The following is a 56,273-nucleotide window of genomic DNA, read 5'->3' as shown; positions in this document are numbered from 1 at the left end:
CACGGTTTGAATGAGAACTGGACATGGGCGCGCTCCACAAAAGCTAACTTTTTGCTTTTGTGGAGTGTGCTACTGGATCCCTCTTAAAGCAAATTCTTTGTGTTAAGGTCCGAGGCATGGCTTTTACAGGAACCCCAGGATGACAGCTCCCACCTTACGCCCGGGCGGACGCAGCGCGCGGGTACAAGAGTCGATTCATTCGGCCGTGCGTCAACTCCTCGAGGAGCAGGACCGCACCAGCCTGACCGTGCCGCAAATTGCTGCGCGCGCAGGCGTTACACCTTCGACCATCTATCGTCGCTGGGGTGATTTGTCGGCGCTACTGGCCGACGTCGCCCTCGCCCGCATGCAGCCCGATAACGACCCCACCCACACCGGCAGTTTGCGCGGTGATATTCGAGCCTGGGCGGAACAGTACCTGGACGAAATGAGCTCCGAACCTGGTCGCAACATGCTGCGCGACGTACAGGCGGCGCTCAAGCCAAGTTATTGCGCGACGATCATTGGCGGGCAGTTGCAGACGATCCTTGACCGTTTTCCCAACGAGCCCGTGCCGGGTGTCGATCAGCTGATCAACCTGATCGCCGCCCCCATCGTTTTCCGCATTCTGTTTTCCGAGGCCGCACTGGAGGTTGAAGAGCTGCATCGGTTGATCGAGATTGCATTCAGTCAGTGAGGCCCCCATCGTCGGAACGCCGCCCGGACCAAGCTCGCACAGGGGGCGGCGAACACAGGACAAATGTGGGAGCGAGCTTGCTCGCGATGAGGCCACTCCAGACACTGCAAATCCCCTGCGACACCCCGCCACGCCACGACCTTGGTCGACACTGACTAACGCTGGCGGTCGTGCGAGACTGTCTGTCCGGGCGGGATGCCCGGAAGTCTTTTGTCTGGAGTCCCCATGTCGCTGTCCACCGGGCTGATTGCCGCCGTCGCCCTGGCCTATATGGCCATCATGTTCGCCATCGCCTTCTATGGCGACCGTCGCAGCGCGCCCTTGCCGCCGCGTGTGCGCGCCTGGGTGTACAGCCTGTCGCTGGCGGTCTATTGCACCAGCTGGACGTTCTTCGGTGCCGTGGGCCAGGCCGCCGAACAGCTCTGGTCGTTCCTGCCGATCTACCTCGGGCCGATCCTGTTGCTGGTCGGTGCGCCGTGGGTCCTGCAGAAAATGGTGATGATCAGCAAACAGGAGAACATCACCTCGATCGCCGACTTTATCGCCGCGCGCTATGGTAAATCCCAGTCGCTGGCGGTGGTGGTGGCGCTGATTTGCCTGGTTGGCGTGTTGCCCTACATCGCACTGCAGCTCAAGGGCATTGTGCTCGGCGTGAACCTGCTGATCGGCGCCGGCGCCGACGCCATGGGCACCCGGGCCCAGGACACCGCGTTGATCGTGTCGCTGGTGCTGGCGCTGTTCACCATCGTCTTCGGTACCCGCAACCTCGACGCCACGGAGCACCACCGCGGCATGGTGCTGGCCATTGCCTTCGAATCACTGGTCAAGCTGTTCGCGTTTCTTGCCGTCGGCGCGTTCGTGACCTACGGCCTGTACGACGGTTTCGACGACCTGTTCGACCAGGCCATGCTGGCGCCGCGCCTCGAACAGTACTGGAAGGAAACCATCAACTGGCCGTCGATGGTGGTGCAGACCGGTGTGGCCATGATGGCGATCATTTGCCTGCCGCGGCAGTTTCACGTTACCGTTGTAGAGAACATCGATCCTCAGGATCTGCGCCTGGCCAAGTGGGTATTCCCGGCCTACCTCGCCCTGGCTGCCTTGTTTGTCGTGCCGATCGCCCTGGCCGGCCAGATGCTGCTGCCCAGCTCGGTGTTGCCGGACTCGTTCGTCATCAGCTTGCCCCTGGCGCAGGCGCATCCGGCGCTGGCCCTGCTGGCGTTTATCGGTGGCGCTTCGGCGGCCACCGGCATGGTGATCGTGGCCAGCGTGGCGCTGTCGACCATGGTGTCCAACGACATGCTGCTGCCCTGGCTGCTGCGTCGCAACAACGCCGAGCGCCCGTTCGAAGTGTTCCGCCAGTGGATGTTGTCGGTGCGCCGCGTCAGCATCGTGGTCATTCTGCTGCTGGCCTATGTCAGTTACCGCCTGCTGGGCTCGACCGCCAGCCTGGCGACCATCGGCCAGATCGCCTTTGCCGCCGTGACCCAACTGGCCCCCGCCATGCTCGGTGCGCTGTACTGGAAACAGGCCAACCGCCGCGGTGTTTTCGCCGGCCTCGCCGCAGGCACCTTCCTGTGGTTCTACACCCTGATCCTGCCGATCGCCGCCCTCAGCCTCGGCGTTTCCTTGAGCACATTCCCGGGGCTGGCGTGGTTGCACAGCAATCCACTGAACCTGCCGATTACACCCCTGACCCAAGGCGTGGTGCTGTCGCTGGCTGGCAACTTCACGCTCTTCGCCTGGGTCTCGGTACTGTCGCGCACCCGGGTTTCCGAGCACTGGCAGGCGGGCCGCTTCATCGGCCAGGAAATCAGTGCCCGCCCCAGCGCACGCTCGATGCTGGCGGTGCAGATCGACGACCTGCTGCAACTGGCGGCGCGCTTCGTCGGCGAAGAACGCGCCCGTCAAAGTTTTATCCGCTTTGCCTATCGCCAGGGCAAAGGCTTCAACCCGAACCAGAACGCCGACGGTGAATGGATCGCCCATACTGAACGCCTGCTGGCCGGTGTGCTGGGTGCCTCTTCGACCCGCGCGGTGGTCAAAGCCGCCATCGAAGGCCGGGAGATGCAACTGGAAGACGTCGTGCGCATCGCCGACGAAGCCTCGGAGGTGCTGCAATTCAACCGCGCCTTGCTGCAAGGCGCCATCGAGAACATCACCCAGGGCATCAGCGTGGTCGACCAGTCGCTGAAACTGGTGGCCTGGAACCGTCGCTACCTGGAGTTGTTCAACTACCCGGACGGCTTGATCAGTGTCGGTCGACCAATCGCCGACATCATTCGCCACAATGCCGAGCGTGGCCTGTGCGGCCCCGGCGAAGCCGAAGTTCACGTCGCGCGTCGCCTGCACTGGATGCGCCAGGGCCGCGCGCATACCTCCGAGCGCCTGTTCCCCAACGGCCGGGTCATCGAGCTGATCGGCAACCCGATGCCGGGCGGCGGCTTCGTCATGAGTTTCACCGACATCACCGCGTTCCGCGAAGCCGAGCAGGCGCTGACCGAAGCCAACGAAGGCCTGGAGCAACGGGTCACCGAGCGGACCCACGAGTTGTCTCAGCTCAACGTCGCCCTGACCGAAGCCAAGGGCACCGCCGAGGCGGCCAACCAGTCCAAGACCCGTTTCCTTGCGGCCGTCAGCCATGACTTGATGCAACCGTTGAATGCGGCGCGCCTGTTCTCCGCCGCCCTCTCCCATCAGAACGATGGACTCTCCGGCGAAGTGCAGAAACTGGTCGGGCACCTGGACAGCTCGCTGCGCTCGGCCGAGGATCTGATCAGCGACCTGCTGGACATCTCCCGCCTGGAGAACGGCAAGATCAACCCGAATCGCCAGCCGTTCGCGCTCAACGAACTGTTCGACACCCTCGGTGCAGAGTTCAAGGTGCTGGCGCAGGAACAAGGCCTGGAGTTCCGCGTTCGCGGCAGCACGCTGCGGGTCGACAGTGACATGAAGCTGCTGCGGCGAATTTTGCAGAACTTCCTGACCAATGCGTTTCGCTACGGCAAAGGGCCGGTACTACTGGGCGTTCGCCGGCACAAGGAAGCATTGAGCCTGGAAGTCTGGGACCGTGGGCCGGGTATTCCGGAAGATAAACAACAGGTGATTTTCGAAGAGTTCAAGCGCCTCGACAGCCACCAGACACGGGCCGAAAAAGGCCTCGGCCTGGGGTTGGCCATTGCCGACGGGCTATGTCGCGTGCTCGGTCATACCTTGCGCGTGCGCTCCTGGCCGGGACGCGGCAGCGTGTTCAGCGTCAGCGTGCCGCTGGCCCGGGCGCAAACCGCAGCGCCGGTCAAAGTCGCCGAGCTCAATGGCAAATTGCTCAATGGCGCGCAGGTGCTGTGCATCGATAACGAGGACAGCATCCTGATCGGCATGAACAGCTTGCTCAGCCGCTGGGGATGCCAGGTCTGGACCGCACGCAATCGCGAGGAGTGCGCAACGTTGCTGGGCGAAGGCATGCGCCCGCAATTGGCACTGGTGGATTACCACCTCGATCACGGCGAAACCGGAACCGACCTGATGGCCTGGTTGCGTACGCAAATGGGCGAGCCGGTTCCTGGTGTGGTGATCAGCGCCGATGGCCGGCCGGAGACGGTCGACAAGGTGCATGCAGCAGGGCTGGATTACCTGGCCAAACCGGTGAAACCGGCGGCGTTGCGGGCGTTGTTGAGTCGGTATTTGCCTCTGTAGCGAGGTTTAACACAGCCTCCTGTGGCGAGGGGGCAAGCCCCCTCGCCACAGGGTCCACGCTCGACCTAGGGCTACTCCGGCAATTCGACCAACCCATCGACATCGGTCATCGCCCGCTCCAGCAAATCCGCCGGCAGGCTCTTGCTCGCCCGTGCACCCAGCAGCTTGAGTTGCTCACTGCGACTGACCAGGTTGCCACGCCCCTCTGTCAGCTTGTTGCGAGCCGAACTGTAGGCCTTGTCCAGTTGCTGCAGGCGATTGCCGACCTCGTCCAGATCCTGAATGAACAGCACGAACTTGTCGTACAGCCACCCGGCCCGCTCGGCGATTTCCCGGGCGTTCTGGCTCTGGCGCTCCTGTTTCCACAGACTGTCGATGACACGCAGGGTCGCCAGTAACGTGGTGGGGCTGACGATCACGATGTTGCGGTCGAATGCCTCCTGAAACAGCGTTGGCTCAGCCTGCAACGCGGCAGAAAACGCCGCCTCGATCGGTATGAAGAGCAACACGAAATCCAGGCTGTGCAAGCCATCGAGGCGCTTGTAATCCTTGCCGGCCAGGCTTTTGACGTGATTGCGCAATGAAAGTACGTGCTGCTTGATGGCGATCTGGCCGATAGCCTCGTCTTCAGCCGCCACGTATTGCTGATAGGCGGTCAGGCTGACCTTGGAGTCGACCACCACCTGCTTGTCCCCCGGCAGGTAAATGATCACGTCCGGCTGGAAGCGCTCGCCGTCCGGTCCCTTGAGATTGACCTGAGTCTGGTACTCGCGGCCCTTCTCCAGCCCTGCATGCTCAAGCACGCGTTCAAGGATCAGTTCGCCCCAATTGCCCTGGGTCTTCTGCCCTTTCAAGGCGCGGGTCAGGTTGGTGGCTTCGTCGCTCAAGCGCAAATTCAGCTGTTGCAGGCGCTCCAGTTCCTTGGCCAGGGAGAAACGCTCACGGGCCTCGTTCTGATAGCTTTCCTCGACACGCTTTTCGAAGGACTGGATGCGCTCCTTGAGCGGATCGAGCAACTGTCCCAGACGCTGCTGGCTGGTTTCGGCAAAACGCTGCTCGCGCTCATCGAAAATCTTCCCCGCCAGCTCGGCAAACTGCGCGCGCAATTCGTCCCGCGAACCTTGCAGGTCTTCAAGGCGCTGCTGATGGCTGTCTTGTTGCTCGCGCAATTCGGCATTGAGCGACGCAGCCTGGGCATCCAGACGGCGCAGTTCGGCGTCTTTGCCCGCGCGTTCGATATTCCACGCATGGGCGGCATCCCGGGCGTCGTCGCGCTCGATCTGCAACAGTTCGACTTCACGACGCAGTGCAGCCAGATCAGCCTGTTTTGCGGAATTGGCCTGGGTCAGATCAGCGACTTCATCGCGGCTGGACTCCAGTTGTGCATTCAAGCCGTCCTGCGCCAGTTGCGCCATGGCCAGGCGCTCCTGCAGCAGTGCAACGTCTGCCTGCGTGGTGCTGGCCCGACGCTGAAGTTGCCAGGCCATTATCAGCAACGGCAACCCTGCCGCTGCCAGCCCCAGCAATATGCTGGTCAAGTCCATTGCCATAGCCACTCCTGCCATTCGGGTAAAGCCTGAAGGTTAACCAAGGCGTCCGGTCTTGGACAGCTCAGTCTTCGATCAGCCCCAGTTCCTGTTGAGCGCGGCGATCGCCTGCCCGAGCGGCCTGGCGCAACAGGTCCTGACCGATACGGCGGTCCCGGGCATTCCCGCATTCGCGGCACATCAACTGGCCAAGGCGACTTTGCGCAGCCACCACGCCCTCACGGGCCGGCTGCTTGAGCAGACGTCCGGCGATGTGTTTGACGTTCGGGTTTTCACCCAGGTGCGGACTGTCCAACAGCCACTCTGCCACGCGCATGGAAAAGCGCTTGGTAGGGGCAACAGAGGGGGGAGGGGAGGTAGAGGAAACAGGAGCTGAGCGAAACTTCATAAAGCACTGTGGGGCAGATCGGAAGGCGCGCAACTTTACTCTCTTTTTCTTACAGGTAAAGCTGAAAATGTCCCGGCACGCCCGTCCTAGAGCAAGCGCTCGGGACAATCCACAGAAGCTGTGGATAACTCAGTGGACAACCGCCCTTGAACCCGCTCAAAGCCCTGTGGAATGGGGTTCGCAGTCAAACTGACGATTTTTTCACCAGTAAAAAAAAGCGATGTTTTTCATTGACTTAAATTTTGGTTACAGGCAGCCATTGCGCTTGAACCTGAGATGACAGCGGGGTGACAGACTCTGCAACTAATGTGCACAAGTGCCTTTGCGACGGTTATATCAACGCACTTTTTCGGCGCGTTTTTTTGTCCTGCCTGGGGATAAGCCCTGGCAAACCCGGTGTTTAGACGGCTGCACTGCTACCAACGTCGATGACCGATGGTCGGATTTTGTTCTGCTATAGGGCACATCAATTGGAGGCAGCGCTGCTTCATACGCTGATCTGCAAGGTAAAACAGCCCGATCGAGCCCCGTCGGGGAATCCTTTTTTGCTAACACACTTCCCTTATCCAGTTCAATCCGTTAGTATCCGCGGCGTTAGTACCAAGCTGAAAGTCAATTCTGGTCGAACAAATCCCCCCGGTCAGCCTTCTCGACGGAAGCCTCCACCGAACAAGCGGGATCGGCCACCTCGATGGTTTCCAGGTAAATCTTGCGCCGACACAACCTTTGAATCGAAAGCAAAGGGTGTTGCTCCGCCTGCCTACTCTGCTCGAACCAACCTGCAAATTGATCAGGATCTTCACCCCGGGCCCAGAACCTTTGCCCTCGATGTGTTGCCTGCCCTCCTAAGTACCTACCTGCCAGCCCAAGCGCGCCAACTTATCAGCGCTTCAAACTGGCTGCTTTGTTCCAGTCGGGTTCTTCGTTCGATCAATGGTGATCGACGTTACTGGAACGTTTTAACGTTGCACGGTTCTTATCCGTGTCATTTGTAGGAACACCCAATAATGTCTACTCAAATCCACACTCAGGATGCCATTCGCACCCTAACCAACGCTTTTGCACCAATGAACTGCCTGATCATGGCCGCTCGCAAAGGCTGCTTCAGCTTCACCCTGGTCAACGAACACGGCATCGCTCGTCATAGCGAACGCCTGTATCCCGATCAATACTCCAGCGCCGAACCGCTGCAGGCCGTGATCGAGCGTACCCGTCAGGCCCTGGTTGCCTGAAACGCCAGAAAGGCTGAAAAACCCGAAAGCCCTGCCCGAAAAGCAGGGCTTTTTATTGCCCGATGTTTCCCCGCACTCGAACCACGACTAAGCACGATCCGATATAAGGGTTATAACTGGTCGCTGGAAATATTTTAAAAACAGTCCTTTACAGCGCGAATATGACACTACACTTCAACTCAAGCGGCTTGACCCGCTTGCGGCGAGCCTGAACCGATTCACAGCTGCCAAGCCCCCTTCAGGTATCGCCGTCCAATTCAGGTTTCGAGGGTTTTATGGGTATCGCTGCCAGCGAACTGTGCCGCTATGTGATTCGTCCGACACTGATCTACCTCGGACGCCATAGCGCTACTGCCGAATCCCTGCTGCTGGGCATTGCCGCCAGCCAGTCAGCCCTTGGTTCCGCCCTGCATGACCGCCGTGGGCACGGCCTGTACCGCATCGCCGAGCCCCGCCACCAGGCACTTTGGGACCATTACCTCGCCCTTGATCCGGAGCGTGCAAGCCTGGTCCGCGGCCTGGCCAGCCAGCATGCGTTTCTGAGCGGCCCGCACCTGGAGTTGACCGTCAACCTGCGTTACGCCACAGCCATCGCCTGGCTGCTGGTGGAGGAACAGAATACCCCCCTCCCCTCCCCTGATGATTTGTTGGGCATGGCCAGGATCTGGCGCCAGACATTTCATCCCCAAGGGCGCCTGCGTGATTTCACCAGCGCCTGGCAAACCTGTGTTTCACCTCTGAATCAGGTAGCCTGCTGACACTTCTGGATCCAAACATCGCGCAACAGGTGGTGATTTTGGTCTGATTGTCCTACAAAACCGCTCTAAATCAAGGCATACAGCCTATGGCGCCGGGACGAAAATGTTGGTAATTTTCGCCCCGGTGATCACCAGGAGTTCTAATAATGAAAAAAGTAATGCTCAAAACCACCCTTAGCCTCGCCGTTACCCTGGCATCCACCCAGCTCTTTGCAAGTGGCTTTGCCCTCAACGAACAAAGCATCAGCGGGATGGGGACAGGTTTTGCCGGGCGATCTTCCTCTGCCGACGACGCATCCACCATTGCTGGCAACCCTGCCGGCATGTCCCGCATCAAGCGCGAACAAGTGACCGGCGGTGTTGCATTCATCGACGCGCACACTGACATCAGTGACGCCAGCTCCCGTCCGAACGGCGGCACCAACAAGGGTGACATGGTCCCTTTCATGGGCGTGCCGATGGGTTACTACGTCAAACCCATCGACGACCACTGGGCATTCGGTATCGGCGTGTACGCACCATTCGGTCTGGTCACCGACTACGAAAACAACTTTGCCGGCCGCTACTTCGGCAGCAAGAGCGAAGTTAGAATCGTCACCCTGCAACCGACTGTCAGCTACGCCTTCAACGACAAGGTCTCCATCGGTTTCGGCCCGACCATCAACCGCATCGACGGCACCCTGGAATCGAACCTGTCGATCACCCAGTCCCAGCCAGATGGCAAGGTCAAGATCGAAGGTGACGACACCGCGCTGGGCTACAACATCGGCGTGCTGGTTCAAGCCACCGACAGCACGCGCGTCGGCCTGACCTACCACTCGAAAGTGAAGTACAAGCTCGACGGCAACACCAAGGTCAACTACAACGTGCTGGGCCTGATCGGCCAGAACCCTAACCAGAAATACGACGCTTCGCTGGACCTGACCACACCTGAATCGGTGGACTTCTCGGTCACTCACCAGCTCGACGACAAGTGGACTCTGTACGCAGGCAGCACCTGGACCCGCTGGAGCCGCCTGAAAGAAATCACCGTTGAAAACACAGGTGTTCCAGCCGTCCTGAACGGTCAGTTCGGTACCATCACCGAAGAACAGAACTGGCACGACACCTGGGCTCACGCCATCGGCGCGTCCTACCAGTTGAACAAGCAATGGGTACTGCGTACCGGTCTGTCCGTTGACCAGGCACCGACCAACAACGTCGACCGCTCTCCGCGCATCCCGACGGGCGATCGCAAGATTTTCAGCGTGGGCGCCGGCTGGAGTCCGACCGACGACCTGACCATCGACCTGGCGTATTCGTACCTGCGCGAAGAGTCGGTCAAGGTCAACAACAGCAACGACCGTGGCCAGACCTACAACGCCAAGTATGAAAACTACGCGAACGGTTTCGGCCTCGGCGCGACCTACCGCTTCTGATGATTCCCGGCGAGCCTGAACCGCTCGCCATCCGAATCATAAAAGCCCCGCTCTCTTCACAGAGGCGGGGCTTTTCAGTGGGCGTCGATCAGGGGGTCGAAGCAAGCGGTGCCGAAGCCAAGGCCTTTTCTACCGCGGCGATGAACTCGGGATCATCCGGCTTGGTCAGGCTGGAGAAACTGGCGATCACCTTGCCCTGGCGATCCACCACATACTTGTAGAAATTCCACTTTGGCGCACCGGTTTGACGGGCGAGAACTTTGAACAAGTGCGTTGCGTCGTCACCGCGAACCTTTTGTGGCTCAGTCATGGTGAAGGTCACGCCGTAGTTGGCGTAGCAGACTTTCGCAGTCTCAGCGCTGTCTTTGGACTCCTGCTTGAAGTCGTTTGACGGCACGCCGAGTATTTCCAGCCCTTGCCCCTTGTAGTGCTGATTGAGCGCCTCAAGGCCCTCGAACTGCGGTGCGAAGCCGCAGAAACTGGCGGTGTTGACCACAACCAGCGGTTTATCGGCGTAACGCTGGCACAGGTCGATGGACTCCTTCGCCCGCAACTTCGGCAGCGAGCCCTGCAGCACCTCCGGACAATCAGCGGCCCAAGCCAGCCCGGACAACGTCATCAGCAACGCGGGAACAGCACACCAGCGCTTGAGCATCTCGAGCATCCTTGATAATTCGTCAAAAGCGACGTTACTCGCCCTCGCCGCTCACTAGCAAGCACCCATGCCCAACTGCATCAGCGCCAGCCCGCCCTGATGCCAACCCCACCACGACAACGCCAGCAACAAGGCGCAGACGGCGGCTACAGCGATCCGGGGCCAAAGGCTGTTCATGTCACACCCATTTGAGTTTGCAGGCGTGCCACCGGCCGCTCACGCACCGGCCAATTGAGGGCGGCGGCCAACAGGCTCAAGAGAATTGCCACTTGCCAGATCAAGTCATAACTCCCGGTTCGGTCATACACCACCCCGCCCAGCCAGCCGCCCAGGAATGAACCGAGCTGGTGAAACAGGAAAACAATCCCACCGAGCATGGACAGGTTTCGCACGCCGAACAAGGTCGCCACCGTACCGTTGGTCAACGGTACCGTCGACAGCCACAGAAAGCCCATGGCCATGCCGAACAGGTAGGCCGTGGTGGTGGTCACCGGCGCCCACAGGAACAACGCAATGACCACCGCCCGCAGCAAATACAAACCGGTGAGCAAACGCGGCTTGGACATGCGCCCGCCGAGCCACCCGGCGGTATAGGTGCCGAAAATGTTGAACAGGCCGATCAGCGCCAGCACCGTGGTGCCGACCGTGGCCGGTAGATGCTGGTCCACCAGATAGGCCGGCAAGTGCACGCCGATGAACACCACCTGGAATCCGCAGACAAAAAAGCCGAACGCCAGCAGCCAGAATCCGGAATGCGAGCAGGCTTCACGCAGTGCTTCACCAAGGGTTTGTTCGTGGCCCAGGACGGGCAACGGTTTGTCCTTGAGCATGCTCACCAGCGGTACGACCAGCGCCACCAGCAAGCCCAGCGCGAGCAACGCCGCAGACCAGCCAAGCCATCCGATCAACCCGAGCGTGCCGGGCAACATCGCGAACTGGCCGAAGGAGCCGGCAGCACTGGCGATCCCCATGCCCATGCTGCGCTTTTCCGGCGGTACTGCGCGGCCGACCACCCCCAGAATCACCGAGAACGACGTGCCGGACAGCCCGATACCGATCAGCAGGCCGGCGCTCAGGGACAGGGTCACTGCCGAATCGGAGAGCCCCATGCAAATCAGCCCCGCTGCGTACAGGACGCCACCGATCAGTACCACTTTCGCCGCGCCGAAGCGGTCGGCCAGCGCACCGGTGAATGGCTGGGCGAGGCCCCAGATCAGGTTCTGCAAGGCGATGGCAAAGGCAAAGACTTCACGCCCCCAGCCAAACTCGGCACTCATCGGCGCCAGAAACAGCCCGAAGCCATGTCGAACCCCCAGAGACAACGCAAGGATCAGCGCACTCCCCAACAGAACCCAACCGCACGTACGCCACATCGATGTCATTGTTGTTCTCCGGTAGCGGGTATATACCCGCTTATGTTCGGAAAAACCGGCGTCACGCCAGTTCGTCCAGCAGCTTCAATAAGGTTTCGCGCTTCTCGGCCCCCAGGCGATCGATCAAGCGCTGCTGTGCGGCCTCCCAGGCCGGCAAGGCAGCCTTGAGGCGCTCGGCCCCGGCCGCGGTCAGCAGGACGATGCGGTTGCGCATGTCCTCGCCCTCGACCAGTGTCACCAGGCCGTCACCCTCCAGCACCCGCAAATTGCGCCCCAAGGTGCTGCGATCCAGGCCCATGGCCTCGGCCAGGGTTGAAATGCTCGGCTGATCCAGACGCTGCAGATTGCACAGCAAAGAATACTGCGCAACGTTGATCCCGAAGCCGTCGAGAGCGCCGTCGTAATGCCTGCTGACGCCACGGGCGGCGCGACGCAGGTTGATGCATAAACATTGGGAATCGAGCATGGTGCGTGTATATACCCGCGAGTCGGTTAAATCAAGTGGCATAGGGTTTGTTCAGTGGTCTGGCGGTGTCTCGACGATCGCTATCGCGAGCAAGCTCGCTCCCACATTGGAATGCGATCAACTGTGGGAGCGAGCCTGCTCGCGATGAGGCCGGAACATTCAATACAACCCCATCAGAACAGTGCCAAGCCTACCAGCACTGCAACTTCCAGCAACTCCAGCATCGCCCCTGCCGTATCGCCCGTCGTTCCACCGAGCCGCCGCAGCATCACCTGCCGCAACCAGAAAAACCCGAGAACCGCCAACACCACCGCCAGCACACCACTCAAACCGGCAATCAACACACAAGCCAGTGCACTGACTGCCAACACCTGCCGGCCCGCAGAACGCGGAAGATGATCGGCCAAGGCCTGCCCCAGACCACCGGCACGCACATAGGGTGTGGTCAGGAACAAGCCGAGCAAGGCGCTGCGACCGATCAACGGCACGATGATCAAGGCCAGCGAATCCGGTTGCCCGATCAACGCCAGCAGCGCAGTGAACTTGAGCAGCAACACCAGCACCAGCGTCACCACGGCGATCGGTCCGCTGCGCGGGTCTTTCATGATGGTCAGCGTACGCTCACGGTCGCCAAAACCGCCGAGCCAGGCATCGGCGCTGTCCGCCAGGCCATCGAGATGCAACCCGCCGCTGAGCAGTACCCAAACACTCAGCAACAACGCCGCGTGCAGCAACGCCGGCGTGCCCTGCAACAGCCAGTTCACGGCCCACAAAATCACGCCAAAGAGCAATCCCACCAGCGGATAAAACAGCAGTGATCGCCCCAGCTCCCCAGGCTCAGGCATGCCAGGCAGGCGAATCGGCAGGCTGCTGAGAAATTGCAGGGCGATCCAGAATGGCAACATGGTCAGAGCACTTCCTTCAATAAACCATCGGACTCCATCGTCAGCGAAAACAGTGCGCCATGCCCGACCTCAACGTTGAGCAGTTGCTCTCGCGGCAGCCCGCGAGCGTGTGCCAGCAACAGGCGCATCACCCCGCCGTGGCTGATCAGCAGAATGCGTTCACCGGCACAGGTCGCGTGCAAACGCTCCAGCGCTGCCAGCACCCGTGTCGAAAAGTCTGCAACCGGCTCGCCCTGAGGCGGCGTGAACGAGTAAGGATCGGCCCAGAACAAGCCCAGCGCCTGCGCGTCGGTTTCCATCAACGCCGCCGCGCTTTGCCCTTCCCAGGCGCCGAAATGCAACTCTTGCAGGTCTTTATCCAATTGCACCGGTACACCCAGTTGTGCTCCGAGTTCCTCGGCAAACCGCGCACAACGCTGCAACGGCGAACTGACCAACCGATCCCATGGCCCCTGCCCGACCACGGCGGCGCGCATCTGCGCCCAGCCCGTGTCGGTCAAGGCATCATCAATGCTGCCGCGCAGGCCACCGCCGAATTCGGTTTCACCGTGACGCAACAGATCCACGCGCAGGGTCATGCCGGACGATCTGCCACGGCGGCTTCGGCGAAGGTCGCCATCTGCCCGTGCAGGTCGCACGCCAGACGCAACAGCGGCACAGCCAATGCAGCGCCACTGCCTTCGCCAAGCCGCAGACCAAGATCGAGCAAGGGTTGCGCATCCAGGGTTTCCAGCACATGACGGTGCCCCGGCTCGGCGCCGCGATGACCGAACAACAGCCACTGACGGCATTCAGGATTCAAGCGCACCGCGACCAGCGCAGCGACACTGCAAATGAAGCCGTCCACCAGCACCGCGACGCCTTCTTGAGCACAGGCAAGATAGGCACCGACCAGCGCGGCAATCTCGAAGCCCCCAAGGTTGAACAGGGTCTGCAAGGCATCGCCACGCTGTGCGCCATGCAATGCCAGGGCACGCTCGATCACCTGGGCCTTGTGGCTGACACCTTCGGCGTTGAGCCCGGTGCCAGGCCCGGTCAAATGGCCCACCGGGCAATCGAGCAAGGCACAGGCCAGGGCGCTGGCGGCGGTGGTGTTGCCAATGCCCATTTCGCCACCGATGAACAACTGCGCACCGCTGGCAATTGCTCGCTGCACGCTGTCACGACCGACCTGCAAAGCGAGTCGCCCCTGGGCTTCGGTCATGGCCGGACCCTGTACGAAATTGGCCGTGCCCGGGCCGACGTTCAGGTGACGCACACCCGGCAGGTTCAGCGACGGCGTCACCGTGCCAAGGTCCACCACCTCAAGGGAAGCGCCGAGTTGCCGCGCCAGCACGCTGATCGCCGCACCACCGCTGACGAAGTTGAGCAGCATCTGCCCGGTGACTTCCTGGGGATAGGCCGACACGCCCTCGGCGACGACGCCATGGTCGCCGGCAAATATCGCGATCCACACCTGTTCCAGACTCGGCTTGACCCGCCCCTGCAATCCCGCCAGTTGCACCGCCAGCGATTCCAGCTGACCGAGGGAACCGGCCGGCTTGGTCAGTTGCTGTTGCCGCGCCCGGGCCTGTTCGAGCGCTTGGGTATCGACCGGCCTGCACGGGTTCAGCCACCAGGATTGAGTCATAACGCAGTTCCTTTCAGAGTCAGGGGCAGGCCGGCGACGGTCAGGACGACACGCTGACAGCGCTCAGCCAGAGCTTGATGCAGCCAACCGGCTTCATCGACATAGCGGCGAGTCAATTCGCCCAGCGGCACGACACCCATTCCGGTCTCGTTGCTGACAAAAATGATTTCACCCGGCAACGATGCCAGGCAGTCCAGCAGGGCATCATGCTCGGCAGCCAGGCGCCCGGCATCGTCGAGCATCAGCAGGTTGGTCAGCCACAGGGTCAGGCAATCCACCAGCAGGCAGTGGTCGGCACGGGCGCTTTCACGCAGTACCCGGGCCAGTTCCAGCGGCTCTTCAATCAGTGCCCATTCGGCAGGACGACGGGCACGGTGATGGGCGACCCGCTCGCTCATTTCGCCATCCAGTGGCTGGCTGGTGGCGATGTAGGTCACGGTCAGGGCACTGTCGATGGCGAGTTTTTCAGCCAGGCGACTCTTGCCGGAGCGGGCGCCGCCGAGGATCAGTTGGAGCATTGCTTATTCCTTAAAATCTTCGGGGAGGCGACGGCCCTCATCGCGAGCAAGCTCGCTCCCACAATTGATCCAGGCTGAACATAAATTTTGAGTACACCTCGTAGCCTGTGGGAGCGAGCTTGCTCGCGATGGGGCCGCAACAGCCACCTCAGAACCCACAGAGCCGACGCAGCAGAGAAGTATCCAGATGCTTCTCCACCAGATCCGCCAGCCGCTCGATATCGCGCTCGCGCAAGGCGTGATAATCCACGTCCTCCACCTCCTGCAACCCGGCCCAGCGTAGCAGCGCGCTGCACGCCGCCGGCGACTCGAACAGCCCGTGCAGGTAGGTGCCGAAAATCTGCCCGTCCGCACTTTGCGCGCCATCGCAGCGACCGTCATCCAGTTGCACGGCAGCGTTTTCCAGGGCGGCTCCGGTGGTCACGCCTGCGTGGATTTCATAACCCGATACCGGCGCATCTTCCAGCGCCAGGCGACCGCGCACATTGCGCAGCTGTTTCTCTTGTTCGAGCCGGGTCTGGAACGCCAGCAACCCCAAACCGGCACTGGAGCCCGGCGCGCCCTCCAGGCCCAACGGGTCATGCACCTGCTCACCGAGCATCTGCAGGCCACCACAGATCCCCAGCAGTTTTCCGCCGTAACGCAGATGCCGGGCAATCGCGGTTTCCCAGCCGTTGGCCCGCAGGTACGCGAGGTCGCTGCGGACACTTTTCGAACCCGGAAGAATGATCAGGTCGGCGGGCGGAACCGCCTGGCCGGGCCCGATGAATTGCAGGTCCACTTGCGGATGCAGGCGCAGCGGATCGAAATCGGTGTGATTGCTGATGCGCGGCAGCACCGGCACCACGACTTTCAGCACCTGCTCGGCTTTATCGGTCTGGCGTTGATCGATGCCGTCCTCGGCCTCCAGGTGCAGATCCATCACGTACGGCAGCACGCCGATCACCGGTTTGCCGGTGCGTTCTTCAAGCCAGTCGAGACCGGGTTGCAGCAATGCGATGTCACCGCGAAATCGATTGATGATGAAGCCTTTGACCCGCGCCTGCTCGCTCGGCGACAGCAGTTCAAGGGTACCCACCAGATGGGCGAACACTCCGCCGCGATTGATATCGGCAATCAGCAACACCGGACAATCCACCGCTTCGGCGAAGCCCATGTTGGCGATGTCGCCGGCACGTAAATTGATTTCCGCCGGCGAGCCTGCGCCTTCGACCATCACCAGCGGATAGGCCGCGCTCAAGCGCTCGTGGGAGGCCAGCACCGCCTGCATGGCGATGCTTTTGTAGTCGTGATAGGCGACCGCGTTCATGGTCGTGACGGCGCGGCCATGGATGATCACCTGGGCACCGGTGTCACTGTTGGGCTTGAGCAATACCGGATTCATGTCGGTGTGCGGTTCGAGGTGCGCGGCCTGGGCCTGAACCGCCTGGGCACGGCCAATCTCGCCGCCGTCGGCGGTCACCGCACTGTTGAGTGCCATGTTCTGCGGCTTGAACGGCACTACCCTGACGCCCTGACGCGTGGCCCAACGGCACAATGCAGTCACCAGCGTGCTTTTACCGGCATCCGACGTGGTGCCCTGCACCATCAGCGTGGTCATTGCTTTTCCTTGGCGAAATCTTTGAATGCCTGCGCCAGTCGCACCCAGGCGGCTTCGTCACCGGGCAGGCCGAATCGCAGGCTGCTGTTGTGCGTGAACAACCGCAGGAGAATGCCGCGCCGGGCCATGAACTCATGCAGTGCTTCGGCGCGCTCGGTGATCAGCCACTGGAACAGCGCACAGCCACCCTGGGGCTCGAAGCCATGTTGCTGCAGCAAAGACGCCAGGCGCTCACTGGCCTCTTCGGTGCGCAGCCGTTGCCGCGTTTGCCCCTCGGTATCGCGCAGGCAGGCCTGCCCCACTACCCGGGTTGCCCCGCTCACGGCCCAGGGCCCCACTTGTTCTGCCAGCAACTTGAGCAACTTGCGCTCGGCCAGCACAAACCCCAGGCGCACGCCGGCCAGGCCGAAAAACTTGCCGAAGGAGCGCAAGACGATCAGCCCGACTTGATGGGCAAACGGCGCCAGGCTCAGTTGCGGCGTGTTATCCATGAACGCTTCGTCCACCACCAGCCAGCCACCGCGCTGGGCCAGTCGCGTGTGCCAGTCGAGCAGGCGACTGGGGGTGAGGCTCAGGCCCGTGGGGTTATTCGGATTGACCACCACCAGCACGTCGATGTTGTCGATAAAGAAGTCGACTTCCTGCTCCAGCACTTCCCGCACGATGTAGCCGTTGCGACGCCACGCTTCGGCGTGCTCGGCGTAGCACGGCGACAACACACCCACCTTGCCCGCCCGCCGCAATCGCGGCAGCAGCTGGATCGCCATTTGCGAACCGGCCACCGGCAATGCCTGCAAGGTGCCGTAGTAATCACAGGCGGCCTGTTCCAGACCATCGTCCGCCTCCGGCAAACGGGCCCAGGCCCGCAGCGGAATATCCGGCACCGGGAACGGCCAGGGCGCCAGGCCCGTCGACAAGTCCAGCCAGTCGGCTTCATCTATGCCGTATTCGAGCGCCGCCCTGCGTAGTCGTCCACCGTGCTCAAGCATAAAATTCGGCCCCCAGGCAGAGAATCAGCAACCATAACCATACCCCGCGCTGGACCAGTTGCCAGCCCTGGTCAATGGAGTCGGCGTCCGCGGGCACGCCTTCGCCCAGTTGCGGACGCTGGTGCAGTTCGCCGTGATAAATCGCCGCCCCGCCCAATTCGACGCCAAGGGCACCCGCCCCAGCCGCCATCACCGGGCCGGCGTTCGGACTGTCCCAGGTCGGGCCCTGGGTGCGCCAGCATTTCAACGCCAGCCGGGTTTTGCCCAGCAGCGCATAAGTCAGTGCCACCAGACGCGCAGGAATGTAATTGAGCACGTCGTCGATCTTCGCCGCCGCCCAGCCGAACCGTTCGAAGCGCTCATTGCGATAGCCCCACATCGCATCCAGCGTATTGCTCAGGCGATAGAGCACCACGCCCGGCGCACCGGCCACGGCAAACCAGAACAACGCGGCGAACACCGCGTCGCTGCCGTTTTCCAGCACCGACTCGGTGGCGGCACGGGCGACTTCGGTTTTATCCAGGTCACTGGTTTTACGGCTGACCAGATAACTCACACGCTTGCGCGCTTCATCCAGATCATCGCCGCGCAAGGCCTTGGCCACCGGCGTGACGTGCTCACCGAGGCTGCGCATGCCGAGGGCGCAATAGAGCGCGAGAATCTCGACGATCCAGCCAACGTAAGGCGCCCAGGAGAATGCCGTGACCAACAGCACCAGCGGCAGCACGGCGATCACCCACGCAGTGACGCCATGGCTGCGCCAGCCGCGACCGCCGCCGTTGAAACGTTGCTCGATGCGATCGGCAAAACGGCCGAACGCCACCAGCGGATGCCAGCGTTTGGGTTCACCCAGCAGCGCATCCAGCGCAACCGCGGCGACACTCAACAACGCCACACTCATTGACTCACTCCCCAATAGTTCTCATACAGCAATTCATGCAGCGGACGCGCCTGCGCCCAGCCTTCGAGCACCAGCATCGGCGCCGGGTAGAACGCCTTTACCGGCCCCAGGCACAGCACCGCCAGCGGTTTGGCTCCCGGCGGCAGCCTCAGCAGGTCCGCCAGTGCCTGGGGTTCGAACAGCGACACCCAGCCCATGCCCAACCCTTCGGCGCGGGACGCGAGCCACAGGTTCTGGATGGCACAGGACAGCGAGGCCATGTCCATTTCCGGCAAGGTGCGGCGGCCGAAGATATGCTGCTCGCGGTCGTCCATCAGTGCGGCGACCAGCACTTCGGCGCAATCGTTGATGCCTTCCACCTTGAGCTTCATGAACTCGTCGCTGCGCTCGCCGAGGGCTTCGGCGGTGCGGATGCGCTCTTCCTCCACCAGGGCCTGGATTTGCCCGCGCAAGGCGCGATCACTGATGCGGATGAAGCGCCAGGGCTGCATCAGGCCGACGCTGGGTGCCTGATGTGCGGCTTCGAGCAGGCGCTGGAGTAATTCGGGCTCGACCGTGCCGCCACTGAAGTGGCGCATGTCGCGGCGCTCGCCGATGGCGCGGTAGACCGCTGTGCGTTCGGCTTCGGTGAATGCGTTGTCGGTCATGGCCTCTTCGCGGGCAAGCCCGCTCCCACATTTAAAAGTGAGTTGCCTGAAGAAACGCAATCCCCTGTGGGAGCGGCGGTGCGGCGATCCGACTTGCTCGCGAAGACGGCTTCAAGGTCCGGCGCAAACAGCGCGGCAATCGCCGAGGGATTGGACGGAAAATAAAAGTGCACGTAAGAGGCAGTCATCCGCCCTTCACGGTAAACCGCTTCCGCGCCGCGCCCGCCATTCGGGCTCACGCCTCGGGCAATCGGCGCCAGCTCAGTGCTGGTCAGCGAATGGTGATAGGTGTGCCCGCGCAGCGAACCTTCCGGCAGTTCCACCGCTTGCAACGCCAGCGCGGCCAGACGCTTTTGCATGACCGCATCACCGGCCAGCAAGCCCGCCAGTTCGGCGCGAGTGCCCTCGACATCGGTCAGGGAGTCGAGCAGATACAGCATGCCGCCACACTCGGCGAGCAAGGGTTTGCCCGCCCGGTGGTGGGCGCGGATCGCCTCGAGCATCGCCGTGTTTTGCGCCAACGCGACATGGTGCAATTCCGGGTAACCGCCCGGCAGATACAGGCTGTCCGCCTCCGGCAATTGGCGGTCGCGGATCGGCGAGAAGAACGACAGCTCGGCGCCCATCGCCCGCAGTAAATCCAGGCTCGCACCGTAGGTGAACGCAAAGGCTTCATCACGGGCCACAGCAATGCGCACACCGGCCAGCAGCGGCTCGGCAGCAATGGCATCTGGTGCAGCGAACTCGACTGCCGGTGGCAGCGCGACCTCGCAACTGTTGGCCAGGGCATCGGCTGCCGCATCGAGGCGCAGGTCGAGATCGTTCAGTTCACTGGCTTGAACCAGCCCCAGGTGTCGGCTCGGCAGTTCAATCCCGGTTTCCCGGGACAGCGCGCCGTACCAGCGCAACCCTTCAGTCAGGCTGCCCTCGAGCAATTGCGCGTGGCGCAGCGTGCCGACGCGGTTGGCCAGCACGCCGGCGAACGGCAGGTCCGGCTGATAACGCGCCAGCCCCAGGGCCAGTGCGCCGAAGGTCTGGGCCATGGCGGTGCCGTCGATCACACCCAGCACCGGCACACCGAAATGCCGCGCCAGATCGGCGCTCGACGGTGTACCGTCGAACAGCCCCATGACGCCTTCGATCAGGATCAGGTCGGCTTCAGCGGCGGCCTCCCACAGCAACCGGCGACTCTCCTGCTCGCCGACCATCCACATGTCCAGTTGATACACCGGTGCACCGCTGGCGCGTTCGAGGATCATCGGATCGAGAAAGTCGGGGCCGCACTTGAACACGCGAACCTTGCGCCCCTGATTGCGATGCAATCGGGCCAGCGCCGCGGTGACGGTGGTCTTGCCCTGGCCGGAGGCCGGCGCGGCAATCAGTACCGCCGGGCAATGACGAGGCTGGCTCACAGCTCGACGCCTTTCTGCGCTTTGATCCCGGCCTGAAAGGCGTGTTTGATCATGCCCATTTCGGTGACCGTGTCGGCCATCTCGATCATTTCCGGCTTGGCGGCACGCCCGGTGACCACCACGTGTTGCATCGGCGGTCGGGCCTGCAAATCGCTGAGCACCTGATCGAGATCGAGGTAGCCGTGCTTGAGGGCGATGTTCAGCTCATCCAGTACCACCAGGCCGATGGACGGATCGCGCAGCAGTTCCCGGGACACCGCCCACGCCGCTTCGGCGGCAGCGATGTCGCGCTGACGGTCCTGGGTTTCCCAGGTAAACCCTTCGCCCATCACATGAAAACGCACCTGCTCGGGAAAGCGCCGGAAGAACAGCTCTTCGCCGGTACTGTTGCGGCCCTTGATGAACTGCACCACACCGCATTGCATGCCGTGCCCCAGGGCGCGAGCGAGCATGCCGAAGGCCGAACTGCTCTTGCCCTTGCCGTTGCCGGTCAGCACCAGCAACAGACCACACTCGTTCGGGGAATTGGCGATGCGCTCGTCGATCACGGCTTTTTTGCGCTGCATGCGCGCCAGGTGGCGTTCGTCACGATCGGGGGTATCAGTCATGGGGGAGCTCTCCGTTGAGGCAGGAATAACGGCGGGCAGGCACAGCAATAGAAGGCAACAAGCCTGGCATCGCCCACCGTGATGCCGCTGGATGAATCAGGCCGGTCTCCGGGCTCATGAGTGGCGCGAAGCCAGACTGCGCGCCTTCCCGCATCGAATCGACACAGTGGCATCAGGCACAGTTTTCACTCATTTACCGTTGCGGGGGCAGCGCCGGAATTGCGGCTCTTCGACCAATAGAAGAACACGCTCACCGGCTTCCCTGTTTCACTCTGTCGACCCAAGTCACAGAGCACCTGAAACAAGCCGCGAAGGTTAGAGGGTTGGGGGGGGAGCGTCAATTAAAGCCGGGAGGCCATCCGCCGAATAACTGTCGTCAAGCAAAAAACTGACGTCAATCTTGTGCCTCGCACCCAGCAGTGATATCAAAGAGCCACAACCTCACAACACAATAACAAGGGTGAGCCCATGCAAGGCATGATCATCAGCAATCCAAAGCTGGAATTCCTGCGCCCTGTGCTCGAGCGCTGGTTCGAATGCATCGACCGCTACAACGCCGTCCGCGGTGATGGCGACCCCCCCTACTGGCACGACGAAAAAGCCAATCTCGGGCTGCTGTCGGCCGCCGCCTGGATGGCCGAGATGGTCACACTGCAACAGACGCCTACCCGCAAGCAGACCGAAGAAGGCGAACGCAACAGCCGCGCCGACCTGTTCCTCGCCTCGCCAGAAACCCGTGCCTACATCCAGACCAGCCAGCGCTGGCCACGGGTCAACAGCCTCAATCTGAGCCAGGCGCTGCTCGACATCGCCAGCGATGCGAAGCGCCTGAGCCACGCCAGCGACCTGAAACTCGGCTGCCTGTTCGTCGCCCCGCAAAAAGCCCAGCAAGGCGCGACACCGGAAGAACTGCAGGACATGGTCGACGATCTGCAAAAGGAACACACCTGCGCGGTCGCCTGGTATTTCCCTTATGCCTACCGCAAGTTGCGCAATGAAGCCGGTAACTATCACCCCGGCATTGCGGTGCTGTTCAAGGAAGCACGCGGCTAGAGGTTGAACCATTGGACGACGACGCGTCTCTATGATTAGAACAAGGCATTCATAGGGAACACCCGTATGCGCACGCCCCCGCTCGTTCTCGTTATCGCGATCTGCGGAGGGCTCGCCGGTTGCAGTGAGACCGCCGGCCTGCAAGTCTCCGACGGCACCGGCCCCTCTCCTCAACTGCCGCCCCCCAACAAAACCCTGCTCCCGACTGTGAACATCGCCCCGGCCATCGGCTGGCCCCAGGGCGCGAAACCCGTCGCCGCCGCGGGCACTCAAGTGGCCGCTTTTGCCGAAGACCTGGATCACCCCCGCTGGCTTTATGTGCTGCCCAACGGCGATGTACTGGTGGCGGAAACCAACGCGCCACCCAAACCCGAAGACGGCAAAGGCATTCGCGGCTGGGTCATGAAACAAGTCATGGGACGCGCCGGGGCCCGGGTGCCCAGTGCGAACCGCATCACCTTGCTGCGTGACAAGAACCACGATGGCGTCGCGGAAACCCGCACGGTGTTTCTGCAAAACCTCAACTCGCCCTTTGGCATGACGCTGGTCGGCAATGACCTGTATGTGGCCGACACGGACAGCCTGCTGCGATTCCATTATGAAAACGGCGATACGTCGATCAAATCGCCGCCGGTCAAAGTGGTCGACTTGCCGGGTGGGCCGCTGAACCACCACTGGACCAAAAACGTCATCGCCAGCAAGGACGGCCGCAAGCTCTACGTCACCGTGGGCTCCAACAGCAACGTCGCGGAAAACGGCATGGACAAGGAAGAAGGTCGCGCAGCGATCTGGGAAGTGGACCGTGCCACCGGCCAGCACCGGATCTTCGCCGCCGGCCTGCGCAACCCCAACGGCATGGCCTGGGAGCCGCGCAGTGGCGCGCTGTGGACCGCGGTCAACGAGCGGGATGAAATCGGCAGCGACCTGGTCCCGGACTACATCACCTCGGTCAAGGACGGCGCATTCTATGGCTGGCCGTACAGCTACTACGGCCAGCATGTCGATATTCGCGTCGAGCCGCAAAACCCCGACCTGGTGGCCAAGGCCATCGCTCCGGACTATGCCGTCGGCCCGCACACGGCATCGCTGGGCCTGGCCTTCGCTGAAAACAGCAAGCTGCCGCCGCCCTTCACCCAAGGGGCCTTCATCGGGCAGCACGGCTCCTGGAACCGCAACCCCCACAGTGGCTACAAAGTGATTTTCGTGCCGTTCAGCGCAGGCAAACCTGCGGGACAACCGATTGAAGTGCTCAGCGGCTTTCTCAACGAAAAGGAAGAAGCCATGGGCCGCCCAGTGGGCGTGGTGATCGACCGGCAGGGCGATCTGCTGGTGGCCGATGATGTGGGGAACAAGGTGTGGCGGGTGTCGGCAGTGAAATAAATACCAACTGCCAACACATTCCCCTGTGGGAGCGGGCTTGCTCGCGAAGGCAGGCTGTCAGTCGACTGATGTTTTGACTGATACACCGCCTTCGCGAGCAAGCCCGCTCCCACAGGGTTCAGGGTTCTAGCGTTTGCGACAGAGTGTGAGCCCGTCACCCAACGGCAACAACGACAGATCCACCCGCACATCATCCTTCAACGCCAGGTTGAGCGCCTGGATCGCCCGGGTGTCCGCGCTCTCGGGGCTGGTCTCAAGCACACGCCCGCTCCACAGGGTGTTGTCGAACACCGCCAGCCCACCGACCCGCAGCAAACGCAGGGCATGCTCCAGATAACTCGGGTAGTTGGCCTTGTCGGCATCGATGAACACCAGGTCGAACTGCCCGCCCTGACCTTGCCGCTCAAGCTCGGCGAGGGTTTCCAGTGCGGGTGCCAGGCGCAGGTCGATCCGCCCGGCGAGCCCCGCTTCCTGCCAGTAGCGCCGTGCGATGGCGTTGTAGTCGCCGGGGATGTCACAGCACATCAGCAAACCGTCAGCCGGTAATGCAGCCGCCATGCACAGCGCGCTGTATCCGGTGAACGTACCGACTTCGAGCAAGCGTCTGGCGCCGGTCAGCTTCACCAGCAAGGCAAGAAACTGTCCCTGCTCCGGCGCCACCTGCCAGCGCGCCATCGGCAGCGCCTGGGTCTCATCGCGCAAGCGCTTGAGCAATGGTGTTTCGCGCAGGGAAACATCGAGCAGGTATTGATACAGGTTGTCGTCGAGATTGAGCGTGCGAGCAGTCATGAGCAGAAGCTCCGGACGTTACGGGTTGCGCGCCAGATGTTCAGGCTGCAGAACACGCTTGGCGCTCAGGTAAGCCTTTTGCCAATAGGCCTTGGACAGACTGTCGAGCTTCACGGTGCCGCCGGTGGCCGGTGCATGGACAAAACGCCCTTCTCCCACGTAGATCCCGGCATGACTGACCTGGGAACCGCCATTGGTGGCAAAGAAAAGCAGGTCACCGGTTTGCAGGCCTTCCTTGCCGACATTCGCCGCTTGCATGGAGATCATCTCGCGCGTGGTGCGCGGCAAGGCAATGCCGGCGACATCGCGATACACATAGGCGATCAGGCCGCTGCAATCAAATCCGGAATCCGGCGTATTGCCACCCCAGCGATAAGGCGTACCCACCAGGCCGAGCGCACGAAACAGCACGTCTTCCGCTTCGGGCGAAAAAGCTTGCGGGGAACCAAATACGATGGGCGCGCGCACCACCGGTGCGGGAGGCGGTGTGCGGCTGGCGCAGGCACTGAGCAGCGTGGCGAAGAACATGATTGCGAGGCGGGCCGACGTCGTCATAAGCAGAACACCCTGATCTGGCTGCGGCTTTTTCTGCGGGGAGCGCAGAAAAGAAAACCGCCTGCGTAGTACGCAGGCGGTTTGCCATCATTTGTAGATCAAGATTCTAGCGGCTACACGACAAACTTCAAGTAAGACTTTAAGTTCGCCTTACAAAATGTCCGCTTATTTACGTGCAGTGACGATTGGCGACGCGCTAGGTGCCATCGCCAGGGCGCGCTTGGCCTCGATGAAGGTCTTGCTCCAGTAGCTGTCGCCCAGGCTATCGATGCGCACACCACCGCTGCGGCGGCTGCTGGAGTGGATGAACTGGTTGTCACCCAGGTAGATCCCGGCGTGACTGACGCGACCACGACGACCGTTGGTTGCGAAGAACAGCAGATCGCCCGGCTCAAGCTTGCTGCGCGAGACCAGCGGAGCGTCCACGTTGATCATTTCGCGGGTGGAGCGTGGCAGGTTCATGCCCGCTTCTTCGCGGAACAGGTAACCGATGAAACCGCTGCAATCGAAGCCGGCTTCAGAAGTGCCGCCGAAACGGTAACGGGTACCGATCAGGGACATGCCGCGTTCGAGGATGCTGTCGGCCAGGACCGGAAGCTGGTAGGACTTGCCGCCAGCGAAGTCTGCGAGTTCTTTTTCAGTGGCCAGTTCTTCCTGAAAGAGGGCGGAAGACTGGGCAGTGGCCGAGTTTTGAACCTGCTGTTGCGGCGCTTGCTGGGCCACTGGAGTGTGGGCAGCGCAACCGAACAACAGGGTGACGAGTGCGAGAGGCACGAGGGGTGCGAAGCGATTTAGCATGGGCACGACCGTGGCTGAAGTTGTAAAGAAGTCGAGACTATGCCCGCTATCGACCTCATTTGCAAATTCAATCAATCTTTTTGTGACTTATTGGTTTCTCGTTTACATCTAAGCGCTTAAGCCCATTTTAATCATGCACGCGGCCTGCAACCTTGCAGGAAAGCGCAATTTCTGGCGCCTGAAATATGCCGAAACGGCTGTAAGCCCCAGTTTCAGAGGGTCTACCAGCCGAGGGTTTCTTTCAAAAACGGGATTGTCAGCTTGCGCTGAGCCTGGAGGGAGGCCTGATCGAGACGCTCAAGCAGCTCGAACAGCGCGCTCATGCTGCGGGTACCGCGAGTCAGGATGAAATGCCCGACCTCATCGGTCAGGTGCAGTCCGCGACGGGACGCGCGCAATTGCAGGGCACGCAATTTGTCCTCGTCGGACAATGGGCGCATCTGGAAGATCAAGGCCAGGGTCAGGCGAGACTTGAGGTCTGCCAGCTTCACCGGCAACTCGCGCGGTGATGTCGACGCGGCAATCAGCAGGCGCCGGCCGCTGTCGCGCAGGCGATTGAACAGATGGAACAGCGCTTCTTCCCAGTCCGCCTTGCCGGCAACCGCCTGCAAGTCATCGAGACAGACCAGTTCGTACTGCTCAAGGTTATCGAGAATCTCGATCCCGCGATCGAGCAACTCAGCCAGCGGCAGATACACCGCAGGCTCTCCCAATTGCTCGAAGCGCAGGCAGGCAGCCTGCAACAGGTGCGTACGCCCTACCCCATCCTTGCCCCAAAGGTAGATCAGGCTTTCGGTCCAGCCGGCGTCGGCTTCGCATAGCCGCTCGACATAGCCGAGTGCAGCGGCATTGGCGCCTGGGTAGTAGTTGATAAAGGTGGCGTCGTCACGCAGACGCACACCTAGGGGCAACTGAATCGGTTTCATGCTGACTGAACAGTTCCAAAGGAACCGTTAGTGGCCTCTGTGTAAAGTTTGCGAAGTTTATACCCGTGAAGCGGGCCGCACAATGCGATAGACCACAAGCAAAATCAAAGGTTTGCGTTAACGCACCGGTTTTATGACAGTTTCTTTGGCGGTGCATGTGACAGTCGCGCTGTGTAATCAGGCGGACCCGGCACGAACCCGAGGCAGCCCGCCATCGCCCATCGACACCTTTTACAGCTGCTGTTCGTCAACGCCCCCGTAGATATCGGAATCCTTATACAAATCTTGCACATGGCGAACCAGCACCATGATCACCGCGGCGACCGGCAATGCCAGCAGCACACCGGTAAAGCCAAACAGCTCCCCCCCGGCCAGGATCGAAAAAATCACCGCCACCGGGTGCAGACCAATCCGGTCACCGACCAGCAGCGGCGTCAGCACCATACCCTCCAGCGCTTGGCCGACCATGAACACCGCGACAATGCCGAGCATCGGGTATAGATCGCCACCGAACTGGAACAGCCCTGCAATCAGCGCCGCACCGATGCCGATGATAAACCCCATGTACGGCACGATCGCCGCCAGACCGGCAATCAGGCCAATCAGCAAGCCCAGCTCCAGCCCGACCAGCATCAGGCCTGCCGCGTAGATCACCCCCAGGGCCACCATGACCAGCAACTGGCCCCGAATGAACGCACCGAGTACTTCATGGCATTCACCCGCCAGCGACACCGCGCGCTCCTCACGATCACGGGGCAGCAGGTTGCGGACCTTGGCCATCATCAGGTCCCAATCGCGCAACAGGTAGAAGCTCACCACCGGGATCAGCACCAGATTCGCCAACCAGCCAATCAACGCCAACCCCGAGGCCGTCGCATGACTCAGTACCACACCGACAACATCAGAGGTCTGACTCATATGCTCGCCGATGGCGGCCTTGAGCCTGTCGAACTTCCAGAAGCCCTCCGACAGACCGAATTTCGATTGCGCCCAGGGCAATGCCGTGTGCTGCAGCCAGTCGAGCATCTGCGGGGCCAGCTCATACAAGCGAAACAGCTGCCGGGCGAGCAACGGCACCAGGACCAACAGCAGCGCGGTCAGGATCAATGTAAACAGGGCAAATACCGCCACTACACCCCAGGTGCGAGACAGCCCCGCCTTCTCCAGTCGATCCACCAGCGGGTCGAACAGATAGGCCAACAGCAGGGCCACCAGGAACGGCGTCAGGATCGGATGCAACAACCAGACAAAAACACAAAGCAGGACCACCCCACCGAGCCAGAACCAACGCCGCGTATCGGCCATGAACCACTCCATTGCTTCTATATAAAGAGAGAAAAACTACCAGCGAAACCGCAGTTGCGGTGTCACCGCTGGCGCAGGCGCCTGGGCTGGCACCGCACCACCGGCGGCCGGTTGAACCGGCACTGCCGGAGTCGGTGCCTGAGCCGCCGGCGCTTCCTGCAACCGAGCCAGCGACAATTGCGCACGCAACTGCTCGGCGCTGCCATTGACCCGGTAGACGATCCGGTCGCCGTCGACGCTTTGCACGCGCCCGCCAAATGGCTCCAGCAAGCGCCCAAGGGACGCGTAGTGCTCAAGATTCATGCCTTGCACTTCCAGCAATTGCGCGCTCGAAGCACCGGGCTTGGCGACAAACCGCGGCGCCAGGCGCTCATTGACCGCCAGCATCACCGCATCGGCCACGGCGGCCTGATCGGCGCCCTGCACGCTGCCTGCCTCTTTTTTATCCCCCAGCCACAATTGCCACTTGGCTTGCCACTGCCCGCCCTCCTCTTTGGCGTGCACCGCGAGCAGGGCGTCGGCGTTGTAGCGTTCCGATGCCGCAAGCAAAGGGCCGGAATCTGCGCCTTCCAGATTCGGCGCGGTGGCGACGATCTGTTCGTTCAGGTCCGCCAATGGCAAGCGCAATGGCAAGCCCCGGTGCTGGGCAGCCCGACGCAGCGGCGCCGCACTGGCCTGGCCGTCGCCCACCAGGCTTGAACCCTCGGTGGAATCGTTGAGCCACCAGCCGAGGATCGACGGCCGATTGGCCCCCCACATGGCCAGGCCGGCGCGGCGCAGGGCCTGCTCGGTGGTACCCGGGTCGAAATCGACTTTCAGGACTTCCGGCGGACCGGCTTCAAAGCCGTATTGGCTGATGATCTGTTGCGGATCTTTGCGAATCGCCGCCAGCCCCGGATTTTGAGCGGCCTTGGGGTCACCGGTCAGGCGCAACACCAAAGTGTCCAATGCTCGTTGAGTCGCCTGGTCACGCTCCTCGGGCGACTGGCCATTCACCGGCTCACGTACCTGATAAAGGCCTTTGACGGTTTCGGCATGACTGATCAGGCTGACCACTGACAAACAACTCACAAGCAAGAATTTACAAAAACGCATGGAAGATTCCTGACGACAAGAGCGGCTGGAACAGACCGCATGAAGACGATCGAGCAAGGCTGTGACCATTGCCCGACGCAAAACATTCACACGTTCCGGGTAAGTTTTCGCACTGTCATAACGATAGACGGTTAATCGCGACACCTTATACAGCCATGCAGGATGCCATCGACACCGCGCATCAACGTTTTTTTTAACGGATATGGCCCTGCTGTCGGCCTGAGGATGGCCGCTGCGGCTCAAGCCTGATAAAATCGCGCGCCTTCGCAGACCGGCAACAGCCGGGCACTTTCGAAATTCGCGTGAGGCAATCGCCTTCGTCGATTTCGGCGGCCCCGCTGGACTCGGTCGTTACCCCTGAATCCCCCCTAAAGGCCTGGATCATGAGCAAGCAACCCTCCCTGAGCTACAAGGACGCCGGTGTAGACATCGACGCCGGTGAAGCATTGGTCGAACGCATCAAGAGCGTCGCCAAGCGCACTGCGCGCCCGGAAGTCATGGGCGGCCTGGGCGGTTTCGGCGCCCTCTGCGAAATCCCGGCCGGCTACAAACAGCCTGTGCTGGTTTCCGGTACTGACGGCGTCGGCACCAAGCTGCGCCTGGCATTGAACCTGAACAAGCACGACAGCATCGGCATCGACCTGGTTGCCATGTGCGTCAACGACCTGGTGGTGTGCGGCGCCGAGCCACTGTTCTTCCTCGACTACTACGCCACCGGCAAACTGAACGTCGACACCGCTGCCCAGGTTGTTACCGGCATCGGCGCTGGCTGCGAACTGTCGGGCTGCTCGCTGGTGGGCGGTGAAACCGCTGAAATGCCGGGCATGTACGAAGGCGAAGACTACGACCTGGCAGGCTTCTGCGTCGGCGTCGTGGAAAAATCCGAAATCATCGACGGCTCCAAGGTTGCTGCCGGCGACGCCCTGCTCGCCCTGCCATCTTCCGGCCCGCACTCCAACGGCTACTCGCTGATCCGCAAGATCATCGAAGTGTCCGGCGCCGACATCGAAAACACCCAGCTCGACGGCAAGCCGCTGACCGACCTGCTGATGGCCCCGACCCGCATCTATGTGAAGCCGCTGCTCAAGCTGATCAAGGAAACCGGCGCGGTCAAAGCCATGGCCCACATCACCGGTGGCGGCCTGCTGGACAACATCCCGCGCGTTCTGCCAAAAGGCGCGCAGGCTGTGGTTGACGTGGCCAGCTGGACCCGTCCGGCCGTGTTCGACTGGTTGCAAGAGAAAGGCAACGTCGACGAGAACGAAATGCACCGCGTGCTGAACTGCGGCGTGGGCATGGTCATCTGCGTGGCTCAGGAGCACGTTGAAGCCGCCCTGAACGTTCTGCGCGAAGCGGGCGAGCAGCCTTGGGTCATCGGCCAGATCTCCACCGCTGCCGAAGGCGCGGCTCAGGTAGAACTGAAGAACCTCAAGGCTCATTGATGTCTCAGACCTGTGATGTGGTGGTGCTGTTGTCCGGCACCGGCAGTAACTTGCAGGCCCTGATCGACAGCACGCGGACCGGCGACAGCCCGGTCCGCATCGCTGCGGTGATTTCCAACCGCGCCGACGCCTACGGCCTGCAACGCGCCAGGGACGCGGGTATCGACACCCGCACCCTGGATCACAAGGCTTTCGAAGGTCGCGAGGCCTTCGATGCCGCGCTGATCGAACTGATCGACGCCTTCAACCCCAAACTCGTGGTACTGGCCGGATTCATGCGCATTCTCAGCGCGGGTTTCGTGCGCCACTATCAGGGTCGCCTGCTCAATATCCATCCCTCGCTGCTACCCAAATACAAAGGGTTACACACTCATCAGCGCGCGCTGGAGGCCGGCGACGCCGAGCACGGCTGCTCCGTGCACTTCGTCACCGAGGAACTCGATGGCGGACCACTGGTCGTACAAGCTGTAATACCGGTAGAGTTACAGGATTCGCCGCAGAGTCTGGCGCAGCGGGTCCATGTTCAGGAACACCTGATCTACCCGATGGCCGTACGCTGGTTTGCCGAAGGTCGTCTGGCCCTCGGCGAGCAAGGTGCTTTACTGGATGGACAGCTACTCGCGGCCAGCGGCCACTTGATTCGAAACTAGGAGATTTTATGCGTCGCGCCCTGCTCTTCGCTTGCGCTCTGCTCGCTTTGCCCTTCGCTCAGGCGGCAGAACTTCAACCCTTCTCCGCCAGCTACACCGCCGACTGGAAACAGCTCCCCATGAGCGGCACTGCCGAGCGCAGCCTCGAAAAAACCAGCGACGGCAAATGGAAACTGAGTTTCAAGGCATCAATGATGATCGCCAGCCTGTCCGAGGAAAGCACCCTGACCCTGGACAAGGACACGCTGCTTCCGGAGTCGTACCACTTTGAACGTGGCGGCCTGGGCAAGGCCAAGAAATCGGATCTGGATTTCGACTGGAACACCAAGATGATCACCGGCACCGATCGCGGTGACGCCGTCAAGCTCCCCCTCAACCGCGGCATGGTCGACAAGTCCACCTACCAGCTGGCACTGCAACATGATGTCGCTGCCGGCAAGAAGACCATGAGCTATCAAGTGGTCGATGGCGGTGAAGTCGACACCTATGACTTCCGCGTGCTGGGCTCGGAAAAAGTCGACACCAAGGCCGGCCAGATCGATGCGATCAAGGTTGAGCGCGTACGCGACCCGACGCAGAGCAAACGCATCACCGTGATGTGGTTCGCCAAGGACTGGGATTACCTGCTGGTCCGCCTGCAACAGGTCGAAAACGACGGCAAGGAGTACAACATCATGCTCCTGGACGGCAAGGTCAACGGCAAGACTGTCAAAGGCAGCTGATCCGGATCGACACGAAAAGCCCCGCCATCGCGGGGCTTTTTTTGAATCAAAAGATCGCAGCCTTCGGCAGCTCCTACATGGATCGCGTAAACCTGTAGGAGCTGCCGAAGGCTGCGATCTTTTGATGCATTGAGGTCCACCGCCAACCGCGACAACTCCTGACTCGCCGCACTCGCCTGGTTCGCTCCTCTGATGCACTTGTTCGCGGCCGTATTGGGCAATGCGGTCGGACTCGCGCAAGCGAAAAGCCACACCTGTACAAGAAAACCGGAACGCATATCCGGCACCATGCTCTATACCTTCAAGGTCTTTTTGATCGAATAAATATCCTGTTGCCTGCGAGGTTTCCCATGACCGTTACCGTCAACACCGTTTCTGCCGAAGGCTTTCGCCACAGCATACAAATCGATGACCACGAACTCTTCGCCGACGTGCCCGTCACGGCGGGCGGAGCAGGCACCGCGCCGGAACCGCACGATTATTTCGATGCCGCGCTCGGCGCCTGCAAAGCCCTGACACTCAAGCTCTATGCGAAGAAGAAGGACATCCCGCTGACCGGTGTCGGCGTCGAGGTCAAGCGCGACAACAGCCTGGAACAGAAAGGCCAATACACGCTGCACGTCAAACTGACCCTCAAGGGCGTACTCACTGACGCCCAGCGCGACGAGCTGCACCGCGTGGCCGATCGCTGCCCGATCCACAAGCTGATGACCACCTCTGAAGTCAGCATCGAAACGCATTTGTCCGAAGGCGCCTTCAGCCAATAGCGGCAAGGGCTGCGCAAGCGGGTTATGCTCGAACGCATCACCCGCTCAGCCTGGAACGCACCATGACCACTCCGCTCGTGATCCGCCCCCGTACCGAAGACGTCGAAGGCCAGCCGATCCTGCGCCCACTGCCATCCGCCAAGTGCCGCAGCGTCGGGCCATTCGTGTTTTTCGATCACATGCTGGAGACCCGTTATCCGCCGGGTAAAGGCATGAACATCCGCCAGCATCCGCACATTGGCCTGTCCACCCTGACCTATTTGTTCCAGGGGCAAATCCGGCACAAGGACAGCCTGGGTTCCGATCAGGTTGTTGATACCGGCGATGTCAGCTGGATGACGGCCGGCAGCGCCATTGCCCACGTCGAACGCACGCCCGAGGCCCTCAAGGAGAGCGGCTTCACGATGCACGGCTTGCAGATCTGGCTGGCATCGCCCAAGGACAAAGAACAGGGTCCGGGGCATTACAGCCACCATCCGGCGTCCACCTTGCCAGTCAGCGAAAACCTGGGGGTGAAGATCCGCATGATCGCCGGGTCGGGTTTTTGCCTGGAATCACCGGTGCCGGTGCTTTCTCCTACGTTGTACGCGGAATTGCACCTGCAAACGGCGACGACATTGCTGATTCCCACCGAGCATGAAGAACGTGCGCTGTATGTGTTGAGCGGCGAGGTGCAACTGGATGGCGAGCTGATAGAACCGCATTCGCTGGTGGTACTGCCTGCTGGAGAAGAGTTGACCCTGTTTGCTGAAAGCGACAGTCACGCCGTGTTGTTTGGCGGCGCGCCGCTGGACGGGCCACGGCGGATCAACTGGAATTTTGTCGCGAGCGATCCGGCGGCGATTGATGAAGCGCGCCGGCGTTGGGCGACCGGGGACTGGCCGACGGTGCCGGGGGAAGTTGACCGGATCGAGTTGCCCTGAAAGATCGCAGCCTTCGGCAGCTCACAGGGAAATGTGTTCTCCTGTAGGAGCTGCCGCAGGCTGCGATCTCTTGATCCTGGGGCAATCAGCCCTTGAACACTTCATCCAGCAGATTGTGCATCGAAGTGAAGGCCCGGGCAGCCACCTTGGCGTCATACATCATCATCCCCGGCACATTCGCATGCGGATCGGTGAACGAGTGGAACGCCCCACCGTAGCTGAGCAACTGCCAGTCCACACCGGCCGCGTTCATTTCATCTTCGAACACAGGCAACTGCTCCTTCGGCACCAGTGGATCGGAAGCACCGTGCAGGACCAGGACCTTACCCTTGATGTTTTTCGCGTCCGCCGGATTCGGTGTGTCCAGCGTACCGTGGAAGGATACCGCGGCCTTCACCGGCGCACCGGTACGGGCAAACTCCAGGGCACAACAGCCGCCGAAACAGAAACCGTAGGTCGCCAGCTTCGACGTATCGACTGCCGCCTCGCCCTGGCTCTGCAACTGTTCGAACGCCACCTGCATGCGCTTGCGCAGTAGCCCACGGTCATTCTTCAACGGCATCATTGCCGCCCCAGCCTCGTCATTGTTCGACGGACGAACCGATTGCCCGTAAAGATCGGCGATCAGCACCACGTAGCCCTTGGCTGCCACGGACCTGGCGATCTCCTCGGCACCGGCGCTGACGCCCATCCAGTTCGGCGCCATCAACAAACCCGGACGCGGACCTTTATGGTCGGCATCGAAGGCCAGACGGCTTTCGTAGACCTGGCCATCGATCTGATAGGCAACGGAACGTACAGTGATTTGGCTCATTTCTGACTCCTGATTGTTGAACACCAGAATGAAAAAACCCGCCGAAGCGGGTTTTTCTGCAACACAGTTAAGCTGATAGCTCGACCAACAGTTTGTTCAAGCGGCGCACATAGGCCGCCGGATCTTTCAAGCTGTCGCCGGCCGCCAGGGCCGCCTGATCGAAGAGGATGTGCGACAGATCGCCAAAGCGCTCGTCACTCTGCTCATTGTCGAGCTTCTCGATCAGCGGGTGGGCCGGGTTGAATTCGAAAATAGGCTTCGAATCCGGAACCTTCTGCCCGCTGGCTTCGAGGATCTGGCGCATCTGCAGGCCCAGGTCCTGCTCGCCGATGGCCAGGATCGCCGGCGAATCGGTCAGGCGATGAGACACCCGAACTTCCGCAACGGATTCGCCCAGCGCGGTTTTCAGACGCTCGACCAGACCTTCCTTAGACTTCGCGACTTCTTCCGCGGCCTTCTTGTCCTCTTCCGAGTCCAGGTTGCCGAGGTCCAGGTCACCGCGCGCCACGTCGACGAAGCTCTTGCCGTCGAAGTCGCTGAGGTAGCTCATCAGCCACTCGTCGATGCGGTCGGTCAACAGCAGCACTTCGATGCCTTTCTTGCGGAAGACTTCCAGGTGCGGGCTGTTCTTGACCTGCGCGTAAGTTTCGCCGGTCAGGTAGTAGATCTTGTCCTGACCTTCCTTGGCGCGCGCCAGGTAATCAGCCAGGCCCACAACCTGCTCGCCATCGTCGCTTTGGGTCGATGCGAAACGCAGCAGACCGGCGATTTTTTCCTTGTTGGCGAAATCTTCTGCCGGGCCTTCCTTCATGACCTGACCGAAGTTTTTCCAGAAGCCCTTGTATTGCTCAGGCTCGTTCTTCGCCAGTTTTTCCAGCATGTCCAGCACGCGCTTGGTCAGCGCCGACTTCATGGAGTCGATGATCGGGTCTTTCTGCAGGATTTCCCGCGACACGTTCAGCGACAGGTCATTGGAGTCGACCACACCCTTGATGAAGCGCAGGTACAGCGGCAGGAAAGACTCGGCCTGATCCATGACGAACACACGCTGCACGTACAGCTTCAGGCCTTTTGGCGCTTCACGCTGGTACAGATCGAACGGAGCGCGGGTCGGCACGTACAGCAGCGAGCTGTATTCCAGCTTGCCTTCGACCTTGTTGTGGCTCCAGCTCAGCGGATTTTCAAAATCGTGAGCGATGTGCTTGTAGAACTCCTGGTATTCCTCGTCCTTGATCTCGGTACGCGGACGGGTCCACAGAGCGCTGGCGCGGTTGACGGTTTCCCATTCAACGGCCGGCTTCTCTTCGCCTTCAACGGCCGCCACTTCTTTCGGCAACTCGATCGGCAAGGCGATGTGGTCGGAGTACTTCTTGATGATGTTGCGCAGGCGCCAGCCATCGGCGAACTCGTCTTCACCGGATTTCAGGTGCAGGACGATGCGAGTGCCGCGCTCGGCCTTGTCGATGGTCGCAACTTCGAAGTCACCTTCGCCCTTGGACGACCAGTGCACGCCTTCACTGGCAGCGCTGCCGGCACGACGGCTGTATACATCGACTTTGTCGGCGACGATGAAGGCGGAGTAGAAACCGACACCGAACTGGCCGATCAGGTGCGAGTCTTTTTTCTGGTCGCCGGTGAGGTGCTTCATGAAATCGGCGGTGCCGGATTTGGCGATGGTCCCCAGGTGTGTGATCGCGTCTTCGCGGCTCATGCCGATACCGTTGTCTTCGAGGGTGACGGTTTTAGCGTCCTTGTCGAAGCTCACGCGGATTTTCAGTTCGGCGCCGCCTTCCAGCAGCTCTGGCTTGGCCAGGGCTTCGAAACGTAATTTGTCGACAGCGTCAGAGGCGTTCGAGATCAATTCGCGAAGGAAAATTTCCTTGTTGGAATACAGCGAATGGATCATGAGATGCAGCAGCTGCTTCACCTCGGTCTGGAAGCCCAGGGTTTCCTTTTGAGTTTCCACACTCATGGTCATCAAACTCCAATCAGATGGCATAAGCCGCGACCTTGAGGGTCGGCGGCGGGTTGTCATCAGAGTTTGGGGCTGAGTTCAGGATTTCAAGGGCTCCTCGAGTTTGAAATGTGCACGGGCCGTGGCAATGGGTTCGGCCTCGGTACTTTGCCAGGCGGTAATCGCCACGTTGGCAACCCGCCGTCCCTGGCGGCAAACCTGGCATCGGGCCCAGGTGTCGCGAAACTGCCCAGCCCGCAGGTAATCCAGGGAGAAGTCGATGATCTTCGGCACCCCGGATGATCCGGTAAACACCAGCAGGTGCAGCGCCGCTGCCAATTCCATGAACCCGGCGATCACACCGCCATGAATCGCCGGCAGCAAAGGGTTACCAATGTTGTCCTTGTTCGCCGGCAGCTTGAACAGCAGCTCATCGCCCACCCGTGAACATTCGACACCGATCAGCCGGGCATAGGGAATCAACCCCAGCAGAGAGGCGTAGTCACCCTGCTCATGGGCCTTTTGCAATTGGTCCTTCAGCGACTCGCTCATTGCGCACCTCCGGCAACCGCGCCACCAAAGCCCTTGGTGCCTTTGATGCCCTTGCCCATGCGCATGAATGTGCCCATCACATGGGCAATGGGTTGTCCGGGGTCATCCTGATAGGCGAAGCCACGGGCAAAAATCACGTCGGTGGTGACCCGGTAGCACTGGGCGAAGCCATAGACATCCTTGTGCGGTTCGGCGGCGTGCATGTAGTCGATGCGCAGGTCGAGGGTGGGGCAGACTTCGAACTCCGGGAGCACACAGAGCGTCGCCATGCCACAGGCCGTGTCCATCAGCGAGGTCAGTGCCCCGCCATGAATCACGCCGGTTTCGGGATTGCCAACGATCTGCGGGCTGTATGGCAGCACGATCGTCAGCCCTTCGCTGCTGGCGCTGTGAACGCTTAGTCCAAGTACCTGACAATGTCGCAGCGCCGACAAAAAGCGCTTCGCTCGCTCAAAAACGGGGTTCTCAGTCATTTGATAAACACTCTTGTTTGCGTTCGCACAATGCGGTGGCAGTCCGGGTAAAAGTTCCGCATTAGAACAAAACTTATATATCTGAAAGAATTAAGGAACTTAACCCTGATGTATGGGTTCTTAAGGCCAGTAGATGCTTTTCATCAGGAGAAACACCCCATGCGTAAGACTTTAGCTATTGCCTTGATGTTGACCGCTTCCCTCGGTCTCGCTGCCTGCGATAAAAAATCCGAGGACAAAGCTCAAGAAGCTAACAAACATGCTGAGCAAGCTCAGCAAGACATGAGCAAAGCTCAGGATAAAGTGAACGACGCGGCGAAAGAAAACGCCGAAGCTGCCAAAGCTCAGGCTGAATCGAACGCGGAAGCGGCAAAAGAGGCTGCTCCGGCTGCACCGGCCACTCCGGCCGCTCCAGAAGCGCCTAAAAACTAATCCGGTTTTTAGCGTGATAAAAGAAAACCCGCCAAGTGCGGGTTTTCTTTTGCCTTCAAAAAAATGCTTAGAGCAAAATCGTTCGAAAAGTCGGACTAATCATCAGCAACAGCGAACAGATTAATCCCACCAGCCAGACCAGACTGCGTTGCCAGGCCAGGTCCTTCCAGTAACACACCAGATAAATAACCCTAGAGATCACAAAGATGATCGCGAGCAAATCGATGAGCCAGCCTGCCGTTTGCGTTGTATGCGCCATCAACACACCCACCGAAAACAATATGAAGGCTTCAAAACTATTCTGATGTGCCGCCACCGCACGGGCACCGAAACCTGTGAGTTGGCCCTGCTGCTGGCGCGGCAGATGATTGTTGTAACCGCCCTGCTCTTTCATGGCCTTGGTCACGGGCATACGCGCCACGTAAATCAGCACGGCACTGATAAACACGCACCAGAACGGAATACTCATCAAGCAGCCTCTTTGATCACCTCGGGCAATGGCGCCTCTGTAGGGGTATAGACCATCACGTCGAGAACGTCAGAGTGAAACTCGCGACGGTACAACACAAATACCACGCCGGCGCTCATCAACATGAACAACCAGGGGCTGACAAACCAGGCCAGCATGGTCATGCCGAAGTAGTAGGAACGCAGCCCGAAGTTGAACTGGTTGGCGGCCATGGAGATGACACGGGCCGCGCGGGAAGCAAACGCCTTGCGCTCCTGCTCCGACACAAGACGCTCGCCGACCATTGGCGCCGAACCTACCAGTACCGCCGCAAAGTTGTACTGGCGCATGCACCAGCTGAACGTGAAGAACGCATAGACAAACACCAGCGCCAGGCACAGCAACTTGATTTCCGACATGCCCTGGGACGCCTGCTGCACCATCGGGATATCCGCCAACAACGATACCGCCCTTTCCGAAGCCCCCAGCACCGTGAGAATACCGGCCAGGATAATCAACGTACTGGAGGCGAAGAACGAAGCGTTGCGTTCCAGGTTGCCGATCACGCTGGCATCGGCGATGCGGTTGTCGCGCAGCAGCATGCGGCGCATCCAGTCTTCACGATAGAGGTGCAGCACACTGGCCAGGCACGCGGTATCACGGCCTTTCCAGGTGGCATAACGGGTGTACCCGCCCCAGCAGATGACGAACCAGATGGCGGCAAGGATGTGGATCAGATTGGCTTGGATGAACGACATGCAGGTCCTTGTGATGTGCAAGAGGAGTACCGAATCCCTGTGGGAGCGGGCTGGCTCGCGAAGGCGGCTTATCATCCAACATGGATGTTGACTGACCCACCGTCTTCGCGAGCAAGCCCGCTCCCACATCAGGATTTGCAATGCTTCGACGTTAGCGCAACGCAAAAGACACCGCATCACCCCATAAAAAAATGCCCTGTATCGATTGATACGGGGCATTTCTGTTTTTTCACAGGCCCGCTTGTGACGGGCCGGTAAAGCTTAAGCCAGCGCCTCTTCGCGCTTGCCCAGCAGACGGTCGCAGACCACGGCAACCACCAGCGTCATCACCGAAGGCACCAGCCAGGCCAGGCCCTGCTCGCTCAGCGGCAGGTGCGCCATTTGCGTCGGCATCCAGTCCGCCAGGCCTGCACCCTTGAGGGCGTCGATCAGGCCGAAGATGAACGACACCAGCATCACCGGGCCGAGGATACGACCCTGTTCATGCCAGAAGTCCTTGCAGAAGCTCAACGCCACCAGAACGATGCACGGCGGGTAGATCGCGGTGAGAACCGGGATCGAGAACGCAATCAGCTTGGTCAGGCCCAGGTTGGACACCAGCAGCGAGAACGCCGCGAGGATGATCACCAGTGTCTTGTAGGACAGCGGCACCACTCGGCTGAAGTACTCGGCGCAGGCACAGGTCAGGCCGACCGCGGTCACCAGGCACGCCAGGGAAATCAACACAGCCAGGAAACCGCTGCCCAGCGAACCGAAGGTGTGCTGCACGTAAGCGTGCAATACCGCCGCGCCATTGGTAGCGCCAGCGGCCACTTCATGGCTGCCCGAACCGAGACGGAACAGGCTGACATACACCAGTGCCAGGCCGACGCCGGCGATCAGGCCGGCGATGATCGCATAACGGGTGATCAGTGCCGGCGACTCGACGCCGCGGGAACGGATGGCGTTGACGATGACGATGCCGAACACCAGGGCGCCCAGGGTATCCATGGTCAGGTAACCATTGATGAAGCCTTGGGAAAACGGTGCCGCCACGTATTCAGGCGTGGCCTGGCCAATGTCTCCGGCCGGCAGGGCGAATGCTGCAATGCCCAGCACGGCCAGGGCGATGATCTTCAGCGGAGCGAGAAAGCGCCCTACGGTATCCAGCAAACGGCCTGGGTACAGCGAGATGAAGAATACCAGCAGGAAGTAAACCGAGCTGTACAGAAACAATGCCAGCGGGCTCTCGCCGGTCAGCGGCGCCAGGCCCACTTCGAAGGATACCGTCGCGGTACGTGGCGTCGCGAACAGCGGGCCAACAGCGAGATAGCAGGCCGCTGCCAACAGGCCACCGGCGACTTTACCGATCGGGCTGCTCAAGGCATCCATTGCGCCGCCGACCTTGGCCAGCGCCACAACGGTGATCACCGGCAAACCAACGGCCGTGACCAGGAAACCCAGCGCCGCCATCCAGACATTGGGCCCGGACTGCAAACCGACGATAGGCGGGAAGATGATGTTGCCAGCCCCGACGAACAGGGCAAACGTCATAAAACCAAGTGCCAGGATGTCCTGGCCTTTCAACACTTTCATTAAGGAAATACCACACTACTGAATCGGAATTTAGAGAGGGATTTCCCTATGGGTGAGGGAAATGCTGTCAGTCCGTATAAGACCGACCCTTTTAGCGCGTTGGTGCCTTGTGGGCCGCGGACGCAAAAATGGCGCGTAGCCTAACGAATTTGGACCAGAAACGCACTGTTAGAGGGCGAACTATCCGATACGCGACATTTCCGTGTCGCGTTTATGCATATAAATGGTTGGTGCCTGTAAGTCCGTCATCGCGAGCAAGCTCGCTCCCACAGGGATTTGTAGTGGTCATGCAATCTGATCCATACCGCAAAAACTGTGGGAGCGAGCTTGCTCGCGATGAGGCCCTGCCAAACAACGCATAAACCCCGGAAATGACAAAGGCCACCCGAAGGTGGCCTTTGTTTGGTATAGCGTCAGTCAAGCACGAGGCTTACTTGACAGCCCAACCAGTCAGCTCGGCCAGGGCCTTGCCGATGTCTGCCAGCGAACGCACGGTTTTAACGCCTGCGTCTTGCAGAGCAGCGAATTTCTCGTCTGCAGTGCCTTTGCCGCCAGAGATGATTGCGCCAGCATGGCCCATGCGCTTGCCCGGAGGAGCAGTCACACCAGCGATGTAGGAAACAACCGGCTTGGTCACGTGTGCCTTGATGTAGGCAGCCGCTTCTTCTTCAGCCGAACCGCCGATCTCACCGATCATCACGATCGCTTCGGTCTTCGGGTCTTCCTGGAACAGCTTCAGGATGTCGATGAAGTTCGAACCCGGGATCGGGTCACCACCGATGCCGACGCAAGTCGACTGACCGAAACCGGCGTCAGTAGTTTGCTTCACAGCTTCGTAGGTCAGGGTGCCGGAACGGGAAACGATACCGACCTTGCCTGGCAAGTGAATGTGACCTGGCATGATGCCGATCTTGCATTCGCCTGGAGTGATCACGCCTGGGCAGTTAGGGCCGATCAGGGTAACACCCAGCTCGTCGCACTTAACTTTAGCGTCCAGCATGTCCAGGGTAGGAATGCCTTCGGTGATGCAGACGATCAGCTTGATGCCGCCGAAAGCAGCTTCCAGGATCGAGTCCTTGCAGAAAGGAGCCGGAACGTAGATCACGCTGGCGGTGGCGCCAGTGGCCGCTACGGCGTCTTTCACGGTGTTGAACACTGGCAGGCCCAGGTGCTCGGTGCCGCCTTTGCCTGGAGTTACACCACCCACCATCTTGGTGCCGTACTCGATGGCTTGCTGGGTGTGGAAACTACCTTGCGAACCGGTAATACCCTGGCAGATAACTTTGGTGTCTTTATTGATCAGGACGCTCATTATTTGCCCTCCGCAGCTTTGACAACTTGTTGAGCAGCGTCGGTCAGGCTGGTAGCAGCGATGATGTTCAAACCGCTTTCTGCCAGTACTTTAGCGCCCAGCTCAGCGTTGTTGCCTTCAAGGCGAACAACAACCGGGATTTTCACGCCGACTTCTTTCACAGCGCCGATGATGCCTTCGGCAATCATGTCGCAACGAACGATGCCGCCGAAGATGTTGACCAGTACTGCAGCGACGTTAGTGTCGGACAGGATGATCTTGAACGCTTCGGTAACGCGTTCCTTGGTAGCACCGCCGCCCACGTCGAGGAAGTTGGCTGGCTTGCCGCCATGCAGGTTGACGATGTCCATGGTACCCATGGCCAGGCCAGCACCGTTGACCATGCAACCGATGTTGCCTTCCAGCGCTACATAGTTCAGTTCGAACTTGGCAGCGTGCGCTTCGCGCGGATCGTCCTGCGACGGATCGTGGAAAGTCTTCAGCTTAGGCTGACGGTACATGGCGTTGGCGTCGATGTTGATCTTGGCGTCCAGGCAGTGCAGATCGCCGTCAGCCTTGATCACCAGCGGGTTCACTTCCAGCAGGGCCAGATCGTGATCCTGGAACAGTTTGGCCAGACCTACGAAGATCTTGGCGAACTGGGCAACTTGCTTGCCTTCCAGACCCAGCTGGAAAGCCAGTTCACGACCCTGGAATGGCTGAGCGCCAACCAGTGGATCGATAGTGGCCTTCAGAATTTTTTCTGGCGTGTCGTGAGCGATTTTCTCGATGTCCACGCCACCTTCGGTGGAAGCCATGAACACGATGCGACGGCTCGAACGGTCAACGACAGCGCCCAGGTACAGCTCTTTAGCGATATCAGTGCACGATTCAACCAGGATCTTGGTGACTGGCTGACCATTGGCGTCAGTCTGGTAAGTCACCAGACGCTTGCCCAGCCACTGCTGTGCGAAGGCTTTGGCGTCTTCTTTGTTGCGAACCAGCTTGACGCCGCCCGCTTTACCGCGACCACCGGCGTGGACCTGGGCTTTGACAACCCACTCGCTGCCGCCGATTTTGTCGCAAGCTTCTGCTGCTGCTTCCGGGGTGTCTACCGCGTAACCGGTGGATACTGGCAGGCCGTACTCAGCGAACAGCTGCTTACCCTGATACTCGTGAAGATTCATGCTTATTACCGTCTTCGTTAGGTACTGCGCATTCGGTGCTGCACTCGTTCAAGTGCCGCACCACCTGTGACTGCTGCTTGCATAGCTGAGCTATGCAAGACTGCGTCCAGCGGATATTCCGCGGTGAGTCTTGCATGCAAGGCTCACGACGGGCCAAACCGCCGTGGTTTCTTATTATCTCTTAACGCTTCTTGCGGTTGGCGATGTGGATGGCGCCGCCATTCACTGCCAAAGCAGCTTCGTGCAAGGCTTCAGACAGGGTCGGATGGGAGAAAACCATCATGCCCAGGTCTTCAGCGCTGGTGCCGAATTCCATACCGATCGCGCCCTGCTGAACCAGTTCGGCAGCGCTTGGGCCAATCACGTGGACGCCCAGTACGCGGTCCGTCTTGGCATCTGCGATGACCTTGACGAAGCCACCGGTGTCGTTGGCAGCCATGGCACGGCCGGAGGCTGCGAACGGGAAGGTGCCGACGTTAACTTCAACGCCTTCGGCTTTCAAGGCCTGTTCGGTTTTACCAACCCACGCGATTTCCGGGTGAGTATAAATAACCGAAGGAATCAAATCATAGTTCATCTGGGCCTTGTGGCCCTTGATGCGCTCGACAACCATGATGCCTTCTTCGGACGCCTTGTGCGCCAGCATCATGCCGCGAACCACGTCGCCGATGGCGTAAACGCCCGGTACGGTGGTGGCGCAGTGATCGTCAACGTGCACGAAACCGCGCTCGTCCAGGGTCACGCCGCAGTCGGCAGCCAACAGATCAGTGGTCACCGGACGGCGACCAACGGCTACGATCAGCTTGTCGAAAGTGATGTTCTGTTCGCCGTTGGCATCGGTGTAGTTCACCACGACTTCGTCGCCGTTCACTTTGGAACCGGTGACGCGAGCGCCCAGCTTGATGTCCAGACCTTGCTTGGTCAGGGTTTTCAGCGCTTCCTTGGAAACAGCGGTGTCGGCTGCCATCAGGAAGGTGTCCAGGGCTTCCAGGACAGTCACTTCTGCACCCAGACGCGACCAGACCGAACCCAGTTCCAGACCGATCACGCCAGCGCCGATCACGCCCAGACGTTTTGGAACGGATTGGAATTCCAGGGCGCCAGTCGAATCGACGATCACATTCTGGTCAACCGGAGCTGGCGGAATGTCGATCGGACGCGAACCTGGTGCCAGGATGACGTTTTCGGCTTCGATGATTTCTACCGAGCCATCAGGCTTGGTGACTTCGACTTTCTTGCCGGCCAGCAGCTTGCCGTGACCCTGGATGGAGGTCACACCGTTGGCTTTGAACAGGGTCGCAACGCCGGAGGTCAGGCCTTTGACGATGTTGGCTTTACGGCCGACCATCGCTGGCACGTCCATGGTCACGCCAGCGTGATTGATACCGTGGATCGCGAAACCGTCCTGGGCTTCGTGGAATTTCCACGAGCTGTCCAGCAGGGCCTTGGATGGAATGCAGCCGACGTTCAGGCAAGTACCGCCCAGAGCCAGTTTGCCTTCCTTGTCGGTGTACTTCTCGATGCAGGCAGTGGAGAGACCCAACTGCGCAGCCTTGATGGCAGCGACGTAACCGCCAGGGCCCGCACCGATCACTACTACGTCAAATTTCTGCGACATTCAAAAAATCCTCTTTAGCGAAAAGCTTCAAGCCGCGAGCGGCAAGCCAGGCTGCGGGTTTTCCGACAGCACGGGCTTGCAGCTCATGGCTGCTTCTATCAGATATCCAGCAACAGACGAGCCGGATCTTCCAGCAGGTTCTTGATGGTCACCAGGAAGGTCACAGCTTCTTTGCCATCGATCAGACGGTGATCGTAGGACAGTGCCAGGTACATCATCGGACGGATAACGACCTGACCGTTGATGGCCATAGGACGCTGGATGATGTTGTGCATGCCCAGGATGGCGGCTTGCGGCGGGTTGACGATCGGGGTCGACATCATCGAACCGAAAGTACCGCCGTTGGTGATGGTGAACGTACCACCGGTCATTTCGTCCATCGACAGTTTGCCGTCGCGGGCTTTCTTGCCGAAGGTGGCGATGCCGCCTTCGATTTCAGCCAGGCTCATCAGTTCGGCGTTACGCAGAACCGGTACTACCAGGCCGCGATCGCTGGAAACTGCAACGCCGACGTCAGCGTAGCCGTGGTAAACGATGTCGCCGCCGTCGATCGAAGCGTTGACAGCCGGGAAGCGCTTCAGTGCTTCGGTAGCCGCTTTCACGAAGAAGGACATGAAGCCCAGGCGCACGCCGTTGTGGGACTTCTCGAACAGGTCCTTGTACTTCGAACGCAGCGCCATGACTTCGGTCATGTCGACTTCGTTGAAAGTGGTCAGCATCGCCATGTTCGACTGGGCTTCAACCAGACGCTTGGCCACGGTGGCACGAACGCGGGTCATCGGTACGCGCTTCTCGATGCGGTCGCCAGCAGCGAACACAGGAGCAGCGGCAGCCGGAGCAGCAGCCTTGGCAGGTGCGGCAGCAGGAGCGGCTTTCTTGGCTTCGACAGCGGCAACCACGTCTTCCTTGGTTACACGACCATCTTTGCCGGTGCCTTTGACGGAAGCCAGGTTGATGCCGTTCTCTTCGGCCAGCTTGCGAGCGGCTGGAGCGGCGATAGCGTCTTCGTCAGCGCCGGCAGCCGGAGCTGCGGCAGCAGCGGCCGGAGCAGCAGCGGCAGCCGGAGCGGCAGCAGCAGCGCCGCCTTCAACGATGGAGCCCAGGACTTCGTCGGACAGAACGGTGTCGCCTTCGTTCTTGACGATAGCGCCCAGCACGCCGTCAGCGGTAGCCAACACTTCCAGCACGACTTTGTCGGTCTCGATGTCGACGATCAGTTCGTCGCGCTTGACCGCATCGCCCGGTTGTTTGTGCCAGGTGGCAACGGTGCCGTCGGCAACCGATTCCGGGAAAGTGGGGGCTTTGATCTCGATAGCCATTGTCTGTGGTTCCTTAAATTCGGTTTCAGGTGCGCGAAGGCGTTAAACAGTAAAGGCGTCTTGCAGCAGTTTTTCCTGCTGTTCGGCGTGCATCGATGCGTAACCGCATGCAGGTGCAGCAGAAGCCTCACGGCCCGCGTACTCGAGTACGAGAGACTTGTTGAGGTTGCTGATGCTGCGACGCATGTGGTGTTGGCTGCAGTACCACGCACCCTGGTTCATCGGCTCTTCCTGACACCAGACGGCATGCTTGACGTTGGTATAAGGAGCCAGGACTTCTTTCAAGTCGTCCTCAGGGAATGGGTACAGCTGCTCGATACGCACGATGGCGATGTCGTCACGACCTTCGGCACGGCGTTTTTCCAGCAGGTCGTAGTAGACCTTGCCGCTACACAGAACAACGCGCTCGACCTTTTTCGGGTCTTGGGCATCGATTTCCGGGATGACGGTCTGGAACGAACCTTCGGCCAGATCTTCCAGCGTCGAGATGGCCAGCTTGTGGCGCAGCAGCGACTTCGGAGTAAGGACTACCAGTGGCTTGCGCAGCGGGCGAATCACCTGACGGCGCAGCAAGTGGTAGATCTGAGCCGGCGTCGTCGGCATGCACACCTGAATGTTGTGCTCGGCGCACAGCTGCAGGTAACGCTCCAGACGAGCCGAGGAGTGCTCCGGACCCTGACCTTCATAACCGTGCGGCAGCAGCATGGTCAGACCGCACAGACGGCCCCACTTGTGCTCGCCACTGGTGATGAACTGGTCGATTACAACCTGGGCGCCGTTGGCGAAGTCGCCGAACTGGGCTTCCCAGATAACCAGGGCATTCGGCGTGGTGGTCGAGTAACCGTACTCGAACGCCAATACCGCTTCTTCGGACAGGAACGAGTCGTACAGATCAAAACGCGGCTGACCGTCGTACAGGTTCTGCAGCGGGATGTAGGTGCCCGCGTCTTTCTGGTTGTGCAGGACAGCGTGACGGTGCGAGAACGTACCACGCCCGATGTCCTGGCCAGTCATGCGAATCGGGTGACCTTCGAACGCCAGGGTCGCGTACGCCATGGTTTCGGCGTAGCCCCAGTTGATCGGCAGGCCACCGGCTTGCATCTTCTGGCGGTCTTCGTAGATCTTGGCAACCTGGCGCTGAACCACGAAGCCTTCCGGGATTTCCAGCAGCTTGGCGGACAGTTCCTGCAAGGTCTTCAGATCGAAGCGAGTGTCGTGACGCGCGGTCCAGGTGTGACCCAGGTACGGACGCCAGTCCACGAACAGCTCCTTGTTCGGCTCTTTGACCAGGCTCTTCACAACGTGCAGACCGTTGTCCAGTGCGTTGCGGTATTCGTCGACTTTCGCCTGAACACGCTCTGCATCCAGCACACCGGCCTGAGTCAGGCGATCGGCATACAGCTCACGGGTGGTGCGCTGCTTGGTGATCTGCTGATACATCAGAGGCTGGGTGCCGCTTGGCTCGTCGGCCTCGTTGTGGCCGCGACGACGGTAGCAGACCAGGTCGATCACCACGTCACGCTTGAACTGCATGCGGTAGTCGATGGCCAGCTGGGTCACGAACAATACGGCTTCCGGATCATCACCATTCACATGGAGGATCGGCGCCTGGATCATTTTCGCAACGTCGGTCGCGTACTCGGTGGAACGCGAGTCCAGCGGGTTGCTGATGGTGAAACCGACCTGGTTGTTGATCACGATGTGCACGGTACCGCCGGTCTTGAAACCGCGGGTCTGCGACATCTGGAAGGTTTCCATGACCACGCCCTGACCTGCGAAAGCAGCATCACCGTGGATGGAGATCGGCAGGACCTTCTCGCCGGTCGGGTCGTTGCGACGATCCTGGCGGGCGCGAACCGAACCTTCGACCACCGGGGAAACGATTTCCAGGTGGGACGGGTTGAACGCCATCGCCAGGTGAACTTCACCGCCGGTGGTCATCACGTTGGACGAGAAGCCCTGGTGGTATTTCACGTCACCGGAACCGAGCTCGACCTTCTTCTTGCCTTCGAACTCGTCGAACAGCTCGCGCGGGTTCTTGCCGAAGGTGTTGACCAGCACGTTCAGACGGCCACGGTGGGCCATGCCGATGACGATTTCCTTGGTGCCGTAGGAACCGGAACGCTGGATCAGCTCGTCGAGCATCGGAATCAGGCTTTCGCCGCCTTCCAGGCCGAAACGCTTGGTACCCGGGTATTTGGTGCCCAGGTATTTTTCCAGGCCTTCACCGGCGGTCACGCGCTCGAGCAGGTGGCTCTTGATGTCGGCGGAGTACGTCGGACGGCCGCGCACGCTTTCCAGACGCTGCTGGAACCACTGGCGCTGCTCGGAATCGGTGATATGCGTGAATTCAGCGCCGATGGTGCGGCAATATGTCTGCTGCAACGCTTCGTGAATTTCGCGTAGGCTCGCTTCCTCTTTGCCGATGAACAGGTCGCCGGCACGGAAGGTCGTATCAAGATCGGCATTGGTCAAGCCGTAATGATTGATCGACAGGTCTGCAGGTGCAGGACGCTGCCACAGCCCCAGCGGGTCAAGCTGGGCTGCCTGGTGGCCACGCATACGGTAGGCCTGGATCAATCGCAGCACTTCAACTTGCTTCTTCTCGTGCTCACTGCTCACGCTGCCGGCGGAAACCGGTTGGGCGCGGCGCTGGTTCTTTGCCAGCAAGACGAAATGATCGCGAATTGTGGAGTGCGAAACATCGGTGGCAGAGTTGCCGTCAGCAGGCAACTTCTGGAAGTAGGTGCGCCACTCTTCTGGCACAGCGTTAGGGTCGTGCAGGTAGAGCTCATAAAGCTCTTCCACATAGGCAGCGTTACTACCGGATAGGTAGGCACTGTTCCACATGCGCTGCATCACGCTTTCTTGCATGCTTGGTCACCCTCGGTTAGGGGAACACCACCGGTGTCGACACCGAGCAAACTTGCAGAAGTCCGAATGCAGCGACCAAAACAAGCCACTAGGATCACACTGATAGTCCGGGTACCAGCCCGGATGCCCCTGCTTGTCTCATTTCTTCAAAATAAGAGCCGCAGCCTTTTAAGCTGCTGCTCAGGTTAAAACTACGGCGCCGGTTGAAGCCTGCGCCGCAGCATCTACGGGTACAACGGGTACAGCAGCTGAATCACACGCCGCTCGAGAGCAACATGTTACGGATGTGACCGATGGCCTTAGTCGGGTTCAGGCCTTTCGGACATACGTTGACGCAGTTCATGATCCCGCGGCAGCGGAATACGCTGAACGGGTCATCCAGCGAAGCCAGGCGCTCGGACGTCTTGGTGTCACGGCTGTCTGCCAGGAAGCGGTACGCTTGCAGCAGGGCAGCCGGGCCCAGGAACTTGTCCGGGTTCCACCAGAAGGACGGGCAGGAAGTCGAGCAGCAAGCGCACAGGATGCACTCGTACAGGCCGTCCAGCTTTTCACGCTCTTCTGGGGACTGCAGACGCTCGATGGCCGGAGCCGGCGTGTCGTTCTGCAGGTATGGCTTAACCTTCTCGTATTGCTTGTAGAAGATGCTCATATCGACGACCAGGTCACGGATAACCGGCAAACCTGGCAGAGGACGAACGATCAACTTGTTACCTTTTACGACAGCAGACAGCGGCGTGATGCACGCCAGGCCGTTTTTGCCGTTGATGTTCATGCCGTCGGAACCGCAAACACCTTCACGGCAAGAGCGACGATAGGAGAAACCTTCGTCCTGCTCTTTGATCAGGGCCAGCACGTCCAGCACCATCAGGTCTTTACCACCGGTATCGACCTGGAATTCCTGCATGAACGGCGCAGCGTCCTGATCAGGGTTGTAACGATAAACACTGACTTGCAACATGGCGGTCACCCTTAATAAGTCCGGACTTTAGGTTCGAAAGTCGGAACAGTCTTCGGCGAGAAGTTCACGGCACGCTTGGTGACGCGCTTGTCACCCGGGAAGTACAGGGTGTGGCACAGCCAGTTTTCGTCGTCACGGTCTTCGAAGTCTTCACGGGCGTGAGCGCCGCGGGACTCTTTACGTACTTCGGCAGCGATGGCGGTAGCTTCGGCCACTTCCAGCAGGTTTTGCAGTTCCAGCGCTTCGATACGGGCAGTGTTGAACGCCTGCGACTTGTCGTTGATCTTCACGTTGGCAATGCGGGTACGCAGCTCTGCCAGCTGAGCGATACCTTTCTGCATGTATTCGCCGGTACGGAATACACCGAAGTAGTTCTGCATGCAGCTTTGCAGCTCGCGACGCAGGGTAGCCACGTCTTCGCCATCAGTACGGTTGTTCAGTGCGTTCAGGCGCGACAGGGCAGCTTCGATGTCGGCTTCGGTAGCGTCGTCGTATTCGATACCATCGGTCAGCGCCTTTTCCAGGTGCAGGCCGGCAGCACGGCCGAATACCACCAGGTCGAGCAGCGAGTTGCCGCCCAGACGGTTGGCACCGTGAACCGATACGCAAGCCACTTCACCCACAGCGAACAGACCAGGAATGATCTGGTCGACGCCTTCGGCGTTCTGGGTGATCGCCTGACCATGAATGTTGGTGGCAACGCCGCCCATCATGTAGTGGCAGGTCGGAACAACCGGAACCGGAGCAACCACCGGGTCAACGTGTGCGAAAGTCTTCGACAGTTCGCAGATGCCTGGCAGACGGCTGTGCAGCACTTCCTCGCCCAGGTGGTCGAGTTTAAGCATCACGTGGTCGCCATTCGGACCGCAACCGTTGCCGGCGATGATCTCTTTAACCATCGAACGGGCAACAACGTCACGACCGGCAAGGTCCTTGGCGTTCGGAGCATAACGCTCCATGAAACGCTCGCCGTGCTTGTTGATCAGGTATCCACCTTCACCACGGCAGCCTTCTGTAACCAGTACACCGGCGCCGGCGATACCGGTCGGGTGGAACTGCCACATTTCAATGTCTTGTACCGGTACGCCGGCACGCAGCGCCATGCCAACGCCGTCACCGGTGTTGATCAGGGCGTTGGTGGTCGACGCGTAGATACGGCCTGCACCGCCGGTCGCCAGCACGGTGGCTTTCGCGCGGATGTAGGTGGTTTCACCGGTTTCGATGCAGATCGCGATCACACCGACGAACTCGCCTTCGCCGTTCTTCACCAGATCGACAGCGTAGTACTCGTTCAGGAACGTGGTGCCGGCTTTCAGGTTGCCCTGATAAAGGGTGTGCAGCAGTGCGTGACCGGTACGGTCGGAGGCAGCGCAAGTGCGCGCAGCCTGGCCGCCCTTGCCGTAGTCCTTGGACTGGCCACCGAACGGACGCTGATAGATACGGCCTTGCTCGGTACGCGAGAACGGCAGACCCATGTGGTCCAGCTCGAAAACGGCGGCCGGGCCTTCCTGACACATGTATTCGATAGCGTCCTGGTCACCGATGTAGTCGGAACCCTTGACGGTATCGTACATGTGCCAGCGCCAGTCATCGTTCGGGTCAGCAGACGCGATCGCGCAGGTGATGCCGCCCTGGGCGGATACAGTATGCGAACGGGTCGGGAACACCTTGGTGATCACGGCAGTCTTGTGACCACCTTGCGCCAGTTGCAGCGCTGCGCGCATGCCGGCACCGCCACCACCAATAATGATGGCGTCGAAAGAAATCGTTGGAATGTTAGCCATGAATCAGATACCCCAGAGAATCTGCACACCCCAGACGAAGTAAGCGAACATCGCAACGCCGCATACCGCCTGGAAAAGGAAACGTACTGCAGTCGCGGACTTGCCCAGCGCCATTGGCGTCAGGTAGTCGGTCGCGATGGTCCACATGCCGACCCAGGCGTGAGCACCCAGGGCAACGAGGGCCAGCAGACTGAAGATACGCATCCCGTTGTGGGCGAACAGGCCGTGCCATTGGTCGTAGCCAATGCCCGGGTTCGCTGCGAGGTATCCGATCAGGAAGATGAAATAAGCCGCGAGAACGACCGCAGACACACGTTGCGCCATCCAGTCATAAAGACCGGAACGCGAAAGGTTCGTAACGCTGGTTACCATATCCAAACTCCTGCCAGAACGATCAACACCACGGAAACGGCGATGATAATTTTCGAGCCCAGGCGGCCGCCTTCCAGCGTCTCACCGATGCCCATATCCATGATCAAGTGGCGCACACCGGCTACCAGGTGATACAGAAGAGCGGACAGGAGGCCCCATGCTACGAACTTGGCCAGCGGGCTGGTCAAGCATGCCTTCACCTCGGCAAAACCTTCCTCGGAACCCAGGGATTTGCCCAATGCATAAAGCATGAAGCCGAGGCCCAGGAAGAGGATGATGCCGGAAACACGGTGAAGAAACGACGTAACGCCGGTGATGGGGAGTTTGATGGTCCTTAGGTCTAGGTTTACAGGTCGTTGGCTTTTCACGGCTTTTTTTTCACACTGAAGAGCCCCTAACAATCAGGGCAAAGTTGTTGGGGAGTGCACTGGTCAGGTAACCACCACCCAGGGATGCGACCCCCAATAAAGCAGGCCCAAAAGCCCCTGGCGGTCGGTGGCCGAGTATAGACAGTTAGGCTACTAATGACAACGCAAAGACCTAACCCAAACAGCTGATTGCGCAACGGACATAAAAGGCGTAAATGGCAGCCAATTTCGAGAAAAAAGTCCGGTTAAAGCCTTCTGGAGCAAGACTTTAGGCAAATTGACATTCGAATTTATCTCACTATAGTGGTGCGGGCCCTGCGTGGGGGGTCTGTCTGATGATTTCAAGCATAAATAGGAGGCCACATGGCTGACAAAAAAGCGCAGTTGATCATCGAGGGCGCAGCCCCCGTCGAGCTGCCCATTTTAACCGGCACCGTTGGTCCCGATGTTATCGATGTTCGGGGCCTGACGGCCACGGGCCGTTTCACTTTTGACCCAGGTTTCATGTCAACCGCCTCGTGCGAGTCGAAGATCACCTATATCGACGGCGACAACGGCATCCTGCTGCACCGCGGCTACCCGATCGAACAGCTGGCTGAAAAGTCGGACTACCTGGAAACCTGCTATCTGCTGCTCAACGGCGAACTGCCGACCGCAGAACAGAAGGCCCAGTTCGTCAGCACCGTGAAGAACCACACCATGGTTCACGAGCAGTTGAAGACCTTCTTCAACGGCTTCCGTCGCGACGCCCACCCGATGGCCGTCATGTGCGGCGTAGTCGGCGCCCTCTCGGCCTTCTACCACGACTCCCTGGATATCAATAACCCGCAGCATCGCGAAATCTCCGCGATCCGCCTGGTTGCCAAGATGCCGACCCTGGCAGCGATGGTTTACAAGTACTCCATGGGCCAACCCATGATGTACCCGCGCAACGACCTGTCGTACGCGGAAAACTTCCTGCACATGATGTTCAACACCCCGTGCGAGATCAAACCGATCAGCCCGGTACTCGCCAAGGCCATGGACCGGATCTTCATCCTCCATGCCGACCACGAGCAGAACGCCTCGACGTCCACCGTGCGCCTGGCGGGCTCCTCGGGCGCCAACCCGTTCGCCTGTATCGCTGCCGGCATCGCTGCACTGTGGGGCCCCGCCCACGGCGGTGCAAACGAAGCCGTACTGACCATGCTCGATGAAATCGGCGATGTTTCGAACATCGACAAGTTCATCGCCAAGGCCAAGGACAAGAACGATCCGTTCAAACTGATGGGCTTCGGTCACCGCGTTTACAAAAACCGCGACCCACGCGCCACCGTCATGAAGCAGACCTGCGACGAAGTATTGAAGGAACTGGGCATCCAGAACGATCCGCAACTCGAACTGGCCATGCGCCTGGAAGAGATCGCCCTGACCGACCCGTACTTCATCGAGCGCTCGCTGTACCCGAACGTCGACTTCTACTCGGGGATCATCCTCAAGGCGATCGGCATTCCAACCAGCATGTTCACCGTGATCTTCGCCCTGGCGCGGACCGTCGGCTGGATCTCCCACTGGAAGGAAATGCTCTCCAGCCCGTACAAGATCGGCCGTCCGCGCCAGCTGTACACCGGCTACGAGTCGCGTGATATCACCAAGCTGGAAGACCGCAAGTAAGATCTGTCTTGCTGTAGCGTGTTGAGTTGTACCGGGAACGGCCTCTGCTTTTTATATAAAGAGCAGGAGGCCGTTTTTGTTTGTGCGGCTTTTTGATGGTGTACATATCCGTTTCTACGGTTACGGCCGCTATTGGTTCCGCCCTTACGGCGGGTCACTTGGAAAAGCGCCAAGTAACCAAGCGCTTTTGCCCCTTACATTCGGTGCCTCGCCGTGGCTCGGCATGCCCTCGCTCCGGTCCTGCTCCGTGGGCCCGCCGCCATCGGCCATCCATGGCCGGGGGCGGCTAACCCGGCACCCATGCCGGGTTGCCCACTGCGCAGAACCTGCGCTCGGCCTCACGAGGGGGCGTACACCGCAACAGCGTCCGAGGCGGCCTACCGGCCGGCCTGTTTGCTGGCTTGGATCCGCGAGATTTCGGTCGGCTGACAGGCCGCCATCGCGAGCAAGCTCGCTCCCACAGAAGAGCAAAGGCAGGTCGGCGTACATCTTCGCTCTTCACCACTCATCAGGCCGAGCGTTAGCTCGCCTGCCGCTCTTGATCTTGATCCACCCGCCCCCTCGGAAGGCTGAGCGGAGGTGTTCATCAGGGGGCAGGCGCGCAGCGCCGTTCGACGAAGTCGAACACATCGAGAGGAGGTCGTCGCGAAGCAGACCGGAGGCGATGCGCCCTGATGAATACCGGAGCGAAGGAACCCCGAGCCTAGGCGAGGGGCCGTACGTAAGGGGCGAGTGAAGGGATCAACCACATAGGTAACAGAAGAGTTCAGTCACATAGGTAACACCTGATCACTTATTTCTGATTACTTTGAGCGTCAGATAAGCGTCTTTGGCATCCCTTTCATCAACGCGGCCTAATACTACCGGTCCAAAAATGATGTCCCAAACACCCTCACTGACGCTCTCCAACCCAACCGTTTCATGCTTGAGCACGTAGCCGACATAGATTCTAAGCCTACCTTTGTTCACCACGCCGTTGGAGTCCGTCCGGTAAACCTCAACATGGCTTGGGTACCTCATCTCCGGCAGCTTGCCCGGATAAGGTCGTGAAGAGCTTGTGTAGCAAGAGCCGGGGGTTTTCTGCCCCAGCGCCTCATGAAGACGCTCATGATTGTAGTGCTGCATGAACAGATCGAAATGTTTCTGCTGGGCTCCCCACTCAATTTCCGGCGGCCTTGGCAACGTACTTTTCAGCGTGCGGTGCATGCGCTCATGCCGTCCGTTTTGCTCTGGTCGACCAGGTTGAATCCTTTCGTGAATGATGCCCAGACGGGCCCACCAGATGGACAACTGCGATAACCCGGCACGCCCACCGCTGGCAAAAGGGACACCGTTGTCGGTACGGATCCGCTCGGGCATTCCATGCATCTTAAATAGCCGCTCGAAGGTTGCCTTGGCGTCCTTGAAAGTCGTGCTGGGCATGCTTTCACACGCCAGTAGAAAGCGACTGGCGTGATCCATCACTGTCAGGGGGTAACACCAGACACCGTCTCCCGTCAGGTATTGGCCTTTGTAATCGGCGCTCCAGAGCTGGTTGGGAAGATCGGCTTTCTGAAGTGGCTTGGGATAGATGGCGACACGCTGACGTAAACGCCGTGGGGGCACCAGACCCGCCTTTTTAAGCACGTTGTAGATCGTGGTTTTCGAGGGCGGAGGCTGATCTGGAAACCGTTCACTCAGGGCTGTCTGAATCTTCTTCGGGCCCGGTGTGGTTTGCCCTTGGCCGCGCAGCTCAAGAATGGCCTCCTTGACCGCAAACGGCACGGCCTGAGCCTGGGAGTGTCGCTTGCGACTGCACTCCGCCAAGCCATTAATGCTGTCCGCGTTGTAGCGGGCCACCCACTTGTAACCAGTCTTGCGACTGATGCTGTGAGCCGCACAGAGTTGACTGAAGTTGAGTCGACCAGACAAATAATCGGCAATGAACATCACTTTCAGGTCCATAGGTTTCAGCTCTCGCCACGGCATGGTCAGATCCTCGGAATCGACCAGTGCCAGTTAAAAACTGTTACCTATGTG

54 protein-coding genes and 1 riboswitch (1 of these 55 running past the window's edge) are annotated in these 56,273 nt (G+C 60.2%); of the genes, 14 read left to right on the top strand and 40 right to left on the bottom strand.

What is annotated here, in order from left to right; genetic code table 11:
- Positions 1–25: the 5' portion of an MFS transporter gene (locus PMI26_RS07260; protein ID WP_007977596.1), read on the bottom strand. The gene continues 1,166 nt to the left of window position 1, outside the view; the window shows 25 of its 1,191 coding nt (coding positions 1–25); its start codon is at positions 23–25; its stop codon lies beyond the left edge, outside the window.
- A gap of 114 nt (positions 26–139) precedes the next feature.
- Here PMI26_RS07260 and PMI26_RS07265 point away from each other — a divergent pair, with 114 nt between their 5' ends.
- Both PMI26_RS07265 and PMI26_RS07270 read left to right on the top strand, forming a co-directional pair.
- The gene (locus PMI26_RS07265) at positions 140–676 is read left to right on the top strand and encodes a TetR/AcrR family transcriptional regulator (RefSeq protein WP_007977595.1); all 537 of its coding nucleotides are present in this window, start codon (positions 140–142) and stop codon (positions 674–676) included.
- Between the two features lie 225 nt (positions 677–901).
- Positions 902–4,372, top strand: a complete 3,471-nt coding sequence (locus PMI26_RS07270) for a hybrid sensor histidine kinase/response regulator (RefSeq protein WP_007977594.1) — start codon at positions 902–904, stop codon at positions 4,370–4,372.
- A 71-nt stretch (positions 4,373–4,443) separates the two neighbouring features.
- Here the strand turns inward: PMI26_RS07270 and rmuC are convergent, their stop codons facing one another.
- Both rmuC and PMI26_RS07280 read right to left on the bottom strand, forming a co-directional pair.
- Complete coding sequence (gene rmuC, locus PMI26_RS07275; protein ID WP_162831821.1) at positions 4,444–5,808, bottom strand: DNA recombination protein RmuC; 1,365 nt, start codon at positions 5,806–5,808, stop codon at positions 4,444–4,446.
- 175 nt (positions 5,809–5,983) lie between these two features.
- The gene (locus PMI26_RS07280; RefSeq protein WP_081501003.1) at positions 5,984–6,307 is read right to left on the bottom strand and encodes a hypothetical protein; all 324 of its coding nucleotides are present in this window, start codon (positions 6,305–6,307) and stop codon (positions 5,984–5,986) included.
- Positions 6,308–7,314: 1,007 nt separating this feature from the next.
- On the opposite strand from PMI26_RS07280, the gene PMI26_RS07285 reads away from it, so the two are divergent.
- The 3 genes from PMI26_RS07285 (at position 7,315) to PMI26_RS07295 (ending at position 9,715) form a co-directional block, all read left to right on the top strand.
- Positions 7,315–7,539 carry a hypothetical protein gene (locus PMI26_RS07285; RefSeq protein ID WP_007898912.1) on the top strand — a complete coding sequence of 75 codons (225 nt, stop codon included), beginning with the start codon at positions 7,315–7,317 and terminating at the stop codon, positions 7,537–7,539.
- Between the two features lie 275 nt (positions 7,540–7,814).
- On the top strand, positions 7,815–8,297 hold the full coding sequence (locus tag PMI26_RS07290; RefSeq protein ID WP_007977587.1) for a hypothetical protein: 483 nt from the start codon (positions 7,815–7,817) through the stop codon (positions 8,295–8,297).
- Between the two features lie 146 nt (positions 8,298–8,443).
- Positions 8,444–9,715: an OmpP1/FadL family transporter gene (locus PMI26_RS07295; protein WP_007977585.1), complete on the top strand. Its 1,272-nt coding sequence runs from the start codon at positions 8,444–8,446 to the stop codon at positions 9,713–9,715.
- An 88-nt stretch (positions 9,716–9,803) separates the two neighbouring features.
- Here the strand turns inward: PMI26_RS07295 and PMI26_RS07300 are convergent, their stop codons facing one another.
- From PMI26_RS07300 to cobO, 14 genes are all read right to left on the bottom strand, one after another.
- Complete coding sequence (locus PMI26_RS07300; protein WP_007977583.1) at positions 9,804–10,370, bottom strand: glutathione peroxidase; 567 nt, start codon at positions 10,368–10,370, stop codon at positions 9,804–9,806.
- A 54-nt stretch (positions 10,371–10,424) separates the two neighbouring features.
- The gene (locus PMI26_RS32130; protein WP_007977581.1) at positions 10,425–10,547 is read right to left on the bottom strand and encodes a hypothetical protein; all 123 of its coding nucleotides are present in this window, start codon (positions 10,545–10,547) and stop codon (positions 10,425–10,427) included.
- Positions 10,544–11,752 carry an MFS transporter gene (locus PMI26_RS07305; protein WP_007977573.1) on the bottom strand — a complete coding sequence of 403 codons (1,209 nt, stop codon included), beginning with the start codon at positions 11,750–11,752 and terminating at the stop codon, positions 10,544–10,546. The genes PMI26_RS32130 and PMI26_RS07305 overlap by 4 nt, the downstream gene beginning before the upstream one ends.
- Before the next feature lie 52 nt (positions 11,753–11,804).
- Positions 11,805–12,209, bottom strand: a complete 405-nt coding sequence (locus tag PMI26_RS07310) for a MarR family winged helix-turn-helix transcriptional regulator (protein WP_007977570.1) — start codon at positions 12,207–12,209, stop codon at positions 11,805–11,807.
- Positions 12,210–12,382: 173 nt separating this feature from the next.
- The gene (locus PMI26_RS07315) at positions 12,383–13,114 is read right to left on the bottom strand and encodes an adenosylcobinamide-GDP ribazoletransferase (RefSeq protein ID WP_007977569.1); all 732 of its coding nucleotides are present in this window, start codon (positions 13,112–13,114) and stop codon (positions 12,383–12,385) included.
- Between the two features lie 2 nt (positions 13,115–13,116).
- Positions 13,117–13,692 carry an alpha-ribazole phosphatase family protein gene (cobC, locus tag PMI26_RS07320; protein ID WP_007977567.1) on the bottom strand — a complete coding sequence of 192 codons (576 nt, stop codon included), beginning with the start codon at positions 13,690–13,692 and terminating at the stop codon, positions 13,117–13,119.
- On the bottom strand, positions 13,689–14,744 hold the full coding sequence (gene cobT, locus PMI26_RS07325) for a nicotinate-nucleotide--dimethylbenzimidazole phosphoribosyltransferase (protein WP_007977565.1): 1,056 nt from the start codon (positions 14,742–14,744) through the stop codon (positions 13,689–13,691). The genes cobC and cobT overlap by 4 nt, the downstream gene beginning before the upstream one ends.
- A complete protein-coding gene (gene cobU, locus PMI26_RS07330; protein ID WP_007977563.1) occupies positions 14,741–15,262 on the bottom strand; it encodes a bifunctional adenosylcobinamide kinase/adenosylcobinamide-phosphate guanylyltransferase in 522 nt (173 codons plus the stop codon). Before cobU ends, cobT begins: the two co-directional genes overlap by 4 nt.
- Before the next feature lie 148 nt (positions 15,263–15,410).
- Positions 15,411–16,862 carry a cobyric acid synthase gene (locus PMI26_RS07335; RefSeq protein ID WP_007977561.1) on the bottom strand — a complete coding sequence of 484 codons (1,452 nt, stop codon included), beginning with the start codon at positions 16,860–16,862 and terminating at the stop codon, positions 15,411–15,413.
- On the bottom strand, positions 16,859–17,851 hold the full coding sequence (gene cobD, locus PMI26_RS07340; protein ID WP_007977559.1) for a threonine-phosphate decarboxylase CobD: 993 nt from the start codon (positions 17,849–17,851) through the stop codon (positions 16,859–16,861). Before cobD ends, PMI26_RS07335 begins: the two co-directional genes overlap by 4 nt.
- The gene (gene cbiB / locus PMI26_RS07345) at positions 17,844–18,752 is read right to left on the bottom strand and encodes an adenosylcobinamide-phosphate synthase CbiB (RefSeq protein ID WP_007977557.1); all 909 of its coding nucleotides are present in this window, start codon (positions 18,750–18,752) and stop codon (positions 17,844–17,846) included. The genes cobD and cbiB overlap by 8 nt, the downstream gene beginning before the upstream one ends.
- Positions 18,749–19,399 carry a 5,6-dimethylbenzimidazole synthase gene (gene bluB, locus PMI26_RS07350; protein ID WP_007977555.1) on the bottom strand — a complete coding sequence of 217 codons (651 nt, stop codon included), beginning with the start codon at positions 19,397–19,399 and terminating at the stop codon, positions 18,749–18,751. The genes cbiB and bluB overlap by 4 nt, the downstream gene beginning before the upstream one ends.
- A complete protein-coding gene (locus PMI26_RS07355) occupies positions 19,396–20,811 on the bottom strand; it encodes a cobyrinate a,c-diamide synthase (RefSeq protein WP_007977553.1) in 1,416 nt (471 codons plus the stop codon). Before PMI26_RS07355 ends, bluB begins: the two co-directional genes overlap by 4 nt.
- Complete coding sequence (cobO, locus tag PMI26_RS07360; RefSeq protein WP_007977552.1) at positions 20,808–21,419, bottom strand: cob(I)yrinic acid a,c-diamide adenosyltransferase; 612 nt, start codon at positions 21,417–21,419, stop codon at positions 20,808–20,810. Before cobO ends, PMI26_RS07355 begins: the two co-directional genes overlap by 4 nt.
- 82 nt (positions 21,420–21,501) lie before the next feature.
- Positions 21,502–21,734: riboswitch (cobalamin riboswitch) on the bottom strand.
- A gap of 153 nt (positions 21,735–21,887) precedes the next feature.
- Between cobO and PMI26_RS07365 the strand changes: the two genes are divergently transcribed.
- Together PMI26_RS07365 and PMI26_RS07370 are read left to right on the top strand one after the other, a co-directional pair.
- Positions 21,888–22,472, top strand: a complete 585-nt coding sequence (locus tag PMI26_RS07365; RefSeq protein ID WP_007977550.1) for a hypothetical protein — start codon at positions 21,888–21,890, stop codon at positions 22,470–22,472.
- A 66-nt stretch (positions 22,473–22,538) separates the two neighbouring features.
- On the top strand, positions 22,539–23,852 hold the full coding sequence (locus tag PMI26_RS07370) for a PQQ-dependent sugar dehydrogenase (RefSeq protein ID WP_007977549.1): 1,314 nt from the start codon (positions 22,539–22,541) through the stop codon (positions 23,850–23,852).
- Positions 23,853–23,978: 126 nt separating this feature from the next.
- On the opposite strand, the gene PMI26_RS07375 is transcribed toward PMI26_RS07370, so the two are convergent.
- From PMI26_RS07375 to PMI26_RS07400, 6 genes are all read right to left on the bottom strand, one after another.
- Complete coding sequence (locus PMI26_RS07375) at positions 23,979–24,641, bottom strand: class I SAM-dependent methyltransferase (RefSeq protein ID WP_007977548.1); 663 nt, start codon at positions 24,639–24,641, stop codon at positions 23,979–23,981.
- A gap of 18 nt (positions 24,642–24,659) precedes the next feature.
- Complete coding sequence (locus PMI26_RS07380; RefSeq protein WP_007977547.1) at positions 24,660–25,196, bottom strand: C40 family peptidase; 537 nt, start codon at positions 25,194–25,196, stop codon at positions 24,660–24,662.
- A 165-nt stretch (positions 25,197–25,361) separates the two neighbouring features.
- Positions 25,362–25,994, bottom strand: coding sequence for a C40 family peptidase (locus PMI26_RS07385; protein ID WP_007977546.1), 633 nt, complete (start codon positions 25,992–25,994; stop codon positions 25,362–25,364).
- A 221-nt stretch (positions 25,995–26,215) separates the two neighbouring features.
- Positions 26,216–26,920, bottom strand: coding sequence for a DnaA regulatory inactivator Hda (gene hda, locus PMI26_RS07390; protein WP_007898944.1), 705 nt, complete (start codon positions 26,918–26,920; stop codon positions 26,216–26,218).
- Between the two features lie 231 nt (positions 26,921–27,151).
- Positions 27,152–28,225 carry an AI-2E family transporter gene (locus PMI26_RS07395; protein WP_007977545.1) on the bottom strand — a complete coding sequence of 358 codons (1,074 nt, stop codon included), beginning with the start codon at positions 28,223–28,225 and terminating at the stop codon, positions 27,152–27,154.
- Between the two features lie 36 nt (positions 28,226–28,261).
- Positions 28,262–29,320, bottom strand: a complete 1,059-nt coding sequence (locus tag PMI26_RS07400) for a DUF2066 domain-containing protein (protein WP_007977544.1) — start codon at positions 29,318–29,320, stop codon at positions 28,262–28,264.
- A gap of 383 nt (positions 29,321–29,703) precedes the next feature.
- Here PMI26_RS07400 and purM point away from each other — a divergent pair, with 383 nt between their 5' ends.
- From purM to PMI26_RS07425, 5 genes are all read left to right on the top strand, one after another.
- Positions 29,704–30,762, top strand: coding sequence for a phosphoribosylformylglycinamidine cyclo-ligase (gene purM / locus PMI26_RS07405; protein ID WP_007977543.1), 1,059 nt, complete (start codon positions 29,704–29,706; stop codon positions 30,760–30,762).
- Positions 30,762–31,412, top strand: a complete 651-nt coding sequence (gene purN, locus PMI26_RS07410; protein ID WP_007977542.1) for a phosphoribosylglycinamide formyltransferase — start codon at positions 30,762–30,764, stop codon at positions 31,410–31,412. Before purM ends, purN begins: the two co-directional genes overlap by 1 nt.
- 8 nt (positions 31,413–31,420) lie before the next feature.
- Positions 31,421–32,134, top strand: coding sequence for a DUF3108 domain-containing protein (locus tag PMI26_RS07415; protein WP_007977541.1), 714 nt, complete (start codon positions 31,421–31,423; stop codon positions 32,132–32,134).
- Between the two features lie 350 nt (positions 32,135–32,484).
- A complete protein-coding gene (locus PMI26_RS07420; protein WP_007977531.1) occupies positions 32,485–32,901 on the top strand; it encodes an OsmC family protein in 417 nt (138 codons plus the stop codon).
- Between the two features lie 62 nt (positions 32,902–32,963).
- Positions 32,964–33,824, top strand: coding sequence for a pirin family protein (locus tag PMI26_RS07425; RefSeq protein WP_007977530.1), 861 nt, complete (start codon positions 32,964–32,966; stop codon positions 33,822–33,824).
- A gap of 85 nt (positions 33,825–33,909) precedes the next feature.
- Here the strand turns inward: PMI26_RS07425 and PMI26_RS07430 are convergent, their stop codons facing one another.
- From PMI26_RS07430 to PMI26_RS07445, 4 genes are all read right to left on the bottom strand, one after another.
- On the bottom strand, positions 33,910–34,638 hold the full coding sequence (locus tag PMI26_RS07430) for a dienelactone hydrolase family protein (protein WP_007977529.1): 729 nt from the start codon (positions 34,636–34,638) through the stop codon (positions 33,910–33,912).
- A 67-nt stretch (positions 34,639–34,705) separates the two neighbouring features.
- Positions 34,706–36,610, bottom strand: coding sequence for a molecular chaperone HtpG (gene htpG, locus PMI26_RS07435; protein ID WP_007977527.1), 1,905 nt, complete (start codon positions 36,608–36,610; stop codon positions 34,706–34,708).
- Positions 36,611–36,691: 81 nt separating this feature from the next.
- On the bottom strand, positions 36,692–37,144 hold the full coding sequence (locus PMI26_RS07440) for a PaaI family thioesterase (RefSeq protein ID WP_007977526.1): 453 nt from the start codon (positions 37,142–37,144) through the stop codon (positions 36,692–36,694).
- A complete protein-coding gene (locus tag PMI26_RS07445) occupies positions 37,141–37,617 on the bottom strand; it encodes a PaaI family thioesterase (RefSeq protein ID WP_007977524.1) in 477 nt (158 codons plus the stop codon). Before PMI26_RS07445 ends, PMI26_RS07440 begins: the two co-directional genes overlap by 4 nt.
- Positions 37,618–37,776: 159 nt before the next feature.
- On the opposite strand from PMI26_RS07445, the gene PMI26_RS07450 reads away from it, so the two are divergent.
- The gene (locus tag PMI26_RS07450) at positions 37,777–38,049 is read left to right on the top strand and encodes a hypothetical protein (RefSeq protein WP_007977522.1); all 273 of its coding nucleotides are present in this window, start codon (positions 37,777–37,779) and stop codon (positions 38,047–38,049) included.
- 67 nt (positions 38,050–38,116) lie between these two features.
- Here the strand turns inward: PMI26_RS07450 and PMI26_RS07455 are convergent, their stop codons facing one another.
- The 12 genes from PMI26_RS07455 to sdhC form a co-directional block, all read right to left on the bottom strand.
- On the bottom strand, positions 38,117–38,518 hold the full coding sequence (locus tag PMI26_RS07455) for an MAPEG family protein (RefSeq protein WP_007977521.1): 402 nt from the start codon (positions 38,516–38,518) through the stop codon (positions 38,117–38,119).
- The gene (locus tag PMI26_RS07460) at positions 38,518–39,255 is read right to left on the bottom strand and encodes a DUF599 domain-containing protein (RefSeq protein WP_007977519.1); all 738 of its coding nucleotides are present in this window, start codon (positions 39,253–39,255) and stop codon (positions 38,518–38,520) included. The genes PMI26_RS07455 and PMI26_RS07460 overlap by 1 nt, the downstream gene beginning before the upstream one ends.
- 261 nt (positions 39,256–39,516) lie before the next feature.
- Positions 39,517–40,830: a branched-chain amino acid transport system II carrier protein gene (brnQ, locus tag PMI26_RS07465; RefSeq protein ID WP_007977517.1), complete on the bottom strand. Its 1,314-nt coding sequence runs from the start codon at positions 40,828–40,830 to the stop codon at positions 39,517–39,519.
- 430 nt (positions 40,831–41,260) lie between these two features.
- Entirely contained in the window at positions 41,261–42,142 is an 882-nt protein-coding gene (gene sucD / locus PMI26_RS07470) for a succinate--CoA ligase subunit alpha (RefSeq protein ID WP_003223019.1), read from the bottom strand.
- Positions 42,142–43,308 (bottom strand): ADP-forming succinate--CoA ligase subunit beta, encoded by a 1,167-nt coding sequence (gene sucC / locus PMI26_RS07475; protein WP_003223015.1) that lies wholly within the window; start codon positions 43,306–43,308, stop codon positions 42,142–42,144. Before sucC ends, sucD begins: the two co-directional genes overlap by 1 nt.
- A gap of 181 nt (positions 43,309–43,489) precedes the next feature.
- A complete protein-coding gene (gene lpdA / locus PMI26_RS07480; RefSeq protein WP_007977515.1) occupies positions 43,490–44,926 on the bottom strand; it encodes a dihydrolipoyl dehydrogenase in 1,437 nt (478 codons plus the stop codon).
- A 98-nt stretch (positions 44,927–45,024) separates the two neighbouring features.
- Positions 45,025–46,245 (bottom strand): 2-oxoglutarate dehydrogenase complex dihydrolipoyllysine-residue succinyltransferase, encoded by a 1,221-nt coding sequence (gene odhB / locus PMI26_RS07485; protein WP_007977514.1) that lies wholly within the window; start codon positions 46,243–46,245, stop codon positions 45,025–45,027.
- A 42-nt stretch (positions 46,246–46,287) separates the two neighbouring features.
- Positions 46,288–49,119, bottom strand: a complete 2,832-nt coding sequence (locus PMI26_RS07490) for a 2-oxoglutarate dehydrogenase E1 component (protein WP_007977512.1) — start codon at positions 49,117–49,119, stop codon at positions 46,288–46,290.
- Between the two features lie 253 nt (positions 49,120–49,372).
- On the bottom strand, positions 49,373–50,077 hold the full coding sequence (locus tag PMI26_RS07495) for a succinate dehydrogenase iron-sulfur subunit (RefSeq protein ID WP_003223007.1): 705 nt from the start codon (positions 50,075–50,077) through the stop codon (positions 49,373–49,375).
- A gap of 11 nt (positions 50,078–50,088) precedes the next feature.
- On the bottom strand, positions 50,089–51,861 hold the full coding sequence (sdhA, locus tag PMI26_RS07500) for a succinate dehydrogenase flavoprotein subunit (protein WP_007977510.1): 1,773 nt from the start codon (positions 51,859–51,861) through the stop codon (positions 50,089–50,091).
- A gap of 3 nt (positions 51,862–51,864) precedes the next feature.
- A complete protein-coding gene (sdhD, locus tag PMI26_RS07505) occupies positions 51,865–52,233 on the bottom strand; it encodes a succinate dehydrogenase, hydrophobic membrane anchor protein (protein WP_007977503.1) in 369 nt (122 codons plus the stop codon).
- The gene (gene sdhC / locus PMI26_RS0129770) at positions 52,227–52,601 is read right to left on the bottom strand and encodes a succinate dehydrogenase, cytochrome b556 subunit (RefSeq protein WP_015096190.1); all 375 of its coding nucleotides are present in this window, start codon (positions 52,599–52,601) and stop codon (positions 52,227–52,229) included. Before sdhC ends, sdhD begins: the two co-directional genes overlap by 7 nt.
- A gap of 363 nt (positions 52,602–52,964) precedes the next feature.
- Here sdhC and gltA point away from each other — a divergent pair, with 363 nt between their 5' ends.
- Positions 52,965–54,254, top strand: coding sequence for a citrate synthase (gene gltA / locus PMI26_RS07510; RefSeq protein ID WP_007977501.1), 1,290 nt, complete (start codon positions 52,965–52,967; stop codon positions 54,252–54,254).
- Positions 54,255–55,043: 789 nt separating this feature from the next.
- On the opposite strand, the gene PMI26_RS07515 is transcribed toward gltA, so the two are convergent.
- Positions 55,044–56,222: an integrase core domain-containing protein gene (locus PMI26_RS07515; protein ID WP_007977497.1), complete on the bottom strand. Its 1,179-nt coding sequence runs from the start codon at positions 56,220–56,222 to the stop codon at positions 55,044–55,046.
- Between the last annotated feature and the right edge of the window lie 51 nt (positions 56,223–56,273).

This window comes from Pseudomonas sp. GM33, from assembly GCF_000282295.1.
GTDB lineage: Bacteria > Pseudomonadota > Gammaproteobacteria > Pseudomonadales > Pseudomonadaceae > Aquipseudomonas > Aquipseudomonas laurylsulfatiphila.
This window is presented reverse-complemented; position numbering and strand designations above follow the sequence as displayed.

What these genes read in the sequence shown, in the direction of transcription:
- PMI26_RS07335 (WP_007977561.1), bottom strand. Translation starts at nt 16,862, where the DNA reads ATGACCACGCTGATGGTGCAGGGCACCACGTCGGATGCCGGTAAAAGC.
- htpG (WP_007977527.1), bottom strand. Translation starts at nt 36,610, where the DNA reads ATGAGTGTGGAAACTCAAAAGGAAACCCTGGGCTTCCAGACCGAGGTG.
- hda (WP_007898944.1), bottom strand. Translation starts at nt 26,920, where the DNA reads ATGAAACCGATTCAGTTGCCCCTAGGTGTGCGTCTGCGTGACGACGCC.
- PMI26_RS07395 (WP_007977545.1), bottom strand. Translation starts at nt 28,225, where the DNA reads ATGGCCGATACGCGGCGTTGGTTCTGGCTCGGTGGGGTGGTCCTGCTT.
- PMI26_RS07290 (WP_007977587.1), top strand. Translation starts at nt 7,815, where the DNA reads ATGGGTATCGCTGCCAGCGAACTGTGCCGCTATGTGATTCGTCCGACA.
- lpdA (WP_007977515.1), bottom strand. Translation starts at nt 44,926, where the DNA reads ATGTCGCAGAAATTTGACGTAGTAGTGATCGGTGCGGGCCCTGGCGGT.
- PMI26_RS07415 (WP_007977541.1), top strand. Translation starts at nt 31,421, where the DNA reads ATGCGTCGCGCCCTGCTCTTCGCTTGCGCTCTGCTCGCTTTGCCCTTC.
- bluB (WP_007977555.1), bottom strand. Translation starts at nt 19,399, where the DNA reads ATGACCGACAACGCATTCACCGAAGCCGAACGCACAGCGGTCTACCGC.
- cobC (WP_007977567.1), bottom strand. Translation starts at nt 13,692, where the DNA reads ATGACCCTGCGCGTGGATCTGTTGCGTCACGGTGAAACCGAATTCGGC.
- sdhD (WP_007977503.1), bottom strand. Translation starts at nt 52,233, where the DNA reads ATGGTAACCAGCGTTACGAACCTTTCGCGTTCCGGTCTTTATGACTGG.
- PMI26_RS07515 (WP_007977497.1), bottom strand. Translation starts at nt 56,222, where the DNA reads ATGCCGTGGCGAGAGCTGAAACCTATGGACCTGAAAGTGATGTTCATT.
- PMI26_RS07445 (WP_007977524.1), bottom strand. Translation starts at nt 37,617, where the DNA reads ATGACTGAGAACCCCGTTTTTGAGCGAGCGAAGCGCTTTTTGTCGGCG.
- PMI26_RS07375 (WP_007977548.1), bottom strand. Translation starts at nt 24,641, where the DNA reads ATGACTGCTCGCACGCTCAATCTCGACGACAACCTGTATCAATACCTG.
- brnQ (WP_007977517.1), bottom strand. Translation starts at nt 40,830, where the DNA reads ATGAAAGTGTTGAAAGGCCAGGACATCCTGGCACTTGGTTTTATGACG.
- gltA (WP_007977501.1), top strand. Translation starts at nt 52,965, where the DNA reads ATGGCTGACAAAAAAGCGCAGTTGATCATCGAGGGCGCAGCCCCCGTC.
- odhB (WP_007977514.1), bottom strand. Translation starts at nt 46,245, where the DNA reads ATGGCTATCGAGATCAAAGCCCCCACTTTCCCGGAATCGGTTGCCGAC.
- sucD (WP_003223019.1), bottom strand. Translation starts at nt 42,142, where the DNA reads ATGAGCGTCCTGATCAATAAAGACACCAAAGTTATCTGCCAGGGTATT.
- PMI26_RS07305 (WP_007977573.1), bottom strand. Translation starts at nt 11,752, where the DNA reads ATGACATCGATGTGGCGTACGTGCGGTTGGGTTCTGTTGGGGAGTGCG.
- PMI26_RS07385 (WP_007977546.1), bottom strand. Translation starts at nt 25,994, where the DNA reads ATGCTAAATCGCTTCGCACCCCTCGTGCCTCTCGCACTCGTCACCCTG.
- PMI26_RS07315 (WP_007977569.1), bottom strand. Translation starts at nt 13,114, where the DNA reads ATGTTGCCATTCTGGATCGCCCTGCAATTTCTCAGCAGCCTGCCGATT.
- PMI26_RS07270 (WP_007977594.1), top strand. Translation starts at nt 902, where the DNA reads ATGTCGCTGTCCACCGGGCTGATTGCCGCCGTCGCCCTGGCCTATATG.
- cobO (WP_007977552.1), bottom strand. Translation starts at nt 21,419, where the DNA reads ATGACTGATACCCCCGATCGTGACGAACGCCACCTGGCGCGCATGCAG.
- PMI26_RS07310 (WP_007977570.1), bottom strand. Translation starts at nt 12,209, where the DNA reads ATGCTCGATTCCCAATGTTTATGCATCAACCTGCGTCGCGCCGCCCGT.
- cbiB (WP_007977557.1), bottom strand. Translation starts at nt 18,752, where the DNA reads ATGAGTGTGGCGTTGTTGAGTGTCGCCGCGGTTGCGCTGGATGCGCTG.
- PMI26_RS07285 (WP_007898912.1), top strand. Translation starts at nt 7,315, where the DNA reads ATGTCTACTCAAATCCACACTCAGGATGCCATTCGCACCCTAACCAAC.
- PMI26_RS07420 (WP_007977531.1), top strand. Translation starts at nt 32,485, where the DNA reads ATGACCGTTACCGTCAACACCGTTTCTGCCGAAGGCTTTCGCCACAGC.
- PMI26_RS07265 (WP_007977595.1), top strand. Translation starts at nt 140, where the DNA reads ATGACAGCTCCCACCTTACGCCCGGGCGGACGCAGCGCGCGGGTACAA.
- PMI26_RS07295 (WP_007977585.1), top strand. Translation starts at nt 8,444, where the DNA reads ATGAAAAAAGTAATGCTCAAAACCACCCTTAGCCTCGCCGTTACCCTG.
- sucC (WP_003223015.1), bottom strand. Translation starts at nt 43,308, where the DNA reads ATGAATCTTCACGAGTATCAGGGTAAGCAGCTGTTCGCTGAGTACGGC.
- PMI26_RS07455 (WP_007977521.1), bottom strand. Translation starts at nt 38,518, where the DNA reads ATGAGTATTCCGTTCTGGTGCGTGTTTATCAGTGCCGTGCTGATTTAC.
- PMI26_RS07450 (WP_007977522.1), top strand. Translation starts at nt 37,777, where the DNA reads ATGCGTAAGACTTTAGCTATTGCCTTGATGTTGACCGCTTCCCTCGGT.
- purN (WP_007977542.1), top strand. Translation starts at nt 30,762, where the DNA reads ATGTCTCAGACCTGTGATGTGGTGGTGCTGTTGTCCGGCACCGGCAGT.
- PMI26_RS07365 (WP_007977550.1), top strand. Translation starts at nt 21,888, where the DNA reads ATGCAAGGCATGATCATCAGCAATCCAAAGCTGGAATTCCTGCGCCCT.
- PMI26_RS07380 (WP_007977547.1), bottom strand. Translation starts at nt 25,196, where the DNA reads ATGACGACGTCGGCCCGCCTCGCAATCATGTTCTTCGCCACGCTGCTC.
- PMI26_RS07460 (WP_007977519.1), bottom strand. Translation starts at nt 39,255, where the DNA reads ATGTCGTTCATCCAAGCCAATCTGATCCACATCCTTGCCGCCATCTGG.
- PMI26_RS07370 (WP_007977549.1), top strand. Translation starts at nt 22,539, where the DNA reads ATGCGCACGCCCCCGCTCGTTCTCGTTATCGCGATCTGCGGAGGGCTC.
- cobT (WP_007977565.1), bottom strand. Translation starts at nt 14,744, where the DNA reads ATGACTCAATCCTGGTGGCTGAACCCGTGCAGGCCGGTCGATACCCAA.
- PMI26_RS32130 (WP_007977581.1), bottom strand. Translation starts at nt 10,547, where the DNA reads ATGAACAGCCTTTGGCCCCGGATCGCTGTAGCCGCCGTCTGCGCCTTG.
- cobU (WP_007977563.1), bottom strand. Translation starts at nt 15,262, where the DNA reads ATGCTCCAACTGATCCTCGGCGGCGCCCGCTCCGGCAAGAGTCGCCTG.
- purM (WP_007977543.1), top strand. Translation starts at nt 29,704, where the DNA reads ATGAGCAAGCAACCCTCCCTGAGCTACAAGGACGCCGGTGTAGACATC.
- PMI26_RS07440 (WP_007977526.1), bottom strand. Translation starts at nt 37,144, where the DNA reads ATGAGCGAGTCGCTGAAGGACCAATTGCAAAAGGCCCATGAGCAGGGT.
- PMI26_RS07430 (WP_007977529.1), bottom strand. Translation starts at nt 34,638, where the DNA reads ATGAGCCAAATCACTGTACGTTCCGTTGCCTATCAGATCGATGGCCAG.
- PMI26_RS07495 (WP_003223007.1), bottom strand. Translation starts at nt 50,077, where the DNA reads ATGTTGCAAGTCAGTGTTTATCGTTACAACCCTGATCAGGACGCTGCG.
- PMI26_RS07425 (WP_007977530.1), top strand. Translation starts at nt 32,964, where the DNA reads ATGACCACTCCGCTCGTGATCCGCCCCCGTACCGAAGACGTCGAAGGC.
- PMI26_RS07300 (WP_007977583.1), bottom strand. Translation starts at nt 10,370, where the DNA reads ATGCTCAAGCGCTGGTGTGCTGTTCCCGCGTTGCTGATGACGTTGTCC.
- cobD (WP_007977559.1), bottom strand. Translation starts at nt 17,851, where the DNA reads ATGCTTGAGCACGGTGGACGACTACGCAGGGCGGCGCTCGAATACGGC.
- PMI26_RS07490 (WP_007977512.1), bottom strand. Translation starts at nt 49,119, where the DNA reads ATGCAAGAAAGCGTGATGCAGCGCATGTGGAACAGTGCCTACCTATCC.
- PMI26_RS07280 (WP_081501003.1), bottom strand. Translation starts at nt 6,307, where the DNA reads ATGAAGTTTCGCTCAGCTCCTGTTTCCTCTACCTCCCCTCCCCCCTCT.
- sdhA (WP_007977510.1), bottom strand. Translation starts at nt 51,861, where the DNA reads ATGGCTAACATTCCAACGATTTCTTTCGACGCCATCATTATTGGTGGT.
- PMI26_RS07400 (WP_007977544.1), bottom strand. Translation starts at nt 29,320, where the DNA reads ATGCGTTTTTGTAAATTCTTGCTTGTGAGTTGTTTGTCAGTGGTCAGC.